This is a genomic window from Desulfosporosinus sp. (genome assembly GCF_014237355.1).
In the GTDB taxonomy this organism is placed as follows: domain Bacteria; phylum Bacillota; class Desulfitobacteriia; order Desulfitobacteriales; family Desulfitobacteriaceae; genus Desulfosporosinus.
The window spans coordinates 1-57,671 of the sequence record NZ_JABZFS010000018.1 but is presented as its reverse complement, the minus strand read 5'-3'; the positions used below and the strand labels follow the sequence as shown (position 1 = coordinate 57,671).

The window sequence follows — 57,671 nt, the reverse complement described above, 5'->3', positions numbered from 1 at the left end:
ATAAGACATAACCGCATCTTGTCAGGGCGGTTATGTCTTCTTTATGATCAAAACAACGAGTGTCTTATAGTTTGCAGGATTCCAAAAGGATGACCTTCTTTTTCGGAATACTCCCAATCACAATGCCTAACGTAGTGAGGATAAGTGCCAGGATATGGATCCAGGTAATTTTCTCATTTAAAAAGACGAACCCACCGAACATGCTTGCAAAGGGCATACCGTTTAAAAACATAGCCGTTCTGTTAGCCCCCAACTGTTTAATACCGTGATTCCATCCCAATGTACCTAATGCGGTAGCTCCCCAGGCTGATAATAATAAGATAAGTGCAGCGGTTGACGATAAATGAATCTGTCCATAAACCGAAGGCCCAAAGGAAACCAGCGTCCCCAAATTTAACAATATTCCTCCTATTAAGGTGGAATAGGCGGTCACTACTAAGGTAGGAATCGAAGTTTCCAACAGTTTTTTGATAAGCAACCCACCAATGACATAGGTCAACATAGCTAATACCATACTGATATCCCCGAGTAACGAAAATTGGATCGTGCCCTCTGGGGATTTTGAGAATACGACTAAAACAACCCCTGCAAATCCTAGTAGTATGCCGAGTCCTAAATTTCTAGTGAATTTTTCCTGGACAAATATAGAAGCCAGCAACGCCGTCGTCAGAGGATTTAGGGCCAGGATAAGGGAAGCATTGGTGGATGATGTCACGGAAACTCCATACCCCAAAAACAACTGATGCACACAAACAGAGATTAATCCTATACCAAAAAGCCATCCCCACTGTTTCTTACTTGGATTGTACAACCCATATTTTCTAAATCCGAACAGTAACAAAACAATTCCCGCCAGGGGCATTCGGATTGCAGCTAACAAGGTCGGGGACATATACTGGGTTAAAAACTTAATCATTACAACATTGAGGCCCCACAATAGGACGATAAACACTAATATCAGATAAATTAGCTTCTTTCTTGTTGGCATTCTGATTATCTCCATTCCTGAAATACTACTAATATAATAGCACTTATTAGTCTGGTTTTTGCAAGTTTGTATCTCAGAAGGATAGTCGTATTGCAATAATATCTTAACGAATCTCATGCCATTACACGATATTTGCCGATTTATTCACTTTGGGCGCTTATCGTTACTATTTTCTTTTCGATAGTTTTCGCTTTCAAGTAAACTATAAGTAACAGCAAAAGAGGGCACTGGTCATAGACCACGCCCCTTTTTGCTGTTCCAACAAAGCAAAACCTCTAGCCTTGATATCGGCAAAGAAATCCTTCTCGTCATCACCTCAGCTCCCTGAGAAACGGGACTAGGGATTCTTTTCCAGGAAATTGGGGAAACTTTATCCAAAAACAGCCGGATAATAAGTAACCCAACCTCCGCACAAATTCCTAACTTTAGTAAATCCGTGTTGAGTCAAGATTCGATAGGCAACGTAACCTCTTAGCCCAATCTCGCAGTAAACTACGATTTCCTTATCTTTTGGAAGTTCGGATAATTTGCTGCGCAGGTCATTGACAGGTATATGCAGTGAACCGCGGATAAATTTAGCTTTACGTTCTTCTTCATCCCGTACATCAATAATACAAATCTCTTTTGCATTAAGTTTACTAAGCTCCTGCCAATGAATCATTTGAACATCACCATTAATGATGTTTTCCGCCACATAGCCGGCCATGTTCACAGGATCTTTAGCCGATGAAAAGGGTGGGGCGTAGGCCAGTTCAAGTTCCTGCAGATCATAGATAGTCCCTTCGTTACGGATTACCCCGGCGATGTCATCGATCCGTTTATCGACACCTTGAGCTCCGACAGCTTGAGCACCCAGGACTCGGCCATTGCTTTTATCAAAGACAAGTTTCATGGATAATCTTGTTGCTCCAGGATAATACCCGGCGTGGGAATTGGAGTGAGTAAACAACACTTCATGAGGAATTCCTAATTTCTTAAGCATTTTTTCATTTGCTCCGGTGGAAGCTGCCACTAAATCAAAAACCTTGGCAATGGCAGTCCCTTGGGTACCCTTATACTGGCTATTCCGACCTGCGATAACGTCGGCAACAATGCGGCCTTGTTTATTAGCAGGACCTGCAAGGGGTAAGAGGGCAGCTTGTCCTGTGACTAAGTGTTTTACCTCAATGACATCCCCAACTGCGTAAATATTAGGGTCTGAGGTCTGGAGTCGTTCATTAACTTTAATACCGCCTAACTCTCCGATAGTTAGTCCGGCTTCCTTCGCTAATTTAATTTCCGGTTTTACCCCAATGGCCAAGATCGTTAAATCAGCTTGTACTTCCCCTCCGCTTTGGAGTGTAATAAGAGCACCATTATCCTTTTTAGCAAAGGATTTTACCCCATCTTCCAAAATGAGGTTGATTCCTTTATTAAAAATGTGCTCATGAAGAATTGCGGCCATTTCAAAATCCAGAGGAGCCATGACCTGATCGCTCATTTCTATAATCGTTGTATCTACTCCTCTGGCATGGAGATTTTCAGCCATTTCCAAACCGATAAAGCCCCCTCCTACGACTGCTGCCGTTTTAGGTTGCTGCTCATCGATAAATCGTTTAATCTGGTCAATATCTGTAACATTACGTACAACAAGAGCCTCGATGTCATTAATCCCGGGAATCGGCGGACGAAGCGGAGCTGCCCCGGGAGAAAGGATCAATTGATCATAAGATTCTCTGTAGACCTTACCATTACTTTCTCGAACTTCGACGGCTTTTTCCTCAGGAAAAATACGGGTAACCTCGCTAAAGATTCTCACATCAATACGAAAGCGGTTCCTCATAGCTTCAGGCTTTGAGACCAAAAGAGCTTCCCGCTCATTAATAACTCCACTGACATAATACGGTAAGCCGCAGTTTGCATATGAAATATGTTCTCCCCGCTCAAAGATAATGATTTCCGCCTCTTCATCTAAACGGCGCAAGCGTGCTGCAGCACTGGCTCCCCCTGCAACTCCACCAACAATGAGTACCTTTTTACTCATTACAACATCTCCTTTAGCATATAGATTATCTCAGTTTAACCAAGTTTATGAAAATAATAACATGATTAATTGGCATTCACAATCATGTTATCTTCTCTTTACGATTTAATTACTGCCTTAGGAGACCTTGACCAACAGTTTTTCCAATTTTTGCGAGCTCTAACGATTCAGCGACTGAGAGATCTTTATTTATTTATCAAATCAAGACCAATTTTTTTATAATATTTTTCAAATCCTCCAAGTCAAAGGGTTTTTCTAAAATTCCTTGGTAAAATTTCCTTTCGGGATAATCTTTGTCATCAGGGAAACTGCCTGTCATTATTATGGCAGGAACATCAATAAGGCGTTGTACCGAGCGCATTTTTTCAAGTACTTCTTTGCCACTTCTTCCGGGCAAGCCCAAATCCGTCATAACTAAGTCAGGTTGTTTACTATCTAATACGTCAAAAGCCTCTGTACCTGATTTACACCATTCTACTTTATGTCTAATGTCTTCTAAAACCATCTGGATTACCCGACCAATGAAGGTATTGTCTTCAACCATTAGAATATTAGCCAAGATGTTCACCTCTCCAACAAAAAGAATTAGTATATAAAATATATTCCTAATTCCATAAAAAGTGTGTTGAAGTATGTCCGAAAACTTTATAATCTTTTGTCATAATAGAAAGGACTATATTTAATATAGGCAATACGATGATAACTACAATTTGAATTTTACAAAAAACATAGTACCTTTCGAACTCGTACTGACCTCAATAGCTGCATTATGACGTGCAGCGATGGAATAACAGATACTAAGGCCTAATCCATTTCCATTCTCCTTATCGGTTAGAAAAGGGGTTCCTAGTTTTTTTAGAATTTCTGGATTAATGCCCTTACCTTGGTCCTGAATAGAAAGAACAACCTGATCATTTTCCAAATATGTTTTAATGACAAGTCGGCCGCCTGGAGCCATTGCTTCCAAGGCATTTCGACATAGGTTTAAGATGATTTGTCGTATCTCTTTACTGTTCAAACTAAAATCAGGGACATCACTGATCTCAATGATTGCTGTCATTTTATGATGTTTTGCGTCCGCAAGAATGAGTGGTTTCAGAGCATTAACTATAGTATTCAAATTATCCATTTCAAACTGGGATGTCCTACTACGCCCCAGCGAAAGAAATTCGCTAATTAGTAATCTCGCTCGGTCAAGTTCACTGATCATCAAACTTATATCTTCCTGATAGTGTAGAAACTCACTTTTCCCTTGCATTAACTGAAGATAGGCTCTCACTCCAGTTATGGGATTTCTAACCTCATGGCTGACTCCGGCTGCCATTTCCCCTAAAAGTCTAAGTTGATGGGACCTAAGCATTTCTTCTTCTATCATTTCATCTTGATAATTATATAATTCAACAAAACGAGCGACCTTATATCTAAGGTTCGCTGGGTTTACTGGTTTTAAAATATAATCTATGGCTCCAAGCTCATAACCTTTATTAATTTGTTCTTGCTCCTGATAATTTGCAGTTATGAAAATGATTGGGATATGCTGGGATTTTTCTCTCATTCTAATCAAACTGGCTGTTTCATAGCCATCAATTTCCGGCATTTGTACATCTAAGAGAATTAAGGCAAAATCATGCTCCAGCACTTGTTTTAGGGCTTCGTGCCCTGAATTGGCCCTTATCAAATCATAGGAGTTTGACTCTAAAATAGCTTCTAATGCTAAAAGATTTTCCACTCTGTCATCAACCATTAAGATTTTTACTTTATCCTTCATCATTAGCTCCCTTATTCCTTATTCATCGTTTGATAAATAGTTTCTCAGTATCAATTTCGCTATATTTATCATTATAAATAGTATAATTAATTGTTTCTTTATTTCCTAAAGCTAAAATCCCCCTTGGCCCTAGACTGTTATAAAAGAGACCGTGCACTTTATTCTCCAACTCTTTGTTAAAATAGATTAAAACATTCCTACAGATTATTACATTAAATTCATTAAATGAGCTATCGCTAACTAAGTTATGTTGAGCAAAAACGATATTTTTCCGAAGTTCATTATCAAACACGGCATTTTCTCCGCATAACGTATAATAGTTTGAAAAAGATTGCCTTCCCCCTGCATGCAGATAATTACTTGTATACGTTTTCATTTTTCCCAGAGGATAAGCACCTCTTATTGCCATTTCAATTGCATTTTCATTCATGTCTGTAGCATAGATACGGGTTTTATCATACAACCCTTCTTCTAACAAAAGAATAGCCATTGAATAGACTTCTTCCCCAGTAGAACAGCCCGCATGCCAAAGTTTAATTAACGGTACGTCTTTGATAAGGGGTATTACATTTTTTCTAAATGACTTGAAAAACTCGGGATCTCTGAACATTTCCGTGACTTGTATGGAGAAATCCCTTATTAATCGACACATACAAGCTGGATCATGAAAAACCCTTTCCTGTAGTCCTGTAATTGTGCTTAACCTCTCCGCCTGAACACGATGCCATATACGTCGGCGGATAGAAGATAAAACATAATTTCTAAAGTCATAACCACTAACTCTATAGATTCCTTCAAGCAACAACTCGATCTCCAGTTTCTCTAAACTACTAATAGTTTGACCATTGCTAGTTGCCAAGATTTACTCACCTACCTATACAACCAAACCCGAATTAAGGAAATTAATTTATCGATATCTACGGGTTTACTTAAATAATCAGAAGCGCCAGCTTCCATACATTTCTGCCGATCATCTTTCATCGCCTTCGCAGTTAATGCTATTATGGGGATCTCTGCATACTCGGATTGCCTTATCTGTATCATGGTTTCGTAACCGTCCATTTCAGGCATCATAATATCCATGAGGATCAGTTCTACGTCATGGTTCCCTTTAAGTTTTTCCAAGGCCTCCCGTCCATTTTCTGCATACAACACTTTAACTTTAGCCTTCTCAAGAGCAGCTGATATTGCAAATATATTACGCATATCATCATCAACGACAAGGACAACCCTCCCCGTTAAATCCCCTGCGACTGCTGCTTTTGGGGAAACATCATCTTCATTTACTGTTTTGACTGGATTATTAACGGGATTTGGATTAGACTCAATCGATAGTGCACCTGTTGAGAGGGAATTTTCTGTAGTTACACTAGGTAAATAAAGTGTAAAGGTACTTCCCTTTCCCTCAACACTTTTAAGTTCTATATCCCCCCCCAATAAAGCTGCTAACTCTCTACAAATAGACAAGCCCAGGCCAGTCCCACCATATTTACGACTAGTCGTACCATCAGCCTGTTGAAATGCTTCGAATATTAAAGCCTGATTATCTTTAGCAATACCAATTCCAGTATCAGTAACATCAAAGGCAACCATGTTATCCTTTTGGTTACTTTCTTGAATGTCCATTCTTACATAACCCTGCTTAGTAAATTTAATGGCATTACTTAAAAGGTTCGCTAAAATTTGCTTTAAGAGGCGCCTGTCTGTGAGCAATTTATTCGTAACATTATTCACTTGAATGGTAAAATCGAGTCCTTTTTCAAGAGTCATTGGTCTGAACTGTCCTTCGAGTTCTTTTACGAGATCCGCTAATATAATCTCGTCCCTATTGACTGATACTTTTCCAGCCTCAATCTTTGATAGATCTAAAATGTCATTAATAAGCTGCAACAAATCATTTCCAGAGGACCAGATCGTTTTTGCATATTCCAGCTGTTTTGAATTAAGGTTTCCATCGTTGTTTTCCCATAACATCTTTGACAAGATTAACAGACTGTTCAGAGGAGTTCTTAATTCATGGGACATATTTGAAAGGAATTCAGATTTATAACGGGAACTCGATTCGAGTCGTTGGGCTTGATCTTCCAAGTTTGCTTTAGCCTGGGACAATTCAATATTCTTAAGTTCCAATTCTTTATACTGTTCCTCCAGTTTTTCGTGGAAAGTTTTTAATTCTTCTTGCTGAGTTTGCAGTAGTTCAGATTGAGTTTGCAATTCCTCAGTAAGTGTCTGAGATTCTTCTAAAAGTTTCTGGACATGGGCATGTTCTGCTATCCGATTCTGAATAATACCGATGTTCCAGCGAATTTGTTCTAAAAATTCTTTCTGTTCTGGTGAAAACTCGGAAAGGGATGCTAACTCAATCACTGCAACAACTTGCTTTTCAAATTCAATTGGAAGCAATTTGATTTGCTTTGCTTTAATTTGTCCCAATCCCGTAGTAATAGAAATGTACTGATCTGAAGCTTCTGTTAAGTTTATCATTCTATTCTCTAGAAAGCATTGACCTATTAAACCCTCACCAAGTTTAAACTCTCTTATACCGACCTTTTGACTATCTCCTGCATAGGTCGCCATTAGTTTAATCGTACCGGTTTCGTTAGAAAGGATGTAAAAGTTACCATAGCTTGATCCAACAATTTGGCAAACCCAATTAATCAATAAACTACAGAAATCTTCAACATTTTGAACCCCCTGAAATAAGGCATGAGTCTCGCTTACTTTTGATTGGAGCCAGTTCCGAACCTTTAAGGCTTGGGTGGATTCACTCTCTAGACGGGTTTGGATTTCTAAGGCACTAGCCATTTCATTAAATACTGCGGATAGCTCCCCCAACTCATTCTTAGTTACATCCAGACGGGGTAATGAGGTTTTATCCGGATATGAAGTAATTCCTTTCATTGCTTTTGTCAGCCGACCGAGGTCGCCGAGAAACGTCTTTAATATCCATAGAGAAATAAGTATTCCAACCATTAAACCGATAAGCACCAACAAGGCAAAAATTAGTTTACTCTTGTAAAAAGCATTCTGTGAATTTGATAAAGAAGTATTCATTAACTGTTCTTCCAGTTCATTTACATCATTCACTGATTTAGTTAGATTCTCTAATTTATCCTTTGAAGAATTGAGGATCAGTTCTTTTGCTTCCTCAATTCTATTAGACTCTATTAGAAAAATAGCTTGTTTTTCATAATTAAGGTAGTCTTCAAAGTTTGCTCTCAGCTGAGCAACTTTATCTATTTCTGTCGATTTGGAAAGTCCCACTAGAGTTGAGATGTCAGCTATTACCCGACTGTTAGATTTATCGATGCTTTCGATATATTGAGTAGGGTCTGCCTTATTATTAAGTAAAAAAATTTCTCTAAGGTCTCGGCTAATGTTTCCTAACTCAATTGAGATATTCTTCGCTAGATTTACCTTTTGATAACGGTCATTGACTATTGAAACCATGTCATTATTGACCGCTCTCATTTGATAAAATCCAGTAATGACTACTGTGATCAATAGGATAAGAAAACTGCCAATCCCTAATACAAGTACGTTTCTAAGCTTCATAAATTGCTCCAATCCTTTTCTCTCTTTCTCGACAAGTTCTAATAAAACCTTCTAATTATTAATCTTTGGGTGAAGATGATCCTCTGTCCCTACTCCTTCAATGGTTAATATCTCTTTGCCGTCTGCTTGAAGAGCTAGAACTAAGCAAGAGTTAACAAGTTCTCCATCAAGAAGTACGCTGCAGGCACCGCAATCTCCTTCCCCACATCCTTCCTTTCTTTCATAATTAAATTCAAGTCTTTCTCCTTAAGACGGTAAACTCCAAAATTCCAGGTGCATAATATTCTTGGACCAAAGAACTGGCCGCTGCCGTATGTCAAATCCTACTTCGTTGGTCTTGTGTTGTTCCAAGGTATTGAGTCACTTGTTTCCTCCTCAGATGTTTTTCTTGGGCGGAATTATTTTATCTACATACTTATCACCGACAAACCCAACTAAACTTCCGAGTACCACACACATTATTAAAATAGCCACTGTTGATTCAGGGTCATTCTTCATTACTAAAACAATTATGGGTAGGCCCATTAACACTGCAATAATAAGGCCTTTTAACCAGCCTTTTATCCCAATCTTAATATGAGTAATTACAAACCCTGCTACAATCCATTGAATTAAAGCAGAAGTTATTGAATACTTATCTAGCTTTTGAAAGATCATAGGTATGATATCGATGATTCCCGCCATAAGTCCTATCATTAAGGACATTATAAGTTTTCCCATAATCAGCCTCCTCACAAAACTATATTAAACTTCTAGAATTTTATAGTTATCCGAAGTCATTAGTTTTTTGATCCCCTGAAGTGCATTTTCAGGCGTAAGGTAATAAGGGTTACTGGCAAAAACAGCAGAAACCCTATCGAATTCTTCCATTTCTTCTTTGCAGGCTCCGACAAGGTCGGTATCTGCCAATGGGCGATTCGTAAAAATTAGTTGTTCCGGATTAATTCTTTGATTTTCAATGGCCACTTCAACACGTCGATTGCAGCGGCACATTTTATCCGGATTCACTAATCCACAGTTATTTTCCATAAAACTTCGCATCTTTTGGCGTGTTCGAGATAATCGTTTGCGATAGGTTTCGGGAGTTATATCCATAATAGAAGCTCCCTCAAAGCTGTTAATTCCAAACATAGAACTTAATATATAGATCATCCTATGTTCTCGATCTAGGCATAAAAGCATGGCATGGGTACAGGATACTTTTAATTCTTCCGCCAAAATAGTTCGTTCTGCTTCGGAAATCAGAACCTGCTGTTTTGTGTCAAAGCCATCTCTTATACTTTTTTCGTAAATTTCAAAGGATAATTTTTGATTCTCGAGCCCCCTCTTATTGGTGTTAATTAAGTGATTGGATGCAATGCGGTAAACCCAAGTCGAGAATTTACTTTCCGATCTGAATTTTGCCAAATTAGTGATCAGCTTGATAAGAATTTCCTGTGTTACATCCTCTGCATCGGCAGGATTCCAAAGCATACGGAGAGACAGATTGTAGATTTTGTCCTTAATGCCTACAATTAACTCATTAAGAGCTTGTTTGTCTCCATTTATTGCTTTTTCCACTAATTCATTTTTATAGTCTGACATCGGTTTCCACCTCCGTGAATTTGTTTGTGTATATTTAGACAAAGAGTTGTTCTAAGTGTGACATGAATTCTAAACTATATTTTCAAATAGTTTAGAAGGATTACTAGGCATAATGCCCTACATTTCGTAAGCTTCGATAAATAACGTAACTGATGAGTGAAGTGAATAGCAGTATGATAATACTCTGAAGTGGATTCCCAAAGCCAAAACCTACGATCACACTGTTCACCTCCAAAAAGTCTTGTTTCCTTATATTCTACCATAGTGGTACTTAGGCCTTCTAAAGAATTTTCTTTGCTTAGTACCCAGAAACCGTTGCCGGCCTGCTTGCGTATTGCTTTTTCAAATGATATACCATGACGTAGTAGACCTTCTGTAAACTGGTATCTGTAAACTGGTAATTTAAATTTATAATTTAGGGGTGTTTTCATGGATGAAACTATAATTCAGGCCATTGTTAAGGCCCAGGATTCGCAAGTAAAGGCGATACTCGCTACGATTATTCGGACTGAGGGCTCTACGCCCCGCGATTTAGGTACCCAAATGTTGGTCATGAACACCAGCCAAATCATAGGAACTATCGGAGGAGGAGCCGCGGAAAAGCTGATCACGAATAAGGCCCTCGCACTCTTGACCGCCGACCGTGAAGTGAGCGCTGAACTCCATCACCAGGCCATAAATCAGGAGACTCAGGCTGATAGCTTTTCAGTTTGTGGGGCCGCTATGGATGTATTACTGGAACCAGTCCAAGATAAGTCTTTCTGGCAATTCGTTCAAAATCTCCAGAAGAGCGGAAGCGATGCGGTGCTGGTAACTTCTCTAGTGCCTCCTTATGCGAGGAGTATTTTGGATTCTGACGGCAACTTTCTCTTGGGGCAGCCTCAAAAAGAGTTATACTCGGCTGAAAGACGACAAGAGATCTTTTCCGTCAAGGCAGCAAAGGTGATTGGAAACAGTGATGAAAATCGTTGGTTCGTGGAACCACTTCTAAAAACAGAGCGGTTGTTAATCCTAGGGGCAGGCCACGTGGCCAGAGAAGTTGCTTTTTATGCCAAGGCGCTTGATTTTCAAGTAACGGTGATTGATGATCGTGCGACATTTGCTCTGCCTGAGTTTTTCACAGGTGCTCATTCAGTGATATGTAGTGATTTTGCTCCAGGAATCAAGGGTTATGAGCCTAGCCATGATACTTATGTCGTCATTGCGACCAGAAGTCATCCAACAGATGCGGAGTGTCTCAAGGAGATTCTCAACTTTCGAACAAAATATGTCGGGATGCTGGGAAGTACAAAAAAGATCAGCGCCATTGTAAACTACTTAAAAGAGAAAGGATACACTTCTCAATCTCTTGCTCGTTTAAAGGCGCCGATCGGTTTAGATATTCAGGCTCAAACCCCGTCCGAAATTGCGATTAGTATTCTAGCTGAGATTATTTCAGTTAAACGATCTTATAGATCTCGGGATGCCTAGCCATTTCATTAGTCCAGATATACCTTTGTTCGACCGCATCATCCGATCAATCGCTTTAAATCTCTTCGTATCCTAGCTTAATCTTTGGATGAGATCTCGGATACACATTCTATCCTTTTTTTACGTAACCCTGCCAAAGACGCGATAACCAATCCGGCAAAAACTAAAATCATTCCGATCTGGGAAATGAGGGATAATTTTTCTTTCAGCAGAAACAACCCCAGAGCAGCTGCAGTAACCGGTTCGGCAAGGGACAACGTAACTGCTTTAGGGAATGAAATTTTTGCCAAACCATGAGAAAATAAAACATAAGCAAGGGCAGTAGCAACCAATCCTAAATGTAGGGCGACGCTGATACCTTGAATGGTCTGTAGCCAATCCAGATTGTAAAATAAGAGAACAGGAGAAAGAAATAATGCACCGATAGAAAACACAACCCCGGTCACTGCTTCCGGGGGGTGAGACTCCAATAGTTCCTTGCTGACGGCGGCATACAGCGCATAAGAAACACCGGCCCCCAAGGCAAGAACAACGCCAATAGAGTTCACCTCCAATTTCTTGCCGCCTGTAATTAACAAAACACATCCAATTACAGAAAGCAGGGTGGCTGCAGCCCATTTTAGTCCAGGATTTTCCCGGCGGAAAATCATAGAAATCAAGCCAGCGAACACCGGCGCGCTGCCGATGGTCACCACCGTTCCCACAGCTACTCCTGTTTTCAAAACCCCGGCAAAAAAGAAAAGCTGATATGCGGACATACATCCGGCAGCGAAGAATGTACTCCCCTTATACCATAGTGTTTTTCCTTCCAAGGCTCCCCGCCGCCAGGCAAAAATTAAAAGAGCCGCTCCTCCTACCGCTAGGCGTACAGATCCTACGGATAATGGCGAAGCGCCGGGAGGGGCGAAAGACTGGGCTGTGCCTGTTGTTCCCCAAAGCATCGCTGCTGCCAGTACCAGTATTGAAAAAAAAGTCTCATTTTGTTTCATTTTGTTCTCCTTTAGCGTATTCAGCAATTCTCATTTATAACTATTTACCGCTGATCAGCATCTTTGTAACAATAATAAAACATAATGAGATAGTTGTTTTTACCGAGATTAGGATCTAATTTAGCTCTTCTTCATATTGTTCCGCCTAAATTCTGCCGGAGTAACGCCTTCGATATCTTGAAAAATCCTGTTTAGTGAAGATTGATGGGCATATCCCACTTCCCAGGCAATCTGTAAAATATTAAGATTTGTCCCGAGAAGTAATTGTTTAGACCTCTCAATTCTCGTTTTTTTCAGAAATTCCATCGGGGTACATTTCATAAGGCCTTTAAACCAGGAGCAAAAATAGCTAACAGTATAATGTTCTAAGGCGGCGAGCTTCTCCAAGCTTATATCTTCGTTATAGTGCTGCTGAATATATTTAGCCGAATCCGGAATCTTATGCTCTGTCAAGATGGGATAAAAATAATGGAAGAGAGAACTGATCCTTGATGGTTCGAGTGTATTATCAGCTTCACTTAGCAAAAGGAATCTAATTGCTTTCCATTTTTCATTCATTTCATAGTTTCTGCCACCTGGAAATCTATCCAGTTCCCCCAACTGAAACATAAATTGGGGAATATCTAAGACAAGAAATTTATTATGATCTTTTGCCCAGAAGGTGTGCTGACAGGAAGGGGGAAGCAAAAACAGATGTGCTTCATCCAACTTTAATTCCTTTGCGTCGGTCTTGATATTTAATACCCCCTGAAGCGGGATGATTAACTGAACAAATTTGTGGTCATGAGTTTGCATGGCATCAGCATAAGTCCTGTTTTCACAAATTATTTTATTATCCACAACTGCCTCACCCCTCTCAGAAGTATTAACGCAACTTACCTTAATAACTCATATAATATCAGTCTAACATCATACTTTAAAAGTCAATAACGTAAAATAATTGCGGCAATGACAAATAAAAAAGCGATGGATTGCAGAGTGCATTCCATCGCAGCATCACCGATACAGGCTATTGCAGTTCCCGCTGTTCAACTGCCTCTATATAGCTGTTAAAATGGGCTTCAATTTCCCGGTATACCCGCTGCAGGTCGTTCTGCTTTAACGCCTGTACAATCCGGGTATGCTCCTGCGCCTTTTCATGAAAGGTACCAAGGGTGATCACATCCTTATTCATGACAATCAGCAACTGGTAGAAAAGCCCCTCCAGAATCTTTCCACGGCGCAAGCTGCCAGACGCCTTCCAAAGGTAGCTGTGAAACGAAAAATCCAAGTGATTCAGGCGATACAACATCTCATGCGGTTCCATCTGCTGGCCTTCCAGCGCATACATCTCCGCAGTCAAGTTGTCCAACTGCCGGAAATCCGCATCCTGCAAGGTCCTCGCGCCGACGAGCAACTCCAGAATCCGCTTTTCCATGGCGATGCGGATATCAAACACCTCCATGGTTTCCTCATGTGACATCTCCAGCACGTAATTACCCTTGCGAGGCGAAAACATAACCATGCCCTGCATATTTAGTTCCCGCAAAGCCTCCCGCACAGGTGCACGACTGATGGACAGGTCGTTGGAAATATCAGATTCAACGAGCTTATCGCCACTTTTAAACTCCCCAGACAAAATTTTATTCTTAATATATAGTACAGCCAGTTCGCTTAGGTTGTGCTTTGTATAATTTTGCGCAAAATCCATTTCTATCACCAATCATCCTTATAATGCCTTTTATTATACTATATATTTCTGAAAGTGCACAGTACCGGAGATAAAGACAGCATATAGGAAAATACGGTGCACAAAGCTATGCCGGTTCCTTTATTCCATAGTAATATTGGGCGATAAAATCTACAAATAGCTTCTGCACCGGGGATAACACCATATCCTTCTTTAGCAGCAGGTAGAACCTGCGCAGGAAAAACTGGTGGTCAACTTCGATGGTTTTCACCAGGCCCATTTGCACATAAAGAGCGGTTGCTGCCTTCGAAAGGAAGGAAATCCCCATCCCGCTGGAGACTGCCTGCATAACACCTTGTGTGCTATCCATATAGCAGGCCGGCTTTAGATCATCGAGGGACAGGTCGTGCTTTTTGAGATACCGGTCGAGCTCCTGCAAGGTTCCTGAGCCCGTCTCGCGCATGATAAACGGCTGACTGCGGATAAAATCAACCAGGTTTTTACCGATAATTGCCTCATCCATATCTAAATCCGCTGGATACACAAATACCAGCGTATCATCACAAAAAGGCTCCTGTATAAATTTATTGCCTTGTATTTTCGTACCCACAATTCCAAAGTCGTAGTAGCAGTTACCAAGCTTCGCACTGACGAGGTTACTGTTGCTCTGGTGGACACGGATGATAATATTCGGGTAACGCCGACGAAACGCTGTGACAATCTCCGGCAGCAGGTACTGTGCAGGCACACTGGAGGACAGTACGGATATCTCCCCCCTGCTGTTGTGGCCAAGGCCGCTGACAGACTGGATCGCCTGATCACGCAGCGCCAGCATGTTTTGTGCATAGGAAAAAAACTCCACCCCAACTTTAGTGGGATAGACTTCTTTTGTAGAGCGCACCAGCAGCTGAGTGCCGAGCTCTTTCTCTAAAGAGCTGATATGTGCGCTGATGGTCGGCTGGGATAAATAAATCGTATCCGCCGCCTTCGAAAAACTGTTGAGCTTTACAACATATACAAACGCTTCCAGTTGCTTCAAATCCATAGCTGCCCTCCTTTCCGGAAAATATCCCGCCCTAATCATGATAAGAAAAACAAGCCGCTCGGTTTCGGAGAAGCTTGTTCAGATGGTGCGCAGTCGCTTGCCCCACACTTGTGTGAGTCTATTTTACGTTTGGAAGCTGCTCCTCGATCAGTGCCTTATACAGGCATACGCAGCACAGCAGCATAATAATAGCAAAGGGGAATGCCGCCACGATGGAACAGGTTTGCAGCGCAGACAGGCCGCCGGTCATCAGCAGAACGAAGGCCAATACAGCCTGCAGCACACCCCACAAAATCTTCTTAGATTTGCCCGGGTTCAGATCGCCCTCCGATGAGAACATTGACAATACGAAGGTTGCCGAGTTTGCACTTGTCGCAAAGAACGTGACTAACAGCAGAACCGCAATAATCGAGAGGATAAAGCCCAGCGGATATTGACTAAATACAACAAATAGCGCCGTCTCTGTATTTTGAATCGCGGTCTGGATCACGGAGTTGTCCAAATTGAGGCCAAGACCGCCGAAAATAGCAAACCATACCATGGAAACCAGCGACGGCGCAAAGATAACGCCTAGTACAAACTCCTTGATTGTCCTGCCTTTGGAGATACGGGCGATAAAGGTGCCCGTAAACGGACCCCAGGCAATCCACCATGCCCAATAGAAGATCGTCCAGCTGCTCAGCCAGCTGTTGTCGCCAAAGGGGTTGATACCAAAGCTGTCTGCAACAAAGTTTTTCATATAGTTCCCCAAACTATTTGTAAAAATATTAATGTCCAAGAGCGTGGGACCGATTAAAAAAGCGCCACCCATTAAGGCAACTGCCAACACCATATTGATGTCGGAAAGCAGCTTAATGCCCTTGTCGATGCCGCTGACGGCTGTCCAAGTATAAACAACTGTAATCGCGGCGATGATAATAAATTGTACGAAAATCGTCGACGGAATACCAAACATATGGCTGAGACCGCCGTTTATCTGAAGCGCACCCTGTCCGAGTGATGTTGCTACACCTGCAACCGTCGCGAATACTGCAAAAATATCAATGAGTTTTCCAATTGGCCCGCGCACGCCCTCTTCTCCAAGCAACGGTACAAAAATACTGCTGATAAGGCCTGGCATCTTTTTGCGGAACTGGAAGTAGCCAAGCGCCATGCCGACTACCGCATAGCCCGCCCACGGGTGAAACCCCCAGTGCATGAATGACTTGCGCATCGCCAGATTGGCGGCCTCTTCGGTCATACCGAAACTCACGTAATGATTGAGTGGTTCGGCCACGCCCCAGAATACAAGGCCGATGCCCATGCCGGCGCCAAAAAGCATGGCAAACCAGGAAAACGTGCTATATTCCGGTTTGGAATCATCATCACCCAGCTTGATTTTACCGTACTTGCTGAATGCAAGCACCAGGCAAAAGGCAACGAAAATAAACATTGACATCAGGTACAGCCAACTGAACTTGTCAGTCAAAAAAGCAAATGCGGCGTTCATGCCGTCGGCAAACTGTTTCGGGATAATGAGCCCAAGCACAACAATAATTAACGTAATCGCTAGGGATATAATGAATACGGTGTTGTTCTTTTTCATATTGCTCTCATCTCCTAATCTAATCGTCTGTCTTCTGTAATGTGGGCAGCAGCGCCCTCCATGTCACTGCATGAAAGGCGCTCAGCCCCTTAAAGGAAGAATGAATTGGCAGCCGTTAGATTTTGACCTTAAAGACCTCAGGTTCCTTAATATCTGTTGTCAAAGCATCCAGTGCAACGCCTACACGGTGGTAGCGCAGCTTGAATTGCTCTTCAACAGATGTACTTGGGTCACCCAAGGGATAAGGAATGGAGATGGTGGGCACCAGACGGTTTACACCAACGGTCTTTGAAACAGGAATCAGGTTGGCCATCTGTACGATGGTGATGCCAGCCTTTTCAATTTCTCTTGTCATCGTTGCACCGCAACGTGTACAGGTCCCTCATGTGGAGGTCAGGATGGCGGCACGAATACCATCCCTTAAAAGCTCCTCTGCAATTTCGCGACCCATTCTTGCGGCCTCGGCCTGAGTGGTTCCGGTGCCGACGGTAGAGTAGAAAAATTTGTAAACGCCACCGATCTTACCTTCCTTCTGGTATGCGCGCATGGCATCCAGCGGCACGATAACGTCGGGGTCGTTATTGGCAGCAGCCGGGTCAAAGCCCGCGTGGATCGTCATATACTCGCCCTTCTGCAGGTTCTCTAGCATGCTGACATCGTATTTGCCCCATTTTGTGGCAGATGCTGACTGAATGCGGTCCGGGTTGCCTACCGGCACAATGCCGCCGGAAGTGACCAGCGCAACCTCCATTTTGCTGAGCTCTTCCGGGGTGATAGCGGTTGCAATGGGCGCCCGGTCGGATTTCGGAATCGGCAGCTCGGTCTGGTATGCCTCTCCACGAACTTTCTTGAGCAGCATATCAATAGCGCGGTCCGCTGCGGTAACAGGCGGGTCAAGCCAGATCATATCGCGGATACCGCGGCCAAAATAACCTTCCACAACTGCAGGCAGCAGTTTCTCACCTTTGAGCAGCTTCAGACCGTATTTAGCCATTGCCTCAACGTCTTTTTTCATCGCTGCGGCGCTTGCGCCGCCCTTGAATATAATCATCTTGGAACGGTACATTTCCACACCGGGGTTTTCTTCATTCATGGATGTAAGAACCGGTACGCCGAACTTGTTTTGTACCGCATTGCAAATATGGCCGCAGGCTGCACCATAACGCCCGGCGCGGAATGCCGGGCCGGCAAAGAAAATATCGAATTCCTTGTCGTTGAGGAAGCCCAGAATCCTATCAATGCCTTCCTCTGTGCGCGAACCCATAAAGTTGTCACCGCAGATAACCGTGTGGGTTACGGTCACCTGATCGCCCAAGGCTGCCTGTAAAGCTAATGCCGGACCGACACAACCTTCGCGGATTTCAGGCTCATGATCTGCAAGTTCTTCGCCGCCAATCTGGCCAAAGAACTGGTTTAAATACAGAATTGCTTTCACGCCTTGACCCTCCTTTAAAATTCCACCATAGTTTTTGTGGACCAGCCAACTACCTGGTCACCACAAAACATGGCATTGTTTTCCATGATGATCGAGCCATCCGGCCGCACAGACGGCCCAAGTTTCTCATCATTGCCCCAACCGCCGGACAGGCCATCGCGGCTAAGAGCTTCCAACTCACCCAGCACTACAGGCATGGCCGGAAGTTCAATTAACGTGGATACATTACCGCAGGAGACAATTGCGTCTTCTTTTTCATTCATAGAAACAAGGGGTTGGCTCGCGCCGTCGCGGCCGGTACATTCGTTGGAAAGACCGACTGTTTTTACGCCAGCCTCTTCCAGGGCCACCAGGCATGCCGTGAAGTCGGTGTCCGGGTTGCCATAGCCCTCCTCGGCCACAATCGCAGAGTCTGCGCCAAGGGATTTTGCCATCTGTGCCACAAAGATTGCCGCGCGCTCTTTCTGTTCCAGTGCGACATTCAGGTTCGACATGATAACACCGAGGAAGTTCAGCGTCTTGCCATGCTCTTCATACAGACGGCGAATCATCGGGAAGTTCTGGAAGTCATAGGTCGACCACTTGGATGAGCAGGGCATGAAAGAACCTGAGATCATCGCGCCGTCCAGCACCTCGTTGGGATGCATGAAGGTAGGCAGCATATGGTTGCAGTCCCAGCCATAGTTCAGGTCGTTGTAGCCCATCTCTTCCATCTGCGACTGTGGCTGCAGTACCAGCACGACGCTCGGCAGATCGTTGACTGCCTTCGAGCGCTTGGTTACCGGCTCTAACTCGTAGACGTCGGTATCATCCGGCTGCATATCCTTTGTACAGGAGCCAATATACTCTGCCAGACGCATGCCTGCCCAGCGCAGCGCACGGTTCTTCTTCTGCTGCTCATGGCGTTCGAATTCCTCATCGGTATGGGCAACGAGCACGAGGTTTTTCAGCTGTGAGTAGTATGAATATTTTGCGCCTTCGCCCCCCATGTCGATCAGGCCATCCTGGAAGCCGCCATAATGCTTGCCAACTACCAGCACACTCATATCTTTGAGGGCATGGGTTTTGCCATTACCGGCCTGCATCAGTTCGCCGGTCACACCGGGAAATACCGGCCCGCCGCCAACGCGATAGCGGGGCTCGATTGCTTCCTTAACCGGCACCAGGCGAACCATATCGCCGGGCTTGACAATGTGCAGTTCTGCTTCCGTAATATGGGTATCCTCCCGCACAACAGCGAGAGCCTCTTCCTTATTCACCGTCAGGACTCCGTCTTTCAACTCGGTTTTCGCGCCGAAACAGATATCCTTTACATGAAAGTTTGCAAGGGTTAATTTCACAGAGACATCTCCTTTCCAATACTTGTTGATTCACATGGGACCGGGAACATTTCCCATCCGCCGGTTCCGCATAGAACGATGGTTATGTCTTTGAAATATGGTTCAGACGTGCCGCCAAAGTTGGTATTTCATTGCCGTCGACCGTGCGCATATCGAGGAGGACGCTGTCCTGTGAGACACGAGCGATCACTGGCGGATTGCCCATTCGCAAGCGCTCTTCCATCGCATTGGCGGATAGCCGATCCGACAATATACCAACGGCACAGGATGCAAGGGTCACATCTGGCAGCGAGCCGCCGCCAATCTGCGACAATGTATCCATCATCGAATAATGTACATCGGGCCGCGCCTCCAGCAGACTGATAAGCATCTTTGCCTTTGCCTCAATTTCCGAGACGGGCGAAGTAATCATCCGTAATGTCGGAATACTCTTCACTGCCCTATCCGGGTCAAGGTACTGACGCAACGTATATTCCAGCGCAGCCAGTGTCAGCTTGTCGATGCGCAGTGCACGCAGCAGGTGGTTTTTCTTCATGCGATCAACCAGTGCTTTACGCCCCACAATGATGCCGGCCTGCGGCCCGCCGAGCAGCTTGTCGCCGCTGAAGCACAGCACATCAGCATAGGGCACGCACTCCGCCACGGTTGGTTCCGTGCGGATGCCATAGTCTTTCAGCTGAGCAAGCAGCCCGCTGCCCAGATCGTAAATGACCGGAAGCCGGTTTTCCTGCCCGATGGCCCATAGCTCCCTGAGCGGTACCTCCTGAGTAAAGCCCACAATGCGGTAATTGCTGGTATGCACCTTGAGCAGTGCGCCGGTTTCATCCGTAATGGCCTTCGCATAGTCGGCTGGGTGCGTTTTGTTGGTTGTACCCACCTCGACCAGCTTGCAGCCGCTGTGCGCCATGATATTCGGCACGCGGAAGGAACCGCCGATCTCCACCAGCTCACCCCGCGAGACAATCACCTCAGCGCCTTTGGCAAGTGTATCCAGTATGAGGCAGACTGCCGCTGCATTGTTATTGACCACTAGGGCAGCTTCCGCTCCCGTAATTTCCGTAAGCAGCGCCTCCACATGTGCATGGCGTGAACCTCGCTCGCCGCTCTCTAGGTCATACTCCAGATTGGAATACCCCGTTGCTGCGGCGGTCAGGGTCTCCATTGCGTCATCCGAGAGCCGCGCCCTGCCAAGGTTCGTGTGCAAAATAACACCCGTGGCATTGATTACACCCCGTAGATGGCTTTGCAGCACCTGCCCCAGTGCAATCAGAATCCTGTCCGTAATGCCCGGCACACCCACTTCACTGGAATTTCCGTCTAGAATTGCGTGCCGGCATAAATCAATCTGTTCCTGCACCACGCGCTTAACGACCTGTCCGGGCATGCCGGCCGTTACGGTTGCAAGCCGGCGCAGCAAGTCATCCACCTTGGGGAGCCCACGCAACAGGGCTTGTTTCTCTTCCACGGCATAGCCTCCAGATTTCATGAGTTACGAACCGATATAGCCCTTGTCGGCCAAAATCCATCGCGCTTGTTCCAATTGTTCCTCCGCGACAAGCACCATCGGCCCAGTGCAGCCCATGCCGCTTTCGGCATAAATGCCCGCAGCCCAGAGCTGGCGAACGGCGTCCTCAAGATCGAGGATTTCAATCCCCATGATCTCCTCAGTGACGACAACCTTCGGCGGCGCCTTTATCTCCTGCGGTTCTTCCGCACCCTTTTTCTCCTTTTGCAGGCCGGCCAAAAGGTTGTCCAGGCCCGCTTTTTTCGCTGCGGCCAACTCCTGGGCGAAAATCTTTTGATAGCCGCCCTTTACAAGCTGTGCGGCAAACACCATTGCGCCCCGGGCCACTGGCATGCCGGATGCCCGTGAGATAATCAAAATCAACTTGTTAAAACCTTCTCCCAGGCCCGGCCCGTAGCCATAACCAAGGGATTCGTAGTTGCCGCCGGTTGTATAGGCGGCCAGCAGCTTCATTAGCAGGTTGCCAGTCAGCGGGTCCGTCACCATCACATCGCAGGAAGCCGCCAGCAGGTCATTACCGCGCATCACCGCGCCGCCGTCGCTGCGCCCCGACTGTGCAAATGTAATAGGGTAACCCGCCGCCTGCAATTTCTGCAGTGCGATCTCTGCCTGTCTGGCGCCGTCCACATTCAGAATGCCAACCGTTGGATTTTGAATGCCGCAGGCTTTGGCCGTGACAATTCCATAGATCGCGTTGCGCACCATACCCTCCACGCGATCAAGAGCAGTTGTGCCGGTCGTTGTGGCGATAAACATTTCCTTTCCGGTGGCCGGCGTAATCACACGGCCAACGGTAGAAACGCCGATTGGGAAGGGGTAATGCATGGTTACGCCGCCCAGCGCTTCACCGCTGTCAAGGAGGCTTTCGAGACGCTTATGGCCCTCCTCGCTGCTAGAGACGGATACGACCTCCACGCCGGGGTAGTCAAGGGGCTGGCTGCCGATCAGCTTCACGAGAAGCCCCTGGTCAGCAGCCTCTTTAGCTGCCTGGTAAATCAAATCCTCGCCGTGCTCACTGCCCATCGCCGTTACGGCAATCGGCACCCGCTGCATGGACGCACCGTTTTCCAAGATATCCGCCATTTGCAGGAATACATCCGAGATTGTCTTGTTGATCATATTACTCAACTTAGCGTCCCCCCTATTCCTGCAGCAAGTGGCCAGCAAAATCCTTGAGCGACTGCGCGATCAGCTTCTTCACGGTTTCTTCCGAAACAGCTTCCGCCTGGCCCTTTCCGCTGTTTTGCTGCAAGACGAAGGATACGCCATCAAACAGGTTTGTCATACGGCCGAGGAACAGGCTCCCCTTGCCGATAAACATGGCACGGCTGATTTTGCCGTCTAAGATATCCTGCCTGGCAAAGCCCATATACGGCACGCCGGAAGGAATATGCCCCTGTGTCGGAGCCCAGCCAACCATGCCGTGCTTTTTGACAAAATCGGCAAGCTCCGCCTTTTGAATATCACCTCGCATTGCAGCGAGGGCACCGATCATCTTGTAGTTTGCTTCCGGCACATTGCCGGCGCCCGCTGGCTTTGTAATATCCGGATTCTGCATTTCCACGGAATACTTGTCAACATCCGTCAGCTTAAGCCCGGCCTTTTCGAGGGCGGCGGCTGTCAGCGAGGAGATTACAGCCTGGGGTGATGAACCGGTACCCACCGTATGCCTGCCGAGGATATCTGTGTTGATTTCCGGGCTGATGCCGTCGTTTTCGCCGACAAGTATGGCAAACCCGGCCACACAGTCCTCCAGTACCGGCAGACCCTTTTTCACGTGGTCTTTGCCGTTCATACCCAGCTTCGCAGTCGAGCCGCCGGCTGCAACAACTACATATTTGAACAAGCCGGCTTTTACGAGGGATGCCGCTTGTAAAAGCGCATGAGTAGGCCCTGCGCAGAAGCCGCGTACATCACAGCCGGTTGCGTTGGTAAGGCCCGCGATTTCCGCAGCAGCCTTTGCAAAGTTGCCGCCGCCGCGCTGGTTCATATCGCCACAGGCCTCTTCCGAGCATTCGATGACATAAGCAATCTCGTCCTTGTCCACATCTGTTTTATCCATCAGATGCAGGATCGACAAGACGCAAGACGCCTTGGATACAATATTTTCAAAGATAACATGCGCCGACAGAGATTCGTCGATGTCATGGGCAGCCTTGATGCAGCCTACTATCTTACCCAGATAATAGATCGGTTCTGCGTGCTCTTTATCAATAAGTTTACGCAGTTCCGCCTCCTCGCTGGGCTTATCGAACACCTGGAGCTGAGATGCATCGATCAGGGTATGCTGCCCCAGCTTTTCCTTTACTGACGCTGAGAAGCCGGCCTCAAGCTTGACCAGGTCGAAAACATCGCAAATCTTCATCATACCAATAAATTCATCTTCAGGCATGATTTCCCCATATTTGCCCTTGCGCTGTGCGCCCAGGGCCTTCTGCTCATACCAGGGTAAAGCATAACCCTCGAGCTCTTCAGGGGTCATATTGCCGATGTACACCTGATTTGGCAGGTAAGCTACACAATCCTCGTAGCTGCGCAGGCTTTTTTCCAGCTGTGTCAGGTATTCAGCATTCGGATCCGCTTTGCGCTGTGTAGTCTGTGTTGTACCATTGTTCACAACCATATCCGGCGCGTGGGCAATAAAGTAGCTCGCGCCTTTTACCACGCTGTACAATTCAAACACCCTTTCCGTTTTGGCAAGATATACAAAGGGGCGATGACACGAAACAAAACCGGTATGCTGGTTCCTTTCCTTTGTCATCATCCCTTGCCAATTAGTTGTATTTACAATATTGCTCGCGGATCGATGTCATTTCCTTGATGATATCATCAATGTCCAACACCATTTCCATCATGCTGATCTGCTCCTCATACACCTGAGGGTCGACTTCATCCTTAATCTCTGGTTCGCAGACATGGTATACACGCAGTCCTAACTGGACTCCCGCCAATGGACCTGCAAAAGTCGGGTCACCTGCGGTTACGGTTTCAGCTGCCAGTCCGGCTGCTTCACCTTCGGCTGCCCCGAGAACAATCACGATGTTCTCGGCACCGAATTCTTCCGTAAACTCTTTCACCCGCTTTTGATTCTCCAGATCCATGGCGCCTGCCGCAGTTCAAACGAAGCATTCTGTCGATGAGAATACAACGTCTGCGCCGGCTGTTGTGCAGCAGTCTGCAATCGCCGGACCTGGTATGCCATCCCTGTCGCCAATGATTATGACTTTCTTGTCTTTCAGCAACATGTTTTCTTCCTCCTTTTAGAATTTTGTAAGTCATTAGGATTTTATAGTCAGTGCACAGAGGCAAAGTGCCGCTGCTTCACTAAATATACTTTTGAATCATGGCCTCGATAGTTTCGGGCGTTGCATCGTCCTTGACAAGCTCCTCCACCTTTTCCCCACCTTTGTAAATCGCAATAACAGGAAGGCCCAGAATCTTCTGGCTGATGGCTAAACGGCGCGCGCCGGTGGTGTTCAGCTTTGTGAACTTGATCTTGTCGCCATATTTTTCGCTGAAGCCCTCAATATGCGGCAGCAGCGCCTTGCAGGGCTCACAACCGTCACCGAAATAATCTACCAGAACTGTGCCCTCCGCCTTCAGAACTTCGGCTTCAAAGATTTCCTTGTCCAATAACAGCATGTCCTTCTCCCCTTTTCTTTGACTATATTTGAGACCTTTATGTTAATGCTCCAGATATTTTTCCACCGTCATGGCTGCAATTGCTCCGTCCGCTGCCGCGGTGACCACCTGCCGCAGTGTTTTAATCCGGATATCCCCCACTGCAAATACACCCGGAATATTTGTGCGCATCTCTTCGTCGGTTTTGATATAACCGTTTTCCATTGCCAGTACGCCCTCAAAAATAGCCGACTGTGGCAGGAACCCAGTAAAGCCAAATACACCAAAGGTACCATCTTCTTCATTAGCGAGCACTTCGGTCAATTCGCCGGTCTTGACATTTTTGACCACCATCCTCTCCAACAGGCCGTCGCCCTTTAGCTCCTCTACGACGGTATCCCACATAAATTTAATCTTCGGGTTGGCAAAGGCCTTTTCCTGAATGGATTTCGCTGCACGCAGTTCATCCCGGCGATGGATGATCGTGACCTTCCGCCCAAATTTTGCAAGATATATACCTTCTTCTACAGCGGTATCGCCGCCGCCAACGACATAGATATCCATATCCTCGAAGAAATTGGCATCACAGGTTGCACAATAGGATACACCCTTGCCAATCAGCTCCTTCTCACCCGGGCAGCCAATCGGGCGCGGGAATGCGCCGGTCGCCACAATAATAGCCTTAGCATGGTATTCACCGTGCAAGCCCTTGACAACCTTAACATCGCCGGAAAAATCCACAGACGTGATGGTATCCTGGGCGCGCTCCACACCGAACTTTTCTACCTGTTTGGTCATTCGCGCCACCAGCGACGCGCCGGACTCTTCGTCCAGACACCCAGGATAGTTTTCAATCTCCGATGTGATGACAATCTGTCCGCCATCCTTCTGTTTTTCGATCAGCAGTGTGTTTAGCCGAGACCTGCCTGCATAGAGGCCGGCGGAAAGTCCGGCCGGGCCTGCCCCAAGAATAATAACGTCATAAACCTGCATATCGTTCCACCACCCATTCTCTTCATAATTTTGTTTATGCCTATAGCATCTACAACAAAATACGATCCTCGCCGGCGCGCTTTGTCAGCTTCTCCTTATCGAAACGTTCCAACAGCAACAGCGCATATTTCCGGCTTGTCTGCAGCCTGTCACGAAAATCCGGCAGCTTGATTACGCCATGTTTGGCCGCAAGCTCTTTGACGATCTCTCTGGCATCCTGGTATAGCTGCCTGTCAATCACCAGCTGCCCATCTAGCGCCATCAGCGTATCCTGCAGCAGATATTCCATCACCTGCTGTTTTTCCCTAAAACTTCCGACAAGCTCCGGCAAGCTTGGTAACGTATAGCCGCATTCACGCACCTTGCCCTCCAGTTCTGCACAAATTTCCTGCTGGCTCGGCGAAAACTGCGGGCTGAAATCAGCGATTGCCACCAGATTGTCGGCAGCTTTCACCACGTTTCTGGATTCCAAAAGGGAGAGCAACAGAGAAAACTCCTTATCCCCTCCGGCGAATGTCTGGCGGGATTTCAGCTCCGCCTTGGACATTCCCCTGCGCAATGTGTATGTGTGATGGTAGTTCCGCAAAAGACCTATCACTTCTTCTGTAAACGTACCAACACTGTCTGGATGTATGAAGACGTCCTGCAGCCGGATCAGCCGTTCGGCTGCCAGCAATTCATGCAGGGTATCCTCAATCGATGCCAGATATACCAGCCCGGCCAGCATATCTTTTGTAAGCAGCGGATGCGCCCGCACAAACGTCTCCAGCATATCGGGCGCAGAGCCGGTATCCTTCAGTCGTACAGTGTCCAGAATCTCCTGTGTTACCTTGGGGTACCTCGGCGCAGTAGGGTCAACTACCCTGCCGCCGCCTATGGTTTCGACGGGCGAAATTGTACGAAGCACAAAGGCGTCCCCCTTGCGCACCACCGCCTCCTGCTCAAACAAGATCTGCCCATACGCCTCCTGACCTGCTGTCACTTGCTTAACCCCAAATGGGATAATTTTCACAATCAGCTCCCGCGCACCGATATACAGTTTCAGACGATCCATTTTCTTGATGGTAAAGTTCGTGTTTCTGCTCAAGCTAAACCGGACATCCATTACCTTTGTGGCAAAGACCGAATCTTTTTTTGCAATGACACAGCCACGGCTTACCTGTGTCGTAGCGATACCTGGCAGATTGATCGCCGTACGCTGTCCAGCCCGCGCCTCACGCACATCCTGCTCATGTATTTGCAGGTTGCGCACCTTGGCCGGGTGCCCTTGGGGATAAATCACCACCTCATCGCTGACATGTAATATCCCCTCCGATAGGGTTCCGGTGACCACCGTGCCAAATCCGTTAACAGAAAACACCCTGTCCACGCTCATTCTGGCGTCCTTTTCCACACTGCGATGATCCACCAGTAGCGCCATACTATCCAGGTGGCCAACCAAGGCGTCAATCCCCTTGCCGCTCAGTGAATCCACCTCGATCAGCGGTGCATCCCGCAGGAAGGTATCCTGTAAATACTCTTTGGTGTCTTCGAGAACCAATTCCTTAAACTCCTCGTCCACCCTATCAATTTTCGTCAGCACAACAATGCTCTGTTTGATATCCAGATAGCTCAGGATATCGATGTGTTCTTTTGTCTGCGGCATTACGCCTTCATTGGCTGCAATGACCACCATGGCAATATCAATTCCGCTGGCGCCTGCCAGCATGTTCTTTACAAAGCGTTCATGCCCGGGTACATCCACAAGGCCGGCGACTTTTCCGCATGGCAGCGTAAAGTAGGCAAATCCCAGATTAATCGTAATGCCGCGCCGTTTCTCTTCTTCCAGCGTGTCAGTATTCCGCCCGGTCAGCGCCTTTACCAAGGCCGTTTTTCCATGGTCAATATGACCTGCGGTTCCTATGACAATACTCTCCATGTCTTCAACCCCGCACAACGATTTTAATGTCACCCCGATGCTCCACGGCAATTATCCTGGTACTCGGCAGCTCCAATGCTGATAACCTTCTTAACAGCGCAGCCGCTTCCTTAGGATAGTAATTCCTTTCACTTACTACGGCAAAATTGGTGACCCGAACGAATATGCCTCATTCGACAACGGCTTATTATCCGGGCCGTATTGGCGGAAGCATATGGGAATCGAACCCACCCACGGCAGTCAATGCCGCAACACGGTTTTGAAGACCGGTAGGCACACCAGTTACCTTTCTGCTTCCATAGTCGATTGTCTACAATCAACAATCGATGATTTTATTATAGCCGTTAAACAATTATTTGACAAACGTATTTTTAAATATTAAGCATATCCTTTATTTCGATTTTCTATTAATATAAGCGCGATCATTCCATGCTATATATTGATTTTTCGACAAAATGAACGGTATTAGCTCACGCCAATCTTCCTTAATTAGCATATCTTGGGTGCTCTGAGGGTAACAGGTTTAAACTTCCGTTCCACCTTCACTTCATTCCCATTGAAAAAGCCTGTCCCGAAACGAATACGTATTCGTTCCGGGACAGGCTTTTTATCGTGACTAGCTAGGTACCAGGAATATCCAGACCACCGCTTTCATATCTAGAAGGGTTATTTGGCTTACCTTCAGTAAGGTGGCTAGCTCTTGAGGTCACTAGGGAGTTAATTCTCTTTCAAATAAGGAACTCCCAATTTAGCAGGTACACTAAAGGATTTTCTGGAAACCGTTAAAACAATCGTCATAATATAGGGCAGAGCAATAAATAATTCATTGGGAAATAACGCACTGCTCCCTGTAGATTGCATATAAATAGCAATTGCTTCAGCAAATCCGAAAGCCAGGGTACCAATAACTGCACCTTTGGGATTCCAATTGCCTAAGAAGCAAATGGCAAAAGCAATCCAACCACGACCCCCAATAATATTCGTTGTAAACATGCCCAGAAAACCAATCGAATAAAAAGCACCGGCTACTCCGCCCATAACCCCTGCTAAAAGCACCGTAAGAAAGCGAACCCTAAGAACATTGATGCCTGCCACATCCACCGCCTCAGGATTTTCACCGGCAGACCGTATCGTTAAACCAATAGAAGTTTTATAGAGTATGAAATAGGAGAGAGGCGCTAACAAATAGATAATGTAGGTCAATATAGTTTGATTAAACAGTATTTGCCCAAGCAGCGGAATATCTGAAAGCAACGGAATTGGAATCGTTGCTAAAGGATCAACGGTTAGCGGAGTTATAGGAACTCCAAAAATGACTCGGTACAAAAATGAACAAAGGCCTACTACCAAAAGATTGATGGCCACCCCTGTAACCACTTGATGCTGCTTTAAATAAATGCAAATCCAGCCATATAAACTTGCCACCAACAAACCGGCCAGCATGGCAGATATAAATCCCACGGTCAAACTGCCGCTTAAATACCCTCCCACAAAACCGGCCCAGGCTCCCATTAAAAAGATACCTTCAATAGCCGTTACCATCATCCCCGTTCGTTCGGCAATGACTTCTGCTATAGCTCCAAACAGCAATGGCGTCCCCATCATTATTGTTATACTTAACAAATAGATCATTTTGCCACCGCCTTTTGTAATTTGCGTTTTTCCCGGTTATTTTCTAACCAGGTCCGAACAAAATACGATAAAATAACAAATACCATCACAAAGCCTTGCATCAATTCAATGATACTTGAGGGGATCCCTGACATCTGCCCCATAATAGTACCACCAACCTTCAGCGCACCGAATAAAATAGCGGCAAAAATTATGCCTATGGGGTTGCCATTGGCTAAAATTGCAATTCCAATCCCAGCTGCTCCAAGGTCTGGATTAAAGCCCTGAACCAACATATGTTGCACCCCGTTAACTTCTGTAAATCCGGCCACTCCTGCTAATGCCCCACTAATAAAAAATGCCAGAATATACAGTTTCTTGGAATTGATGCCTGACATTTCCGCTGCTCCTGCATTATAACCTACGGCACGGATACGATAACCCAGGGCCGTCTTGTAAAGCAGAACCCAAACCCCAACACACGCCAGCACTGCCAAAACAAAACCAATGTGCAGCCTGGTACCCGGGATCATATAAGGCAGCCAAACAGACTCAGCAAGAGCATCCGTTTGAGGGTATTCCGCTTTCGTTTCCATGAGAAACGTTCGCAGCGAATAATTCATAACTGCCAAAGCCACATAGGTGGACATCATACTAACTAAAAATTCATTGGAATTGTACCTGGCCTTAACAAAACCGACAAATGCCCCCCAGAGGCCACCGCCAACAATCGTTAGGAGCAAGGTAATAATCAGGACCAGCCAACCAGGCAAGATGTTCTGAAGAAGCAAGGATCCGGCGGCTGCAATTACCGCACCAATGTAAAACTGCCCTTGGGCGCCAATATTGTATAAATTAGCTTTGTAGGTAAATGCAAACGCTAAGGCAGTGAACATCAAAGGGGTTGCCTTCACAAAGATGTCAGCAAAGGTATATCCGTCACGCACCACGGAAGTAATTAATACGCTATAGGCGTTAACTGGATTTTTACCCAGAAAAAGAAGCATTAACCCACTGGCAACGAGTCCTAAGACAATGGCCAGAATATTGGTGATCAGTAGATCTCGTAGCTTAGCCTGCATCGTTGCTCACCTCTCCTTCGCGAAATCCGGCCATTAAAAGACCAATCTTTTCGGTGGTAAGCTCGGAACTGTTAAATACCCCTTGTATTTCGCCCTTATACAAGATCGCAATCCTGTCAGATAGCGCAAAAATCTCCGAAAGCTCAGTAGAAACCAGTAAAACACTTTTTCCTTTGGCACGTTCCTCAAGAATAACTTGGTGAATGTGGTTAACCGCGCCCAGGTCCAACCCTCTGGTCGGTTGATCGAAGACGATGACCTTCTCTCCATTATCCACTTCCCTGGCCAAAACCACTTTTTGTTGGTTGCCCCCTGATAAACCCCGGGCAATGGTCTCCGGTGAAGGAGCCTTAATTGAATAGTCCCGAATCTCCTGTAAGGCGTATTGATTAAGCTTTTTCTTATTAATAAACCCACGCTTTTGCCACTTTTTATCGTAACTACTCTTCAGCAGCATATTCTCGGCAATGGACATATCCATAATCATGCCATCACTGCTTCTGTCCGCAGGAACATAGCCAATTCCCAAGTCAATCCTGGCTCTGATTCTTCGTTCAGTAATATCCTCCCCATCCAGCAAGACTCTCCCCTTTGTCGGCAAAATAGCACCACACACTATTTCGCAGAGTTCCTGCTGTCCATTGCCACTAACCCCTGCAATTCCAAGAATTTCTCCTTTGTGCAAGGTCAAAGAAATATCCTTCAAGGCCGGAACCCCGTTTTTCTCCTGCACGGTAACATGTTGGATTTCCAAGCGCACTTCCTGAACAAGAGATTCCTGCCGGTCATCTTTAGTTATCCAATTTAAATCTCGGCCTATCATCAACTTGGATAATTCCAGTTCGTTGGTCTCATTCCGTTTTATGTCTCCATAGACCTTTCCCGCCCTCATAACAATAATCCGATCCGCAACACTCATGACCTCTTTTAACTTGTGGGTGATAAAAATAACCGAATTACCTTGGGCGGTGAAATCTCTGACAAAGCCCATGAGGTTTTCAGCCTCTTGAGGAGTGAGAACTGCCGTTGGTTCATCCATAATTAAAAGATTGGTTTTTTGATACAAGGCCTTTAAAATTTCTACTTTTTGTTGAACACCTACTGCCAAGTCGCGGATATAGTCATTAGGATTAAGCTCAAAGCCATAAAGCTCGGCTAGCCTTTTGATTTCTCCCCCAAGCAACTTCTGCTCAATTATTCCATGAACATTGCCTAAGATAATATTTTCTGTCACAGTGTGAGCAGGTACCAGAGAAAAATGCTGTTGGATCATAGAAATCCCAAGTTCCATGGCCTCCTTGGGCGAATTGATTTTTATCTCTTTGCCATCTTTAAATAGTTTCCCTTCGTCGGCCTTGTATAGTCCATAGAGGATCTTCATAATTGTACTTTTACCTGCTCCGTTTTCTCCCAACAAAGCTAAAACTTCCCCTCTTTGAATGGAGAAAGAAACATCTTTATTAGCTATAACTTTGGCAAAGTATTTACTGATCCCCCTAAGTTCAAAAAAAGCTGTCTCCACAATTTCACCACCTATTCAAAAAAATAGAGGCACCTCTCGGAACCGCTATTTTTTTGCTTTATTTATTTATAATTTAAAATTAAAACGAACTTCTACCCTGAAAAATCTCCAAAACACGCTTAAGAATAGTAGCCCCAAAAGACAGGGAGGCTTCGATCCACAGGAGTGAACCCATTGCATGGAGAGGCGGTAAGGCTCACAAGCTTATCTTGGGAAGCGGAGCCACGGGTTCACGTCAGGTATTACCCTGAGGTTTGGCGGAGCTCCCAGGTCAGCGCGTGGGCGAGCCTCGGAATGCCGAGTACGAAGACACTGTCTTCGCACGAATTAGCTGATCTTGCACGGATGTGGACGAAGCCGCCCGACCCGAATGAATCCATTTTCATCCTACGATGGCGCCCTTATAGCAGCATAAGGGTCTATTTATTGACAAACATCGCGTTAAAATCAACTTCACCTTTTTTAGCCTTCTCCATGCCTGCAGCTACTTTGTCTTGGACATCTTTACTAATGTTGGCTGTATAGACCGGCTTAAAGATATTCTCAGCAATTCCTGCTTCATGGACTTTGTTGCCATCTAAACTGCCATCAAGGTATTTTTGAATAGCCCATACATAAAAGGTTTCAAAATCAAACACCACAGAACCTACAACAGTATTGGGATCAATGGTTGTCTGATCTCCCGAGAAACCGATGAATTTAACCCCTTTTTCTTTGGCGGCCTGGATAGAGCCTAAACCAACCTGATTTGCATAAACAAACATCACATCGGCACCATTATCGATCATTGTACCGGCCATTTGTTTGCCTAAAGCTACATCATCCCAGCTATTTGCATAGGCACGAACTGCTTTGGCATTTGAAATTCCGCGCTCTTTGGCGAGATCCACAGCGACTTTTTCATAGACATCCAGTAAATGTTCCATAGCCTTGTTAGGGAAACCGCCGATGGTGGCAAATTGACCGTTTTTGCTGACTTCTCCAGCCATTAAGGCAGCTATATAACTTGCCTCATATTCTTTGGGGAAAATCGGGGCGACATTTGGGCCATTGCTAACCATTCCATTGACGACGCAAAAAGTTGTTTTGGGATAGTTTGCTGCAACCTTATTGGCCGCTTCATCAAATTGAGTACCTGCTGCCATAATCAGATTATAACCACGCTCTGCATAATTTCTAAAGGTAGACTCATAATCAGCAGCCTGTACGTTTTCCACATATTCCATTTTTGTGCCAAGAGTTTCGTTGGACTTAACCAGCCCGGCGTAGTTTGTGGCATTCCAGCTTTGATCATTAATAGGACCAGGTAACATAAGAACCATTTTGTAATCGGTTGCACCTTTTTTGCCTGAATCTACTGTGGTGGTGCCACATGCTGTCAGCAAGAACAGCATTAATACAGCCAAGACAGTCGCTGTCAATTTGGACCTTTTCTTAAACATTTCTCTTACCCCCTAATATAATCTTGTTTGCCTTACCAAAGGATTAGGGTCAGCCCTTTAAATCTTAGCCCTATTGTAACAAAAACAAGCCGCTCTCATAGTAACAGTCATGTCGAGTTTCTAGCACTATCTTGATACAGCACTTCAGATCTTGTCACTTTCTTAACATTTTGCACTATTTTGCTTTAGGGCTGTTTTTTCTCCGCTCATCCTCCGGAGTAATTCCCATATACTTTTTGTAAAGTCTAGAGAAATAACTTGGATTCTGGTACCCTACCCTATACGCTATATCTATAATTTTAAAATCTGTATTGATCAATAGGGTTCTTGCATGGGTTAGTCGATAGTTGATCAGGTAAATACTAAAGTTTTCGCCGGTTACCTCTTTAAACAATCGGCTGAAATACTCAGGAGACCGATACACCTGTCCGGCAACATCGGCAAGGGAAATGGCTTTATTAAAATGTTCATGAATATAAATTAAGGCCTTTTCAATAAATTGATTGTTGTTATCATTATGCTCGCCGGAATACTCTGTCAGGGTTTTTTGGGCCGCGCGTTCCAACTGATCCGCGATTCTTGGTCTGTCATATTGCTTAGAGCGATCCTCTTCAATCTTTGCCAGTATTTCAATTAATTCCGAGCTTCTTAATTCAGACTTTAAGATGTATTCCTTAGCACCGCAGGTGATTGCTTGTTTGGCATAGGAAAAATCAGCGTAATTTGTCAAGATAACAAATTCCGTCTGGGGCAGTACTTTCTTAATATTTTTCATCGCCGTAATTCCATCCATTTTGGGCATTCTGATATCCATTATCACCACATCAGGCTTCTCTTTGACAGCCAGCTCATGGGCCTGCAAACCATCTGATGCGATTCCGACAATCTCCAACCTGGTATTTTTATCTTTCAGACAATAGTTCAGCCACTCCCGAATCGGCAGCTCATCATCTGCAATGACAATTCTTAGCATAATTCCTCCCTAAGCATATCGTAATTTAAGGATTACTTTAGTTCCTTCCGGCTCATTCTGTTCAATGCTCAGACCGTAGGCACCTCCGTAAAGAATTCTAATTCGTTCATGCACATTTAAAATTCCTACTCTGCTCATTTGAACCTCTTTATTAAAGATCTCGGTAATTTTCTCCTGGCTCATGCCGATTCCGTTGTCGGAAATCGTGATGTATAAATCATCATCTGCTAACTCAGCTTCCACCTTAATCACAATCAATCTATTGACCTGCAAGCCGTAAAAAATAGCATTTTCAATAATTGGCTGCAGGATAAAGGAGGGGATCTGAGCATTTAAGGTGTTTTCATCCAGTAAAAATTCTACGATAAAAGCGTTGGCATATCTCATCTTTTGAAGAGCTACATAGTCCTCCAAGTGCTTAACCTCATCTCTTAACAGTACGAATTCATCCCCTCGGGACAGCACCCTTCGCAACAGCTTAGAAAAATGATAAAGCATCTCCTCTGCTTCTTTGTTTTTCCCCATTTCAACATAAAAACGAATGGAGCTTAAAGTGTTATAGATAAAATGGGGGTTGATTTGAGCTCGCAAAAAATCAAGCTCCAGCAAGCGTTTTTGTCGTTCATTGTTGACGTTTTCTTTAAGCAAAAAATTCACCCGCTGAATCAGTTCATTAAAGGAAATGGAGATTTCCGAAAACTCCTTATAGGCACTATCCTCAATTTGAATGGAAAGATTACCGTGATTGAATTCAGTCATTTTATTGGTGAGTAAACTTAACGGTTCCGCAATTTTTCTTCCTACAGCGCTTAGTACCACGCCAGTTAGTAAAATGCATAAAATCCCAAAAACAATTAAAAACAGCTCAATTTTTTTGAGAGGCATCATGGCACTTTCTAACGAAACAGACTCAACAATGTACCAGCCGTAAGCGCTAATCGGTTGAAAAATGAAGAGCTTATCATCTTTCAAATAATAGTTATCCAACTTATTTTTGCTATTGGCTTCAACAAAGCTATTTAGTTTTTCAGTGATTTTGTCTTTCTCCTTGTGAGAAATGATCAACCCATCCTGGTCAACAATAAAGAAATCCTTTTCTTCATTCGTCAAACGAATATAATTATCATCCAGTAGTTTTTCATTGACGTTTAACAAGAGCACCCCATAGTTTTGTTTGGAAATATAGGCTTCAACTTTTCTGGCTACCTGGAAATAATAATTATATCCCCCTGTGGCAGTAACGTAAGACTTGATGGGAAAAATTTCACTATCCTGGGCATTTTCCAGTGCTTTGTCAAAGGTTGCTAAGTCACCCTCCTGATTGGATGACATGGAATAGGAGGTGGAGTAGGTATTGCCGCGCTTATCGATCAAATGGGCGTCGATGAGCATGGCCGTACTTCGATAAGACCAGATGTAACCCGACATAATTCCTTCAATTTTCAGCAGCTGTTCCTTGTTGGCACTCTCTCCGCCTGAGCTTTTTTTCAGTGATTCAATAATACTTGTATCATAGGCAATGCGGCTGGCTAGAACTTCAACATCCTTTAATTCCTGATTGATCCTGATGGCAATCTGTTGAAGCATATTAGTGTTCAGCTGAATCACCTCTTTGAGGATAACTGATTCCGCATATTTATAGGTCGAAAAAGCCAAAAACGTAATGAGGCATTGGAGAATAATAAACAGCATAATGAACAACTGAAGAATTAAACTTCTTTTTTTCATTTCACAATTTTCCTTCAACCTGGAATTCTTTAAGTAACATTACTCAAGAAACAAATTCGACAAGGCTTAGAATTACCCTGCACCCCTTGGGAAAAGCAGCAACTATTTACGACTCCTTCATTTGGATGTTTTACAATCTCTGGGTTCTCCTTCGTAGAACAACCATAGCATCTGCGGAAAGTATTCAGAATTGCTTAACGATCTTAGTATGTTAATATTGTCTAAAGCAACAAACAGAAAGGCAAGTGGCATTCCGCAAATGAATATCCTTAAGAGATTTATAGCCTATTATAAACCCTACAAATTCCTTTTTTACTTTGACATGTTTTGTGCCATCATTGTTTCCGCAATTGACCTGGCCTTCCCCCAAATACTTAATTACCTTGCTAAAAATTTATTTACCCAAGACAAGGAAACAATCCTGCACTCCATAGGATTTATCGGCTTGGCTTTACTGGCGATGTATGTACTTAAATATTTTTGTCAGTATTTCATTATTTCCTGGGGCCACATCATGGGAGCCAAGATGGAAACCGATATGAGAAGGGATCTTTTTAATCATTTTCAGAAACTGTCTTTCACATACTATGATAAGAACAACACCGGTGAAATGATGTCCAAGCTAGTAGGAGACCTCTTTGATATCTCCGAGCTGGCACATCACGGACCGGAAAACGTTTTCATATCCACCCTTAAGATCATTGGTTCCTTTGCTCTCTTAATGTTAATTAATGTCAAAATGACCTTGATCCTGCTGGGAGTTACCTTAATCATGGTATTGTTTACAATTTATAAGAATGTTAAAATGGCCCCCAGCTTTGCTGACAGCCGTGTAAAAATCGCCGCTGTCAACTCCGGTCTGCAAGACAGTCTAGCTGGAATCAGAGTTGTCAAGTCCTTTGCCAACGAAAACCTTGAACAGAAGAAATTCAGAAAAAGCAATCACCAATTCTTAGACTCCAAAGTAAAGATTTATCATCTAATGGGCGGTTTTCACGCCTGGAATTCTTTCTTTGAAGGGCTTCTCTATGTTGTCATTATTGTTTCCGGCGGACTATTCATTGCCGATGGCTCATTAGGAATTTCAGATCTGGCCATTTATGTACTTTACATTAACCTCTTTATTAACCCCATTAATGTCTTAATCAACTATACTGAATCCTTTCAAAAGGGGTACGCCGGGTTTAAGAGGTTTATTGAAGTATTGGACACGGAGCCGAATATCGTGGACAAGGACGATGCCATACCCATAACTGACGTAAAGGGAGAGATTCGGTATAAAAACGTATCCTTTCGTTATAACGATGATGCTAAGGTTTTAGATAATGTCAGCCTCACTATTGGCGCCGGACAAACCATTGCTTTGGTGGGACCTTCCGGAGGCGGGAAAACCACCTTATGTTCTCTGCTGCCCAGATTTTATGATGTGGCCTCCGGTTCCATAACCATTGACGGCAAGGATATCCGGGATGTCACTTTAGAATCTTTGCGAAATGCTATTGGCATCGTGCAGCAGGATGTCTATATGTTTGACGGTTCTATCAAAGAAAATATTGCTTACGGCAAAGCAGGCGCCACAGAATCAGAAATTATTGAAGCAGCCCAAAAAGCCAATATTCACGAGTTTATCGTGTCCCTTGATGAGGGCTATGACACTTATGTAGGAGAACGAGGGGTCAGACTCTCAGGCGGCCAAAAGCAAAGGCTTTCCATCGCCCGAGTGTTCTTGAAAAATCCCCCCATTTTGATTTTAGATGAAGCTACCTCCGCTCTGGATAATGACAGTGAACGATATATCCAAACATCACTGCAGAAACTATCCCAAAACAGAACGACAATCGTGATTGCTCATAGATTAAGTACCATTAAAAATTCCGACGAAATTATCGTCGTCACTGATCAAGGCATTCAAGAGAGAGGCAGTCACAAACAACTCATTGAACAGTCGGGAATCTATGCTCATTACTATAATATGCAATTTGAAGGTTTGGAAGTGTGAACCAGAAAGGGGCGGTACAGTTGACGGGTGAAGGGGTTAAAGTAAACCAAGAGATCACTGATCTGATTACAGAATATGTTAGAAACTATCATGACTTAAAAGGCACTGAATTTGATTGGCGATATCCTGTCATCGGGTTCGCCGATGCTCAGGATTTGTTGTTTCCGAAATTAAAGGAATTAATTGGTCCAAAGCATGCACTTCCTTCGGACCTTGTTCCAGATGCCAGATCAGTCATAGCTTTCTTTTTACCGCTCTCCAAGGAGGTTGTTAAAAGTAATACTCATGGAGAAGAGAGTTCTAGGGAGTGGGATATTTCTAGCATTGAAACCAATAATTTAATTGATGACTTAAATAAATACCTATTCGAAAAACTATCACAAAAGGGATATGTGTCCTCATTACTTCCTGCTACCTATAATTATGACGGAGAAAAACTGATTAGTGACTGGTCGCATAGACATGTCGCCTATATTGCGGGAATTGGTAAATTCGGGATCCATAACATGTTTATAACTAGGAGCGGATGTTGTGGCAGATTAGGGAGTGTAGTAACCAATTTAGCGTTGTTGCCGACGCCGCGAACAGAGGACGAATATTGTCTGTACAAGTATAATGGGACATGTAAAAAATGTGTAGAAAGATGTGTCAATAATGCCTTTCAAATAGGAACTGATCAGCTGTTTTGTGATCGGACGAGGTGTAATCAACAAATTTACGATAAGCTTGTGCCAGTATATCCAATTGGTATAGGGGATACCTGCGGAAAATGTATGTGTGGCGTACCTTGTTCATTGGTAAGCCCTACCGAAAAGTTAATCAGGCCTGCCGATAACCCTCCAGAAAATCGCCCAGGCGGTCACAGGCAATTTTTAATTCCTCGATTTTAGGCAAATAGACGATACGGAAATGATCAGGCATTGGCCAGTTAAATCCACGCCCATGAACCATAAGGATATGTTTTTCATGAAGAAAATCCAGGATGAATCTTTCATCATCCGATATATTAAACCGCTTGATATCAATCCGGGGGAAGACATAGAAGGCAGCTTTAGGTTTAATCACCTGAAGACCAGGAATATTGTTTAAGGCATTAACGATATAATCCCGCTGCTCATAGATCCGTCCTCCGGGTAAAAGAGTTTCGTCGCATGTATGGATGTCAGAAAGGGCTGTTTTAATGACATACTGGGATTGTACATTTGAACACAACCGCATGGATGACAAAATGTTTAACCCGCCAATATAGCCGCGAGCGTGGGATTTGTCTCCGCTTAGGCACATCCATCCGCAGCGAAATCCGGCAATCATATGGGATTTTGAAAGGCCGTTCAGGGTTACAACTAATAAATCGGGAGCCAATGAAGCAATGGAAGTATGCTGATAGCCATCCATCACAAGACGGTCATATATTTCGTCAGAAAAAATAATCAGACTGTGCTGTCGGGCAAGTTCTGCAATCTCTTCCAATAATTCCGTTGAATACAACGCACCGGTGGGATTGTTTGGATTAATAATAACAATGCCTTTCGTCTTTGAGGTTATTTTCCTGCTGATATCTTGGATATCGGGATACCATTCAGACTGCTCATCACAGATGTAATGGACGGCTTTTCCCCCTGACAATGTAATAGCCGCCGTCCACAGCGGATAATCGGGGGCGGGAACAAGAATCTCATCTCCGTTGTCGAGCAGTCCCTGCATAGCCATAAGAATTAACTCACTGACACCATTTCCAGTATAGACATCATTTACACCAACCTGGGGTATTTTTTTATATTCACAATAATTTACGATGGCTTCACGGGCTGAAAGAATACCCTTTGAATCCGAATATCCTTCCGCATTGTGCAGATTTTCGGTCATCTTATGAATGATCTCTCCGGGAGCCTTAAATCCGAAGGGGGCAGGGTTGCCGATATTTAAACTCAAAATATCGAGGCCTTGACTGCGCATGCGCTCAGCTTCCTCAAGCACAGGCCCACGTACATCATAACAGACATAATCCAGCTTTTTTGACATATTAAATGTTTTCATTAAAATCCCCCACTTTCAAAAATTATCATCTGCCAAACAGGTGGTTGAATAGCTTTCTGCTTTAACGAAAGGCGGTTTTTATTTCTTTGCCTCGATAGGCCGAAGCCTACAAATTATAAAAGCCCTAAGCTGATTTAATCAGCTTAGGGCGAATTAATAAATCCGTGTTACCACCTAAATTCAGAGGTTACTCTGCTCTCTAACGGCATAAAATGCCGCTTCCGTTATAACGTACGGAACTCCGGTAAAGCTTACTGGACAGATATCATTCGGCTAAACAGCTCAGAAACGGCTTCCCTGTTTCTTCACGAAGATTTTCACCAACCATCTTCTCTCTAGACATCTAAAACAGGTACTATTTTTCTTCATAGCTTAGTGTATTAATTTTTGTCATTATAGTTTAAGAATTTAAAAAAGTCAATAACTTTTTTATTGGTCTCCTGTCAAGGTTTTTTTGCCTGCTGCCCCTCATTGTTCGGCTATTGCTTCTTTTCAACGGGCAGCCAGACTTCACATCGGTAGTCCTCCGCCTGTTGATTCCCTTCAAAATAGACTTCGATATCGGGAGCATTGGCGTATTCGTAACCGGAATTGGGCAGCCATTCGCTCACAATACGCTTTTGCAGATTTTGTATAGCGGCGGGCATGGCCCCGATACATTCAAAGATAGCCCATGTACATTCCGGAATATGATACTCCGCCATTTCCTCTGGCGTTTCCTGATCGGTAGCCACGGCAATGTAATAATCGAAATCCTTACCGTTCATGCACGTGCTTACCCCAAGGATGCCCTTCGGCTCCCGGTTCATTAGGGTGCAGAGTTTCGGAATAACGCCGCTTTGCACTGTCTTTTGCCAAAACAGCGGCACCTTGGCGAAGGATTCTTCAATGTTCATGGAATAGTGCTCTCTGACACCTGCAATTTTAAATGCGCCCTTTTTCTCGATTCGATAGTTCATCTCAGCCTCTCCTTTGATCGTTATTTTGAAGCTGATGGGTGGATAGGCTTTCAGCTTAACGCCTTCTGCTCTTGCGACGGACGGGGCCATACCGTGAACACTCTGAAAAGCACGGTTGAAAGCCGTCGGGGATTCATATCCATATTTAAGCGCAATGTCAATAATTTTTTCATCGCTGTTTTGCAAATCGAATACCGCTCTGGTCATCTTCCTCCTGCGGATATACTCTGAAAGAGGTAGGTCCGCAAGATAAGAAAACATACGCTGAAAATGAAACGACGAACAACGGGCGATCTGCGCGACGCGCTCCAGGTCGATTTCATCCTCCAAGTGTTCCTCCATGTAGTTTATCGCTTCATTCAGGCAACTGAGCCACTCCATACCATCACCTCTCACAATCAAAGTATATTAAAACCCGTATTGGCCGTCCTCTCTTTCCCTGCACGGATATAAGAGGCCTGCCGCTTTTGAATACGGACAAAAAATCGATACCATCCGGTTATATAGTCTTGATTCCAGATCTAAGGGGTTCCCTTTAAATATAATCCCAGTCACTTTCGTAGAACAACCATAGCATCTGCAGCCTTAACACCCATTTTAGCAGGATATACTATTAAGGGGTTGATATCCAGCTCTTCAACTCGATCCCTCAGTTCCGTTACCATGGCAGATACCTTCATAATTACATCCACAAGCGCATCTAAATCGGCGGGTGGTTTTCCTCTTACTCCCTTGAGCAGCCCGAAACCCTTAATTTCTTTGATCATATCCAGGGCATCTCCTGGACTAAGTGGCGCTACACGGAAGGAAACATCGTTTAATACTTCTACGTAAATTCCGCCCAAGCCAAACATAATGGTTGGACCAAATACTTTGTCCCTAGTAACCCCAATAATTACTTCAATACCCTCCGACAACATTTCTTGTACTAACACCCCGTTAATCCTGGCATCCGGCTTATGTTTTTTCGCATTTTGCAGTACAATCTTGTACGCCCTTCTTACGTCTTCTTCCGTGGACAGATTAAGCATTAAAGCATTTGCTTCGGTTTTGTGCGGAATATCCGGTGAATCCACCTTGAGAACGACTGGATATCCTATCTGCCCAGCCATAAAAGCAGCCTCATCCTCATTTTGGGCCAAGCTTTCCTTTGTAACCGGAATGCCGAAACTGGCTAGGAGGTTCTTAGACATCCCTTCGCTTAAAACACCTTCAAAGCCATTCAAATCAACGTTGCTTCTTTCCCCTTGAGTTATAACCGGTATTTGATAGTCACTATTTTTCCGTTTACGTAGAAACTCCGCATAATCAGCCATCTGAGCCAGTGCACGTACTGTCAAGGTTGGATTAAAGAACACAGGCAACCCAGCCCTACGTAACTCTCTGACCCCTTCGCCTTCGTCAGTTCCAGGGTAAACCCAGGGATTAAGGACTATGGTCTTACTGGTAGAATTATAAATATCAATAACTCCCCGGGCAATTTCAACTCCGTATGGTTCAAATAATTCAAAGTTTGCAAAAATCATATCTATGTTATCATCCTCAACTAAAGCCTTCAAACAGGTCAAAAGTATTTGTGGATGTGTCATGAACTTACCTGTCATATCGATGGGGTTCTGGGCGGATGCAAAGAAAGGAAGAACCTCTTTCATCTTGGCCATTGTGCTTTCTTTAAGCATGGGAAGGGTTAAACCCAGCCCCTCGCACGCATCGGCTAGAGTAACTCCGATACCACCGGAAATACTCACTATGGCAACGTTTTTTCCCTGGGGTAACCGGCCTGCTGAAATTAATGGGGCAAAGGCAATCATCTCTTCGTACCCATCAATTCTGATGATCCCTGTTTGTTTAAAGAAACCATCATAGATCTGGTCAACCCCTGCCAGAGACCCGGTATGCGAGGAGGCAGCCTTTGCTCCAACCTTACTTCGCCCCACTTTCATAATCATTATGGGTTTTTGAAGTTTCGCTGCTTCTTCAGCCACTCTACGTAATTTAGCCCCATCTCTCGCGCCCTCAAGATACCCCCCTACCAGCTTGGTTGCGTTATCATGAATCATATATTCTAAAAAATCAGAAAATTCCGTGTCCGCTTCATTGCCCACACTAACGAAATAATTAAACCCAACACCGTTGGCAAGAGCCTCTGCATAGATCAAGACACCATAAGCACCGCTCTGGGTGACAAACCCTATAGATTTTGAAGCAACGTCTGGTATATCGACAATATGAGCAAAAGAAGCCATGACTCCGTTAATGGTATTAATCAACCCTACGCTATTAGGTCCACACAGTCGAATACCGGACTCCTTAGCCAACGCTGTTATTTTTTCCTGAAGTACACGCCCTTCTAAACCGATTTCTGCAAATCCCGAACTAAAGATGACTGCTGCACAAACACCCTTGGCAATGCACTGTTCCAGAGCGGCATAGACCCCATGAGCAGGTATTGAGATTATGACCAAGTCCACTTTACCAGGTATATCTGCCAAGGATGGGTAACATTTTTGGCCAAATAGTTCTTTATAGTTTGGGTTAACAGGATAAATCTTACCTTTATATCCTCTGTTTATCAGCGAAACCTGTGGTTTTGAGCTAGGTTTAGTTGTATCACTTGAAGCTCCAATAATAGCTATTGATTCAGGTTCAAAAAATTGTTTTAAAGAATTTACATAATTTAACATATGTTTCACCTCATACATAATAAACTCTCGAAATCCCGTTCTTCAAAGACAATTTAAGGAAAACGCTACGCGTCTTTTTACTATACATGTCTTTGCTATGAAAGCAACTCAAGGTCTATGTCATCCTGAAGGAGGTACGACTGAAGGATCTAGATCCTTCGCTGCGCTCAGGATGACATGAGTGAAAGAGCACCCTAAAGTTATACTTTCTGAAACGTAATGAAAAAAAGTTCCTTATAGTTTGTTCCACATTTTTACTTGTTTTCCTTCATTGATGCTTGAATATTCCAAAATAAAACAAAAAGGCGCCATGTCTAGTCCCTAATCATCATAAACATCATAAACATCAAAATAATCTTTACACCTCCAGACTATTATAGTAGTATGTATCTATACTACTATAATAGTCTGGAGGTTTTATTTTTGGCATTGGTTAAGCTTTTTGACAGCGAACTCAAAATTATGGACATTGTGTGGGATAAGGAGCCGGTATCCGCCAAAGAAATCTCTCTTATCGCGGCAGAAACAATCGGTTGGAATAAGAATACAACGTATACCATTATTAAAAAACTGATGGATAAAAATGCCCTCAAACGGACTGAACCGAATTTTATCTGTACTTCCCTTGTCCAAAAAGCAGAGGTACGAAAGGCTGAAACCCAAAGCCTTATCGACAAGTTGTACAACGGCTCTAAAAAAGCCTTTTTCGCCTCCTTCATAGAAGATGACCTTTCTGAGGATGAGCTGGAGATGTTGAAAAAACTGATAGAAAAGAGGTAGTCCATGCTCGCTGAACTGTTTTACTGGGTACTTAATATGAGTATCATCGGCAGTGTTGCCGGATTGCTTGTTTTGTCAATGCGCAAACTTAAGATTCTACCTCGTTTTGCAGTCTATGTCTTATGGCTTCTTCCTCTGATCAGGTTCTGGCTGCCTTTTGGAATTGCTAATCAATACAGCCTGCTTAACCTAATTTCTAAGTTCACCACCAAAACAGTGATTATCCGCCAGGAACTGCCTCAGATCACAACCAGCAATAGTATAATGGCTGCCAATCAATATTTCCCTCTCGAATACAAAACCGACTTGCTTAAAAACCTATTTAATGTCGCATCCCTGATTTGGATTATAGTTTCCTGTGCTGTCCTTCTAATCTTAGTACTGCTCTATTTCTTTACCAAATCAGAGTTGAAGACAGCAAAGCTTATAAGCGGCAATATTTATAAATCAGACAAAATTACCGCTCCGGCTGTCTATGGTATTATTCAGCCAAAAATTCTTATCCCTGCCCAGATAGCTGCTGGAGATCTAGACTATATCCTTCTGCATGAACAGGTGCATATTGCGCGCAGAGACAATCTATTTCGGGCCATAGCCTTGCTGACGGCCTGCATTCATTGGTTCAATCCACTATGCTGGGTATTCCTAAAATACTTTTTTGCCGATATGGAACTGGCCTGTGATGCAAAGGTTCTCAAAAACCTCAATGAACGGCAAACCAAGGAGTATGCCCTAACCATACTCACCTGCGCTTCAGGCAAAGCTTTCTTCGCGTCGGCATTTGGCGGAACAAAAACAAAGCTGCGCATCGAAACGATCTTATCCTACAAAAAGCTTACTCTCTTTTCTTCACTCTGCATTGCTGCCTTGGTAATCTCAATTGCTATCATCATGATCACCAACGCCACTGTTTAGGAGGTGCTTCTTTGAAACGAGTTTTCTTAATAATTTTGATTCTTTTCTTGCTGCTGACGACATGTACAAAGCCGGACAGCAACAACCTGCTGAAGGCAGACAATGTTACCATAGGTTATGGCTTTTCCAGTTATGCAATGTTTGGAGCGGATCAAGAGGTCGTCGATAACTTGCTTAGTCACTTCAACTCTCTCAGCTTTAAAAGAACTGCTAAACAAATGGATCCGGCAACTGCCTTTCATGTGAATTTTTCCTATAAGGGAAAAGGGGTTAAAAGCTTCTGGGTTGATAAGAACGGTGTATTTTGGCTTGACGGTAAGACAGAATGCTTTACAGTCTCTTCCGGTGACTTAAACTATCAATACATAAAAACCGTCTATGAAGACAGCCAAAACATCTCAGCCAGACAAGCAACCAAAGCGCATTTCAGGGTGAACACTTATGACCTATAAAAAATTCTATATACTGTCACTGTCTATCCTTTTCTTAGCCTCTATTTACCCCCTATACATGGGTTTTGTAACTCTGGGCAATTATTTACAACATGGTTTTATCAATGTGGTTGATTATCAAAAATACATTATTCCTTACACCCCTTTATGTATTGCCTTAATTGCTTCGGCCGCACTCATGCCCCTCATCTTTAAACTGTGCAAAAGATATACTCTGCCGGTGGTTTCAGTTATGGGAATTCTATTATTCTTCGCTTTTGAATATGGCTTTGAACAAATTAAAGTAATCGAAGGCTATGTGGAAATGCCCCTTGAATCCTGGCAATTAAGCTTATGCATGGCAACCCCGGAGGTCCTCCGCTCTATCGGCCAACCTATCTATGCAGCGAATAATCCGGCTTTCAAATTTCACTTCTACCTTATTGCTATTGTCATCATACTTGTCGTGCTGAATGTGATCTATGGTTTTGGAAAAATGATCAGAGAACAGAATTTTTCTAAAAAGCATCTGATGATTGCTCAAGGGATTTCCGCTTTGTTATTCATTAGTCTTTGCATTTTCGCCTGTTTTACCGCTTTTTACAGAAATGGCACGCTCCATATTTCATCCTTATCCGCCCTACTAATGTCCGGATTCTTTACAATCTTCGGCATCACCATCGGTATTTATTCCGGCACGATGTTTTATGGAAAAAGGAAACTGTTCTCAAAGATCATACCTGCCTTATTTGCCTCCTTGACAACACTCCTCATGTATATGGGGGAGCTGGTACTGATGGATGGGGTTCTCTTCATCTATGGCAAGGGATTCTTCTTTGAATCCCTAGAGACAATTCCCTTCTCACCAGCCGACCTTTTAGTTATTCTGTGCTCCGGACTGATTACCTATCTCCTTATGCATATTGCAATGTTGAAAGCCCGGAGATAAAAATCTCCGGGCTTAGCTTTTGACGAATAATGACTAGAAGGCTTTAGTAGGTTTAAATAAATAAATTAACGTTTGAATCCTCTGCTTCTCCTAAATAATAACCAACTCCGCCAATTTTAACGCCGTCCAAAAGTTCCTCTTGTCTTAGACCCATGACATCCATCGACATTTGGCAGGCTACGACCTCTACTCCATTGCACATTGCTGCACTGATAAGCTCTTCCAAGGAAGAAACATTTTTGTCCTTCATGACTTTTCTGATCATTTTCCCCCCCATGCCCAGCATATTCATGTTCGATAACTTAAGCCGTTTGCTACCCCTCGGCATCATCATGCTGAACATCTTATCCATAAAGCTCTTTTGAGTACTGACCTTTTCGTGTTTACGCAAAATATTTAATCCCCAAAAGGTGAAAAACATCGTAACTTTCTTTCCCATGGACGCAGCTCCATTGGCGATAATGAAGGAGGCTATAGCTTTGTCCAAATCTCCGCTGAAGACCACTATTGTCTTATTATCCTTTAACGCCACAACTTGCGGCTCTTGCTGAACTGAGTCCCTGTGAGCACCTTTTTTTATGAAGGCTGTAATAATCCCTCCGGCCTTAGCTACGTCTATGAGGTGATTATTGGTTCTTTTACTCCAAGCTTTAATATCCTCATAAAATCCTGGATCAGAGGCCAAAATTTTGAGTATTTGACCCTGCTTTAAAGGATCCATGGCAGCTTTAACTTGCATCAATGGTCCAGGACAACACAGCCCGCAAGCATCAATACTTTTATCAAAATGCCCATTAGGGGGATCCACTTCATGGGGTCCCGGATGGTCATACTGGCTCTCAGCGCCTGTGTTTTGCGGCTGGAATTCTTGCAGCGAGATAGTTTTATAGCCGCCGGTAATATTTAAGACATTATAGCCATTTTGACTTAAGATCCTGTCGGCTATATAGCCCCTTAAGCCCACTTGACAGTATTCTATTATCGGTTTATTCCTGTCTAACTCGCCCATTCTGTCTCTTAAGCTGTCTAAGGGAATATTGATGGAACCGGATAGGTGCCCATTGTTATATTCCTCTTCCGTTCTCACATCCAGAAGGATTGAATCCTTAAGTTTAGTCAACTCGATATCCTTCCAGGCTGCTACATGAGTTCTCCCGGCTAGCACGTTTTGAGCTGAAAATCCAGCCATATTTACCGGGTCTTTGGCCGATGAGAATGGCGGAGCGTAGGCTAATTCCAATTCGGCTAAGTCGTCTACCGTTCCTTTTAAGCGAATGACAGCAGCAATAACATCAATTCGTTTGTCAACGCCATCATAACCGATTCCCTGTGCTCCCAGCACTCGACCTTCATCATTAAAAATCAGTTTCAAGGTTAGCTGTAAAGCAGCCGGGTAATAGGACGCATGCGCCACAGGATGAACGTAGACGACCCGATAAGGCAGATTGGCATTTTGCAAACTTCGCTCATTGGCCCCTGTGCTGGCCGCCGTCAAGCTGAAAACTTTAAGGATCGAGGTTCCTTGAGTACCCTTATAAATGGAATTCAAACCCGCAATATTATCCGCTGCGATTCTCCCCTGCTTATTGGCCGGTCCCGCCAAAGGGATAGCCGTCTTCTCTCCGGTAATAAAGTCGACAACCTCGATGGCATCTCCTACTGCGTAAACACCCTTTACATTGGTCTGCATTTTTTCATCAACGATGATATGGCCTTTCGATCCTAACCTTATTCCCGAGTCTTTTAAAAAGGCAGTGTCAGGGACTACGCCAATGGCCAAAATGACGAGATCGGAAGTCACCACTTTTTCGCTGTTCAAGGTTACTTCGATTTGGCTGCCAACCTCTTTGAAGGCTTTAACTCCGTCACCTAGAATTAGATCCACGCCATTTTCAGCTAATTCCTTTTCAGCCATGACCACCATGTCTGAATCAAAAGGAGCTAAAATATGGGGAGCTGCTTCGACTAACGTGACCTTCAATCCTCTCTCAATCAGATTTTCAGCCATTTCAACTCCGACATAACCTCCACCAATTACTATGGCGCTATTGGTGCCCTTTTGATCAACATAGGCCTTGACTCTATCTGTGTCCGGAATATTTCTCAAAGTAAATAGTTTCGAACTGTCTATCCCCGGGATATTGGGTCGGAGGGCTTTGGCCCCGGGTGATAATACGAGATCATCATAAGATTCTTCGTAGATCCCTTGATCCTTACTTCTGACAGTCACGCTTTTCTTTTCTGTGTCGATGCCAACCACTTCACTATTGATCCTCACATCAACGTTAAACCGGGCTTTCATAGCCTCAGGTGTTTGGACGAGAAGTTTCTCTCGTTCCTTAATAGTTTCACCAATGTAATAGGGAAGACCGCAGTTGGCAAAAGAAATATATTCATCTCTTTCAAACAAAATGATCTGGGCTTTTTCATCAAGTCTTCTAAGTCGCGTGGCTGCGGAAGCTCCCCCAGCTACGCCTCCGACTATGAGTACCTTTTTTGTCATAGAATTATTCCTCCATTTGCGCTAGTAAATGATAGTTTGACACCTAAATGCAAACTTTATTTCCAATTCCATTTCGGGCTTGAACTGAAAGCTCCCTTGCTTAGGCCCATGCTCATTATACCCCCCAGGGTTATGGGGGTCAATGGGAAATAAATAACAAAGTTTTATAACGGTTTGGTCAGTGATACCAAAATTAGAGCTTGCAGGTAAATAAGGGAAGGTATATAATGACCATGGTATATTTGTATACCATGGTCATTATAACTGGGTTGATATAATAATATAATGAGGTGGATTATTGATGACAAAAGAACCAAACCGGCAGGAAAGGAAGAAAACTCAAACCAGAGGGTTGATCTTCGAAGCAGCGATGGAACTCTTCTTAAAGCAGGGCTATGACGATACAACTGTTGAACAAATCGTAGCCAAAGCTGATGTGGCCAAAGGTACATTTTTTAATCATTTCCCTACCAAGGATGCAATATTGTCTGAACTTGGTCGACAGCGAGTGGAACTGGCTGAAGTGTTGCTTCAAAAAGAGTTCAGTCTCCTTAGCAGCGCCCAAGAAAAGATCATTTGTTTACTAGAGGTGTTTGGCCAAGTTAATGAGGAGAACAAGGAAATTACAGAACTAGTGCTAAGAAACACGTTTGTTCAAATGTTCTCTGATGTTGAGCAGGAGAAACAAAACCAGCAGGAATTTATATCGGTCATTGAGGGCCTTGTGAGCGAAGGACAGGTACAGGGCGAATTTGTTAATAATGCTGAGCCTAGGCATGCAGCTGAGATCATTGCCGGCATGTATTTCTTCACTCTTTACCAGTGGGTACAAGACCAACTAGAGAATTCTTTGCAGCTAGAACTACTCGCCAGGACTAAAATAATCTTAAGAGGAATACAAACCAGACAGAAAATAGAATAGAGTCACTTGAACAGAGAGTGAGCAGGGGGAACGTTTGATATGGCGTTTATAGGAATTCTCCTGGGGATGTCCGCATCCATTATGATGCAGACCATTCTAGCCACTGTGCTACCGCAAGTGGTTGGCGAACTTGGGGGTGCCCAACTTTACAGTTGGGTCTTTAGTGGGTATATGGTGACCTCAACTGTTACTATTCCGATATTTGCCAAGTTAGCTGATTTATACGGGAGAAAACGTTTTTATTTAGGGGGTATGCTTGTCTTCTTAATTGGTTCAGCTTTAAGCGGGACTGCAGATTCAATGACCGAGCTTGTGATTTATCGGGCGTTTCAAGGTTTGGGCGCTGGCGCTATCGCACCGGCAGCTATTGCAATCATAAGTGACCTATTCCCTATTGAACAGCGGGGAAAAATGCTGGGTATTTTAGCTGTAGTTCAGATCCTAGCTAATTTGATGGGGCCTTTACTAGGCGGTTATATCACAGATAATTTTGGCTGGCAGTGGTCCTTTTTTGCCGTGCTTCCTGTTGGAATATTAGCTTCGATCTTTGTAGAAAGGGGTTTGTCCGAATTATTAAAGCCTTCCAGTGCATCGGATTTTGCTAAGATCGATTGGGCAGGCGGTCTATTATTAGGGATTGGAACTGTCATGTTTATTCAAGCACTAAGAAATTCGGTTGATTGGCAAGGAAAGCCCTTATTAACCTTATTACTTTTTGGTCTAGCTGGAATATTTTTTACGGCTTTTTTCAGGCAGGAGAAACGCCACCCTGACCCTGTTGTTTCACTGGACTTATTAAAAACACAAAATGTTCTAGTATCCTTGGTAAGCGCCTTTTTATTGGGGGCAGCCATGTATGGAACAATAGCAGTTTTACCGATCTATGGACAGGGGTTATGGGGGGGGACTTCCCTTCAGGGAGGAAAACTTTTACTTCTCTTTACGTTAGGAACAGGTCTAGGTGGGATTGTAAGCGGCAAGTTATCTCAAACGTTCAGTTATGCCAGGTTAGCCACAGGTGGCTGGACAGTGGTAACCATGGGGTTTACTTTGCTTGCTTTTACAAGCAGAATCGATGTTTCTAATTTTCTCATGGCTTTATTAAACTTGATTAGCGGTTTTGGCTTAGGCATAACTATAGCGCTCTTTTTGTTACCGGCTCAGAACTCGGTGGCGGAGAATCGGAGAAGTGTCGCAGCTGGTCTAGTGCAGCTATCCCGTAATCTCGGAGGAGCGATTGGGATCCCCCTTATTACAGGGTTACTTACTGCTACGGGTGGGTTAGACCGAACCACTGGGACGACCGGCAAGTTTTTCGTAATTTTCCTGGTCCTGGCCCTACTTTCGGCATTGGGGGCAATAATCGGCAATCGTTTCAAAGGTTCCGTTATAACCGACCGGGAAAATTCCCGAGTTAAGCCTTTTCAAAACAATTAAGGAGGCGGTATAGTGAAGAATCGGTATATCTATTGGTTCGATGAACTGGACAAAAATGCACTTGCTATTGTAGGTGGTAAAGGTGCTAATCTTGGAGAACTGGTAAAAGCTGATTTTCCCGTTCCTGGAGGATTTTGTATAAACGTGGAGGCGTATAAAAAGACGGTCGCTGGCCTTGAAGAGAAGATCCATTTAGTGTTAGACAGTGTTGAGTGGGTTAAACTGGATGATGTCGAAGAAAAGGCTGGACAAATAAGAACAATGATTCTGCAGAGCGCTGTATTCGATGACTTACAAGTCGAAATTAGCAAAGCATACTTAAGCCTGAGCGGGGAAATACAACCTGAGGGAGCACTGGTTGCCGTACGTTCATCCGCTACTGCGGAAGATTTGCCTGACGCTAGTTTTGCTGGACAGCAGGATAGCTATCTCAATGTTCGGGGAGAAAAAAATGTACTGGACCATGTTAAACGTTGTTGGGCCTCTTTGTGGACGGCTAGGGCCATGGCTTATAGGCAAAAACAGGGCTTTGACCATAAAACAGTCTTTCTTTCGGTAGTCATCCAATTAATGGTTGATTCTGAAGTCGCGGGAGTAGCGTTTTCGGTAAATCCATTGAATGGGAAACTGGAACAGATACTTATTTCATCATCCTACGGACTGGGGGAAACAATAGTTGCCGGTACGGTAACACCGGACTCCTTTGTTCTAACCAAAAAGGATCTTTCTCTTGTTGAAAGGACACTTGGGTTGAAAGAGAAACAGCTAATAAGGGAACCGGGTGGAAACAATCAACTCATTGATGTACCAAAGGCATTAAAGGAACGATTTTCTCTCTCTGCCGAGCAATTAAAGGAATTAGGCAAATTGGTGTGTAGGGTCGAAGAACACTATAACACACCTATGGATATTGAATGGGCATTCTTTCAAGGAAAACTTTACCTATTGCAGGCTAGACCAGTTACTACGCTTAAACAGGATATTAGTATAAAGGATAGTCTGGTTTCCGGAAAATTGAGTAGACTTCAGCAGTTTATGATTGATGATATTTTAGAACACTATCCGGAAGCTCCTACACCGCTGGATTATTCGGTAGTTACAATGAGTTATCAATCCTTACTGGACTCGGTGGCTGACTTAGGAAATGTCTCCCAGGCTACGGAAATTATGACGCTGAGTGAGGATGGAGACTTAAGATTAAATCCGCCTAAAATACGGCCCTCCGTCCGAACCTTATCGATACCTTTCAAGCTCTTTCGGAAAAACGCGTTAACGACTGACCACTGGCATAACACCTATGGGAAAAACATCAAACCTTTTGTCGATGGCGTCATAGCGGAGGATCTAGCCGGAGTAAACGAGTCATTAATGCTTGAACAATTTAGGGAGATATTTGGCCTAGCACGTAAGGTCTGTGACTTAAGGTTTTATTATATATTTAAAGCTAACCTCATACCGATGACTGCCCTTTCCCTAATCTTGAAGTTGTTCACTCCTAAAAGTCAACGACCTGTTTTAACGGATCTAATAATGACTGGTTTGGATTATAAAACGGCTGTGATCGACCGAGAAATTAATCGGCTTGCAGTTTTTGCCTACCAACATCCGGAAGTAAGAACGGCTTTTATCGAAGAAGACAGGGATGTCTTCTTTGGAAAGCCTATGAAAGAAGTATTTTCTCGCCTAACAGGGGGAAACGAGTTCTTACTAGGTGTTGATCGATTTCTCAAGGAATACGGTTTCCGTACCGAGAAAATGTATCAACCGTTTAGCGGAACTTCATGGCTTGAAGATCCGGCCCGTTTCTTAGTAATTATTAATGCAGCCCTGCAAGACACGTGCTTAGAGAAAAGGGAAGGAATTGAAATCGAGCGCAAGAACAAACATGAGCAATGGGTAAATTCGTTCAGTGCTAGTTTAAAAGGACCTATAAGACGAATCTTCGAAAGGAGTTACTTAAAAGCAAGAGAAAATCACATTATACGAGAGGATACCTTGTTTACTTTAGAAAGTTTATTTACGGTCGGTCGGAAGATTACCGATGAATTGGGAAAGCGCTTAGTCTTGAGGGGATATCTAAATGGAGCGGAAGACATCGTTTTCCTTACTGTGGAAGAAATCACGGAAGCTTTTTTAGGAAGAATTAATAGAAATAGTTGTATTCAAATGATAAAGGTACGGAAAATTAGAAATGCCGTCAATCAAACCTTATGGAAAAAAGCTCTTTATAGAAATTTGGATAGCAATGTAAATTCAGAAAGCCTTAAAGGACTGGCGGGTAGCCCCGGAATGGCTAAAGGGCCAGTGCGGATAATTACTGGCGTTTCTGATTTCGGAAAACTAAAAAAAGGAGACATTTTAGTTTGTCCTTATACCGATCCTACTTGGACTCCTTTATTTGGTATGGTGGCTGCAGTGGTAGCGGATACTGGTGGGCCGTTATCCCATGCGGCTATTGTAGCGAGGGAATATGGTATACCCGCTGTTTTAGGCACGAAGGTGGGAACGAAATTTTTCCAAGAAGGAGAGGTTATTCTTGTAAATGGTGAGGATGGTTCAGTGCATCGAATTTAGTAGTAAACAAATTCGTACCTCCTGCAGCCAATTCCCCCGATAACTCCTAAAATAGAGCGACACAAGGGGACGGTTCTTCTGTGTCAATGTCTAAGCCTTTCGGACATGTGGAATGAAAAGCCAGTGACCTTGCATTTTTGCCGCAGGCTTAATCCATCATTTCTTAAACGCCTCAATATTTTGTTTGTGCATCCTTGTCCATCTTCTGTAAAGCCGTTACTGGTTTACCTTTCATTATTCTCTTGGTGTTTCATATGCTTCGGCTTTCGCTGATTCGTTTGGTCTTATCGCAATCCAGGCAGTGGTCTTCGTTATCCTCTTCTGTGAATTTTTGTGTTCCCACAATAGGGGCACTTTGCTTAATCTGTGATCTAAAATCCCTCCTTAACCTTTGTACATCATTCAATAAATTCGCTTGATTACCTATCCGTTATGCCAGTTTGCACTCCTCCCGCGATAAGCACAACACCGATATTGATGAAAATTCATACTGCCATTCCCTCCTTCTCTAGAATGACTAATGCCTGAAGGAATAATAATTGTATGAAGTCACTTGGATCAGCATTATCATACAGCTTATGAATATAGGGAATGTGCCAGTTTCCAATGTAATATTGCTTATCATCGTAATCACTATAAATCCTAAAGATACATTTTTTGATACTTGAAACGCGTTGTAACCACATTTATATATTCTAAGTTTTTCAGCTTCATCACAGCTTTCCAAAAAGTCCTTATGAAATCGAAGAGAAGTAGGTTCACCTTTTAAACGGTTATCAACTTTTTGTATATATCTGATAGCCACAATCTCTAATACCGATGCGCATATGACGCTAAACATAAACAGAAACATGACAAGTAAGAAATCCCCTCTGGTTTTATCAAAAGTCATTCCGAATAGCATCATGTTCAGTATTAAAAACACTCCATTAATTAGCATTGATAAATTAAATGAATCCTCACCGGCTTTTTCATAAGCATCGGCTCTGTCGTCTGATATGTTAATTTGATTATAATTTCTCTTAGCTTTCACATATTGATATACCGCTGGCAAAAATAAGCATAGAATCAATCCAATATAAAATGCAAAGCTATTTCTAACAAAAAAATCTCCGATTTGAACAAAACTACGAATATAATTAGGTTGATGTAGTTTGAGTAATCCCAACGAAAGGATTATCCCTATTACTCCACCAATACCCATTAAAAATACCATCTTAAATATTGTTTTCCTATTCATTCTCTTTGTCCTCCTTATAACAAAATACTTCCTCCACAGCCACATCAAATACTCTACATAGCTTAAGTACCAAGGTTATTGAAGGATTGTAATCGCCTCTTTCAATTAAGCTGATCGTTTGCCTGGATACACCAACTAATTGACCTAATTCAGCCTGGTTTATTCCAAGTTTTGCTCTTTGAACTCTTAATGTATTAGTTAAGGGCATATTCTTCTCCTTTCAAGAAATCTACTAACAGTGAACATTAATGCTCTAATATAGATTCCCTGCTTTTTCTGCTCCACTTTTTTAAAGAAGCTAAACCAAATCAAATGCAATTCCATTCCGCATCCTATAAAACGATAATCTTAGGTTATCACTCAATTTTTGATTTCGACAAGGAGTTCTTCATCCCCAATACTAGCTTTTTTCATCAACCTCTTCAGTTGGTTAATTTGTAATCTCTTTGATTCTTTTCCCCTAACATCTCTTCAATGGATTAAATATTTTTTTAATCGTTTTGCATAAAACTCCTTCCTCAAACATGATTGACAGTTTTGTTTTGCAATACGACAACTATGTTTGTCATTATTAGTGTATCACTGACAACTATTGTTGTCAACCAAGTTAAGGCCAAGTTAACGGAATGAATGATCATAGTCGTAAAAGCTACACTCGAGACGCCGTCATCAATAGCTGACCCTCTATGTTTATACGGAACTGACCGTAGCCGCCCCAGCTTGTAAGATGTTATATATTTTTCGGTTTTCTTGTGAAAAAGAATATTTTTTAGTATCAACTAGAGAAAAGTTTATGGACATTAAGTGCTACCCCAGTTATGAGATGTGGACATTACGATAGGGGTATTAATGAATCTTGTCCATCTCCCTTCATGGCGATAACAGACCAGATTGTGTGATTCAATTAACAGTTCAGATATGATTTATAGCACTTAAAAAAGATTGACTAGTCACAGTCTAATCCCTCTTCCTAAAGTATCATAAATTCATAAGTCATTAAACAAAAGGAGATTGAAACACAATGTCATTAAAAGATTTTTTCACATTTGGTGGTAAATCCCAAAACGATAAAGGCTTTGTAAAAGAAATCAATCCAATGTTTTGTTATCAATGTGAACAAACCCCTAGTGGCGGGTGCACTAAATTCGGAGTTTGCGGTAAGAACCCGGATATCGCTAGTCTTCAAGATACCATAATCTTTGGTTTAAAAGGGGTAGCGGCCTACGCCACACATGCACGGCAACTGGGTTATAGCGACCCGGAAGTCGAGAAAATAACTCACGAAGCGTTGTATTCAACCTTGACAAACTCAAATTTTAATCTTGCCGAAACCATTGGCATGGCCCTTAAAATTGGAACTGCAACCGTTAAGATTATGGATGTCTTGGACCAAGCCCATACAGCTTTGCTGGGAACACCAACACCAGTAACCGTTTCCGAAGACAAAATTGAAGGGCATTGTATTGTCGTCACCGGGCATAACCTGTTTGCCCTCGAACAGCTTCTAAAACAAAGCGAAGGCAAAGGCGTTAATATTTATACCCACTCTGAAATGTTGCCGGCGCACGGTTATCCTCATTTAAAAAAATATGAGCATTTGAAGGGTAATATCGGTAAGTCCTGGTTTGATCAGCGGCAGCTCTTTGAAGCTTTTCCCGGAGCAATCCTCGGTACAACCAACTGCGTGATGCCGATTAAAGGAAGTTATAGTGATCGATTCTGGTCCTACGATGTTGCAGGTTTGGAAGGAGTCGCAAAGATCGCCAATGATGATTTTACCCCTATCATCGAAAAGGCTCTGTCCTTACCTAAAGCGGATGTCAAATCGAATAAGACTTTGCTGACAGGATTTCACCATACCACAGTATTAGGTATTGCCCCACAAATTATTGAAGCCGTAAAAGCTGGGAAAATCAAGCGCTTCTTTGTCATTGCAGGCTGTGATGCACCAGGAAAAGGCGGCGACTATTATCGTGAATTAGCTCTCTCCGTTCCTCAAGACTGTGTCATACTAACCACTTCCTGCGGTAAGTTTCGTTTTAATGACCATGATTTTGGTACGATTGATGGAATTCCCCGTTATATTGATTTAGGTCAATGCAATAATTCCGGTTCAGCCGTGAAAATTGCTCTAGCCTTAGCAGATGCCTTTGGCTGCGGAGTAAACGACCTTCCGCTAACTATTGTTCTCTCCTGGTTTGAACAAAAAGCCGTGGCCATTCTATTGGGACTCTTTAGCTTAGGCGTAAAAAACATCTATGTTGGGCCAAAAGCTCCAGAATTCATTACTCCCGGTGTATTGAGTGTCCTCCAAGAAAACTTCAATCTTCAATTAACCGGAGATGTGAAGACTGACCTTCCCAATATGTTAGCAG

Annotated in this window: 45 protein-coding genes, 1 tRNA gene, 1 pseudogene and 1 other annotated feature; of the genes and pseudogenes, 11 read left to right on the top strand and 36 right to left on the bottom strand. The window is 43.8% G+C overall.

Annotation, left to right across the window (positions count from 1 at the left end):
• Positions 1-64: 64 nt before the first annotated feature.
• The 9 genes and pseudogenes from HGJ98_RS04395 to HGJ98_RS04355 all read right to left on the bottom strand — a co-directional run bounded on the left by HGJ98_RS04395 (position 65) and on the right by HGJ98_RS04355 (position 9,918).
• Positions 65-988 (bottom strand): DMT family transporter, encoded by a 924-nt coding sequence (locus tag HGJ98_RS04395; protein ID WP_291349841.1) that lies wholly within the window; start codon positions 986-988, stop codon positions 65-67.
• Between the two features lie 370 nt (positions 989-1,358).
• Positions 1,359-3,011, bottom strand: a complete 1,653-nt coding sequence (locus HGJ98_RS04390) for an FAD-dependent oxidoreductase (protein ID WP_291349840.1) — start codon at positions 3,009-3,011, stop codon at positions 1,359-1,361.
• 196 nt (positions 3,012-3,207) lie between these two features.
• The gene (locus HGJ98_RS04385) at positions 3,208-3,570 is read right to left on the bottom strand and encodes a response regulator (protein WP_291349839.1); all 363 of its coding nucleotides are present in this window, start codon (positions 3,568-3,570) and stop codon (positions 3,208-3,210) included.
• Positions 3,571-3,714: 144 nt separating this feature from the next.
• Complete coding sequence (locus HGJ98_RS04380; protein ID WP_291349838.1) at positions 3,715-4,779, bottom strand: response regulator; 1,065 nt, start codon at positions 4,777-4,779, stop codon at positions 3,715-3,717.
• Positions 4,780-4,801: 22 nt separating this feature from the next.
• On the bottom strand, positions 4,802-5,638 hold the full coding sequence (locus HGJ98_RS04375; protein WP_291349837.1) for a protein-glutamate O-methyltransferase CheR: 837 nt from the start codon (positions 5,636-5,638) through the stop codon (positions 4,802-4,804).
• A gap of 11 nt (positions 5,639-5,649) precedes the next feature.
• Positions 5,650-8,334 carry an ATP-binding protein gene (locus tag HGJ98_RS04370; protein WP_291349836.1) on the bottom strand — a complete coding sequence of 895 codons (2,685 nt, stop codon included), beginning with the start codon at positions 8,332-8,334 and terminating at the stop codon, positions 5,650-5,652.
• Between the two features lie 87 nt (positions 8,335-8,421).
• Positions 8,422-8,550: pseudogene (locus tag HGJ98_RS04365) on the bottom strand ((2Fe-2S)-binding protein); the annotation flags it as partial.
• Between the two features lie 159 nt (positions 8,551-8,709).
• Positions 8,710-9,054, bottom strand: a complete 345-nt coding sequence (locus HGJ98_RS04360; RefSeq protein ID WP_291349835.1) for a hypothetical protein — start codon at positions 9,052-9,054, stop codon at positions 8,710-8,712.
• Positions 9,055-9,078: 24 nt separating this feature from the next.
• Positions 9,079-9,918 carry an RNA polymerase sigma factor gene (locus HGJ98_RS04355; RefSeq protein WP_291349834.1) on the bottom strand — a complete coding sequence of 280 codons (840 nt, stop codon included), beginning with the start codon at positions 9,916-9,918 and terminating at the stop codon, positions 9,079-9,081.
• A 429-nt stretch (positions 9,919-10,347) separates the two neighbouring features.
• On the opposite strand from HGJ98_RS04355, the gene HGJ98_RS04350 reads away from it, so the two are divergent.
• Complete coding sequence (locus tag HGJ98_RS04350; protein WP_291349833.1) at positions 10,348-11,388, top strand: XdhC family protein; 1,041 nt, start codon at positions 10,348-10,350, stop codon at positions 11,386-11,388.
• Positions 11,389-11,465: 77 nt separating this feature from the next.
• On the opposite strand, the gene HGJ98_RS04345 is transcribed toward HGJ98_RS04350, so the two are convergent.
• The 21 genes from HGJ98_RS04345 to HGJ98_RS04245 all read right to left on the bottom strand — a co-directional run bounded on the left by HGJ98_RS04345 (position 11,466) and on the right by HGJ98_RS04245 (position 35,866).
• Positions 11,466-12,377: an EamA family transporter gene (locus tag HGJ98_RS04345; RefSeq protein ID WP_291349832.1), complete on the bottom strand. Its 912-nt coding sequence runs from the start codon at positions 12,375-12,377 to the stop codon at positions 11,466-11,468.
• A gap of 120 nt (positions 12,378-12,497) precedes the next feature.
• A complete protein-coding gene (locus HGJ98_RS04340; RefSeq protein WP_291349831.1) occupies positions 12,498-13,217 on the bottom strand; it encodes an AraC family transcriptional regulator in 720 nt (239 codons plus the stop codon).
• Between the two features lie 169 nt (positions 13,218-13,386).
• Positions 13,387-14,067: a GntR family transcriptional regulator gene (locus HGJ98_RS04335; protein WP_291349830.1), complete on the bottom strand. Its 681-nt coding sequence runs from the start codon at positions 14,065-14,067 to the stop codon at positions 13,387-13,389.
• Between the two features lie 106 nt (positions 14,068-14,173).
• Positions 14,174-15,091, bottom strand: a complete 918-nt coding sequence (locus HGJ98_RS04330) for a selenium metabolism-associated LysR family transcriptional regulator (RefSeq protein WP_291349829.1) — start codon at positions 15,089-15,091, stop codon at positions 14,174-14,176.
• 118 nt (positions 15,092-15,209) lie between these two features.
• Entirely contained in the window at positions 15,210-16,676 is a 1,467-nt protein-coding gene (locus HGJ98_RS04325; protein WP_291349828.1) for a BCCT family transporter, read from the bottom strand.
• A 115-nt stretch (positions 16,677-16,791) separates the two neighbouring features.
• Positions 16,792-18,111 carry a betaine reductase selenoprotein B gene (gene grdH, locus HGJ98_RS04320; RefSeq protein ID WP_291349827.1) on the bottom strand — a complete coding sequence of 440 codons (1,320 nt, stop codon included), beginning with the start codon at positions 18,109-18,111 and terminating at the stop codon, positions 16,792-16,794.
• Between the two features lie 14 nt (positions 18,112-18,125).
• Positions 18,126-19,451 (bottom strand): glycine/sarcosine/betaine reductase component B subunit, encoded by a 1,326-nt coding sequence (locus HGJ98_RS04315; RefSeq protein ID WP_291349826.1) that lies wholly within the window; start codon positions 19,449-19,451, stop codon positions 18,126-18,128.
• Between the two features lie 82 nt (positions 19,452-19,533).
• On the bottom strand, positions 19,534-20,916 hold the full coding sequence (gene selA / locus HGJ98_RS04310) for an L-seryl-tRNA(Sec) selenium transferase (protein ID WP_291349825.1): 1,383 nt from the start codon (positions 20,914-20,916) through the stop codon (positions 19,534-19,536).
• A gap of 24 nt (positions 20,917-20,940) precedes the next feature.
• Positions 20,941-22,095, bottom strand: a complete 1,155-nt coding sequence (gene grdD, locus HGJ98_RS04305) for a glycine/sarcosine/betaine reductase complex component C subunit alpha (protein WP_367142666.1) — start codon at positions 22,093-22,095, stop codon at positions 20,941-20,943.
• A 22-nt stretch (positions 22,096-22,117) separates the two neighbouring features.
• Positions 22,118-23,659 carry a glycine/sarcosine/betaine reductase complex component C subunit beta gene (gene grdC, locus HGJ98_RS04300; RefSeq protein ID WP_367142665.1) on the bottom strand — a complete coding sequence of 514 codons (1,542 nt, stop codon included), beginning with the start codon at positions 23,657-23,659 and terminating at the stop codon, positions 22,118-22,120.
• Between the two features lie 91 nt (positions 23,660-23,750).
• The gene (grdA, locus tag HGJ98_RS04295) at positions 23,751-24,221 is read right to left on the bottom strand and encodes a glycine/sarcosine/betaine reductase complex selenoprotein A (protein ID WP_291349822.1); all 471 of its coding nucleotides are present in this window, start codon (positions 24,219-24,221) and stop codon (positions 23,751-23,753) included.
• Between the two features lie 79 nt (positions 24,222-24,300).
• Positions 24,301-24,618, bottom strand: coding sequence for a thioredoxin domain-containing protein (locus HGJ98_RS04290; protein WP_291349821.1), 318 nt, complete (start codon positions 24,616-24,618; stop codon positions 24,301-24,303).
• Between the two features lie 42 nt (positions 24,619-24,660).
• A complete protein-coding gene (trxB, locus tag HGJ98_RS04285; RefSeq protein ID WP_291349820.1) occupies positions 24,661-25,590 on the bottom strand; it encodes a thioredoxin-disulfide reductase in 930 nt (309 codons plus the stop codon).
• Between the two features lie 49 nt (positions 25,591-25,639).
• Complete coding sequence (gene selB, locus HGJ98_RS04280; protein WP_291349819.1) at positions 25,640-27,559, bottom strand: selenocysteine-specific translation elongation factor; 1,920 nt, start codon at positions 27,557-27,559, stop codon at positions 25,640-25,642.
• A gap of 151 nt (positions 27,560-27,710) precedes the next feature.
• A tRNA-Sec gene (locus HGJ98_RS04275) sits at positions 27,711-27,806 on the bottom strand.
• A gap of 419 nt (positions 27,807-28,225) precedes the next feature.
• Positions 28,226-29,140, bottom strand: coding sequence for an ABC transporter permease (locus tag HGJ98_RS04270; protein WP_291349818.1), 915 nt, complete (start codon positions 29,138-29,140; stop codon positions 28,226-28,228).
• Positions 29,137-30,201: an ABC transporter permease gene (locus HGJ98_RS04265; RefSeq protein ID WP_291349817.1), complete on the bottom strand. Its 1,065-nt coding sequence runs from the start codon at positions 30,199-30,201 to the stop codon at positions 29,137-29,139. Before HGJ98_RS04265 ends, HGJ98_RS04270 begins: the two co-directional genes overlap by 4 nt.
• Complete coding sequence (locus HGJ98_RS04260; protein ID WP_291349816.1) at positions 30,191-31,723, bottom strand: ABC transporter ATP-binding protein; 1,533 nt, start codon at positions 31,721-31,723, stop codon at positions 30,191-30,193. The genes HGJ98_RS04265 and HGJ98_RS04260 overlap by 11 nt, the downstream gene beginning before the upstream one ends.
• Before the next feature lie 419 nt (positions 31,724-32,142).
• Positions 32,143-33,165, bottom strand: coding sequence for a BMP family protein (locus HGJ98_RS04255; protein ID WP_291349815.1), 1,023 nt, complete (start codon positions 33,163-33,165; stop codon positions 32,143-32,145).
• Positions 33,166-33,340: 175 nt separating this feature from the next.
• A complete protein-coding gene (locus HGJ98_RS04250) occupies positions 33,341-34,138 on the bottom strand; it encodes a response regulator (protein ID WP_291349814.1) in 798 nt (265 codons plus the stop codon).
• A 9-nt stretch (positions 34,139-34,147) separates the two neighbouring features.
• On the bottom strand, positions 34,148-35,866 hold the full coding sequence (locus tag HGJ98_RS04245) for a sensor histidine kinase (protein WP_291349813.1): 1,719 nt from the start codon (positions 35,864-35,866) through the stop codon (positions 34,148-34,150).
• A gap of 259 nt (positions 35,867-36,125) precedes the next feature.
• On the opposite strand from HGJ98_RS04245, the gene HGJ98_RS04240 reads away from it, so the two are divergent.
• Both HGJ98_RS04240 and HGJ98_RS04235 read left to right on the top strand, forming a co-directional pair.
• Positions 36,126-37,865, top strand: coding sequence for an ABC transporter ATP-binding protein (locus tag HGJ98_RS04240; protein WP_291349862.1), 1,740 nt, complete (start codon positions 36,126-36,128; stop codon positions 37,863-37,865).
• Entirely contained in the window at positions 37,862-38,755 is an 894-nt protein-coding gene (locus HGJ98_RS04235; protein ID WP_291349812.1) for an epoxyqueuosine reductase, read from the top strand. The genes HGJ98_RS04240 and HGJ98_RS04235 overlap by 4 nt, the downstream gene beginning before the upstream one ends.
• Here HGJ98_RS04235 and HGJ98_RS04230 read toward each other — a convergent pair.
• From HGJ98_RS04230 to HGJ98_RS04220, 3 genes are all read right to left on the bottom strand, one after another.
• Entirely contained in the window at positions 38,685-39,902 is a 1,218-nt protein-coding gene (locus HGJ98_RS04230; protein ID WP_291349811.1) for a pyridoxal phosphate-dependent aminotransferase, read from the bottom strand. The two genes, HGJ98_RS04235 and HGJ98_RS04230, sit on opposite strands and share 71 nt — an antisense overlap.
• 141 nt (positions 39,903-40,043) lie before the next feature.
• Positions 40,044-40,280, bottom strand: a binding site (T-box leader).
• 101 nt (positions 40,281-40,381) lie between these two features.
• Positions 40,382-41,242 carry an AraC family transcriptional regulator gene (locus tag HGJ98_RS04225; RefSeq protein WP_291349810.1) on the bottom strand — a complete coding sequence of 287 codons (861 nt, stop codon included), beginning with the start codon at positions 41,240-41,242 and terminating at the stop codon, positions 40,382-40,384.
• A gap of 170 nt (positions 41,243-41,412) precedes the next feature.
• Positions 41,413-43,545 (bottom strand): acetate--CoA ligase family protein, encoded by a 2,133-nt coding sequence (locus HGJ98_RS04220; protein WP_291349809.1) that lies wholly within the window; start codon positions 43,543-43,545, stop codon positions 41,413-41,415.
• Positions 43,546-43,968: 423 nt separating this feature from the next.
• Here HGJ98_RS04220 and HGJ98_RS04215 point away from each other — a divergent pair, with 423 nt between their 5' ends.
• The 4 genes from HGJ98_RS04215 to HGJ98_RS04200 are packed head-to-tail and all read left to right on the top strand — an operon-like array spanning position 43,969 to position 46,620.
• Entirely contained in the window at positions 43,969-44,325 is a 357-nt protein-coding gene (locus HGJ98_RS04215) for a BlaI/MecI/CopY family transcriptional regulator (RefSeq protein ID WP_291349808.1), read from the top strand.
• Between the two features lie 3 nt (positions 44,326-44,328).
• Positions 44,329-45,240, top strand: coding sequence for a M56 family metallopeptidase (locus tag HGJ98_RS04210; RefSeq protein ID WP_291349806.1), 912 nt, complete (start codon positions 44,329-44,331; stop codon positions 45,238-45,240).
• An 11-nt stretch (positions 45,241-45,251) separates the two neighbouring features.
• The gene (locus HGJ98_RS04205) at positions 45,252-45,692 is read left to right on the top strand and encodes a hypothetical protein (RefSeq protein ID WP_291349804.1); all 441 of its coding nucleotides are present in this window, start codon (positions 45,252-45,254) and stop codon (positions 45,690-45,692) included.
• Complete coding sequence (locus tag HGJ98_RS04200; RefSeq protein WP_291349802.1) at positions 45,682-46,620, top strand: hypothetical protein; 939 nt, start codon at positions 45,682-45,684, stop codon at positions 46,618-46,620. The genes HGJ98_RS04205 and HGJ98_RS04200 overlap by 11 nt, the downstream gene beginning before the upstream one ends.
• A 52-nt stretch (positions 46,621-46,672) precedes the next feature.
• On the opposite strand, the gene HGJ98_RS04195 is transcribed toward HGJ98_RS04200, so the two are convergent.
• Positions 46,673-49,123 (bottom strand): DsrE/DsrF/DrsH-like family protein, encoded by a 2,451-nt coding sequence (locus HGJ98_RS04195; protein ID WP_291349800.1) that lies wholly within the window; start codon positions 49,121-49,123, stop codon positions 46,673-46,675.
• A 301-nt stretch (positions 49,124-49,424) separates the two neighbouring features.
• Between HGJ98_RS04195 and HGJ98_RS04190 the strand changes: the two genes are divergently transcribed.
• The 3 genes from HGJ98_RS04190 to HGJ98_RS04180 are packed head-to-tail and all read left to right on the top strand — an operon-like array spanning position 49,425 to position 54,056.
• A complete protein-coding gene (locus tag HGJ98_RS04190) occupies positions 49,425-50,045 on the top strand; it encodes a TetR/AcrR family transcriptional regulator (RefSeq protein ID WP_291349798.1) in 621 nt (206 codons plus the stop codon).
• Positions 50,046-50,084: 39 nt separating this feature from the next.
• Positions 50,085-51,482 carry an MFS transporter gene (locus tag HGJ98_RS04185; protein ID WP_291349797.1) on the top strand — a complete coding sequence of 466 codons (1,398 nt, stop codon included), beginning with the start codon at positions 50,085-50,087 and terminating at the stop codon, positions 51,480-51,482.
• A gap of 12 nt (positions 51,483-51,494) precedes the next feature.
• Entirely contained in the window at positions 51,495-54,056 is a 2,562-nt protein-coding gene (locus tag HGJ98_RS04180; RefSeq protein ID WP_291349795.1) for a PEP/pyruvate-binding domain-containing protein, read from the top strand.
• A gap of 517 nt (positions 54,057-54,573) precedes the next feature.
• On the opposite strand, the gene HGJ98_RS04175 is transcribed toward HGJ98_RS04180, so the two are convergent.
• Positions 54,574-55,296 (bottom strand): DUF3169 family protein, encoded by a 723-nt coding sequence (locus HGJ98_RS04175; RefSeq protein ID WP_291349793.1) that lies wholly within the window; start codon positions 55,294-55,296, stop codon positions 54,574-54,576.
• Positions 55,289-55,504 (bottom strand): helix-turn-helix transcriptional regulator, encoded by a 216-nt coding sequence (locus HGJ98_RS04170; RefSeq protein WP_291349791.1) that lies wholly within the window; start codon positions 55,502-55,504, stop codon positions 55,289-55,291. The genes HGJ98_RS04175 and HGJ98_RS04170 overlap by 8 nt, the downstream gene beginning before the upstream one ends.
• An 888-nt stretch (positions 55,505-56,392) precedes the next feature.
• Here HGJ98_RS04170 and hcp point away from each other — a divergent pair.
• The coding region (gene hcp, locus HGJ98_RS04165) for a hydroxylamine reductase (RefSeq protein WP_291349861.1) at positions 56,393-57,671 on the top strand (1,279 nt) is incomplete at its 3' end.

Bases quoted from the DNA above. Each gene is read 5' to 3' on its own strand.
- HGJ98_RS04255 (WP_291349815.1), bottom strand. From the start codon at position 33,165: ATGTTTAAGAAAAGGTCCAAATTGACAGCGACTGTCTTGGCTGTATTA.
- HGJ98_RS04210 (WP_291349806.1), top strand. From the start codon at position 44,329: ATGCTCGCTGAACTGTTTTACTGGGTACTTAATATGAGTATCATCGGC.
- HGJ98_RS04240 (WP_291349862.1), top strand. From the start codon at position 36,126: ATGAATATCCTTAAGAGATTTATAGCCTATTATAAACCCTACAAATTC.
- HGJ98_RS04355 (WP_291349834.1), bottom strand. From the start codon at position 9,918: ATGTCAGACTATAAAAATGAATTAGTGGAAAAAGCAATAAATGGAGAC.
- HGJ98_RS04370 (WP_291349836.1), bottom strand. From the start codon at position 8,334: ATGAAGCTTAGAAACGTACTTGTATTAGGGATTGGCAGTTTTCTTATC.
- HGJ98_RS04350 (WP_291349833.1), top strand. From the start codon at position 10,348: ATGGATGAAACTATAATTCAGGCCATTGTTAAGGCCCAGGATTCGCAA.
- HGJ98_RS04245 (WP_291349813.1), bottom strand. From the start codon at position 35,866: ATGAAAAAAAGAAGTTTAATTCTTCAGTTGTTCATTATGCTGTTTATT.
- HGJ98_RS04330 (WP_291349829.1), bottom strand. From the start codon at position 15,091: ATGGATTTGAAGCAACTGGAAGCGTTTGTATATGTTGTAAAGCTCAAC.
- HGJ98_RS04200 (WP_291349802.1), top strand. From the start codon at position 45,682: ATGACCTATAAAAAATTCTATATACTGTCACTGTCTATCCTTTTCTTA.
- HGJ98_RS04190 (WP_291349798.1), top strand. From the start codon at position 49,425: ATGACAAAAGAACCAAACCGGCAGGAAAGGAAGAAAACTCAAACCAGA.
- HGJ98_RS04220 (WP_291349809.1), bottom strand. From the start codon at position 43,545: ATGTTAAATTATGTAAATTCTTTAAAACAATTTTTTGAACCTGAATCA.
- HGJ98_RS04380 (WP_291349838.1), bottom strand. From the start codon at position 4,779: ATGAAGGATAAAGTAAAAATCTTAATGGTTGATGACAGAGTGGAAAAT.
- HGJ98_RS04225 (WP_291349810.1), bottom strand. From the start codon at position 41,242: ATGGAGTGGCTCAGTTGCCTGAATGAAGCGATAAACTACATGGAGGAA.
- trxB (WP_291349820.1), bottom strand. From the start codon at position 25,590: ATGCAGGTTTATGACGTTATTATTCTTGGGGCAGGCCCGGCCGGACTT.
- HGJ98_RS04325 (WP_291349828.1), bottom strand. From the start codon at position 16,676: ATGAAAAAGAACAACACCGTATTCATTATATCCCTAGCGATTACGTTA.
- HGJ98_RS04175 (WP_291349793.1), bottom strand. From the start codon at position 55,296: ATGAATAGGAAAACAATATTTAAGATGGTATTTTTAATGGGTATTGGT.
- HGJ98_RS04250 (WP_291349814.1), bottom strand. From the start codon at position 34,138: ATGCTAAGAATTGTCATTGCAGATGATGAGCTGCCGATTCGGGAGTGG.
- grdD (WP_367142666.1), bottom strand. From the start codon at position 22,095: ATGATCAACAAGACAATCTCGGATGTATTCCTGCAAATGGCGGATATC.
- HGJ98_RS04290 (WP_291349821.1), bottom strand. From the start codon at position 24,618: ATGCTGTTATTGGACAAGGAAATCTTTGAAGCCGAAGTTCTGAAGGCG.
- HGJ98_RS04360 (WP_291349835.1), bottom strand. From the start codon at position 9,054: ATGGGAAAACTTATAATGTCCTTAATGATAGGACTTATGGCGGGAATC.
- HGJ98_RS04345 (WP_291349832.1), bottom strand. From the start codon at position 12,377: ATGAAACAAAATGAGACTTTTTTTTCAATACTGGTACTGGCAGCAGCG.
- HGJ98_RS04270 (WP_291349818.1), bottom strand. From the start codon at position 29,140: ATGATCTATTTGTTAAGTATAACAATAATGATGGGGACGCCATTGCTG.
- HGJ98_RS04230 (WP_291349811.1), bottom strand. From the start codon at position 39,902: ATGAAAACATTTAATATGTCAAAAAAGCTGGATTATGTCTGTTATGAT.
- HGJ98_RS04395 (WP_291349841.1), bottom strand. From the start codon at position 988: ATGCCAACAAGAAAGAAGCTAATTTATCTGATATTAGTGTTTATCGTC.
- HGJ98_RS04185 (WP_291349797.1), top strand. From the start codon at position 50,085: ATGGCGTTTATAGGAATTCTCCTGGGGATGTCCGCATCCATTATGATG.
- HGJ98_RS04390 (WP_291349840.1), bottom strand. From the start codon at position 3,011: ATGAGTAAAAAGGTACTCATTGTTGGTGGAGTTGCAGGGGGAGCCAGT.
- HGJ98_RS04335 (WP_291349830.1), bottom strand. From the start codon at position 14,067: ATGGATTTTGCGCAAAATTATACAAAGCACAACCTAAGCGAACTGGCT.
- HGJ98_RS04195 (WP_291349800.1), bottom strand. From the start codon at position 49,123: ATGACAAAAAAGGTACTCATAGTCGGAGGCGTAGCTGGGGGAGCTTCC.
- HGJ98_RS04265 (WP_291349817.1), bottom strand. From the start codon at position 30,201: ATGCAGGCTAAGCTACGAGATCTACTGATCACCAATATTCTGGCCATT.
- HGJ98_RS04170 (WP_291349791.1), bottom strand. From the start codon at position 55,504: ATGCCCTTAACTAATACATTAAGAGTTCAAAGAGCAAAACTTGGAATA.